This window comes from Flavobacterium chungangensis (genome assembly GCF_042654045.1).
In the GTDB taxonomy this organism is placed as follows: domain Bacteria; phylum Bacteroidota; class Bacteroidia; order Flavobacteriales; family Flavobacteriaceae; genus Flavobacterium; species Flavobacterium chungangensis.
In genome coordinates, this window is sequence record NZ_JBHSFY010000007.1 from 1 (window position 1) to 57,671 (window position 57,671).

General features: G+C 33.6%; 48 protein-coding genes (1 of these 48 running past the window's edge). 27 read left to right on the forward strand and 21 right to left on the reverse strand.

What is annotated here, in order from left to right; genetic code table 11:
• Nucleotides 1–212 precede the first annotated feature (212 nt).
• On the forward strand, nucleotides 213–404 hold the full coding sequence (locus ACFO3N_RS12470; protein ID WP_141248114.1) for a hypothetical protein: 192 nt from the start codon (nucleotides 213–215) through the stop codon (nucleotides 402–404).
• A gap of 34 nt (nucleotides 405–438) precedes the next feature.
• The gene (locus ACFO3N_RS12475; protein WP_379798170.1) at nucleotides 439–945 is read left to right on the forward strand and encodes a hypothetical protein; all 507 of its coding nucleotides are present in this window, start codon (nucleotides 439–441) and stop codon (nucleotides 943–945) included.
• An 82-nt stretch (nucleotides 946–1,027) separates the two neighbouring features.
• On the opposite strand, the gene ACFO3N_RS12480 is transcribed toward ACFO3N_RS12475, so the two are convergent.
• The gene (locus tag ACFO3N_RS12480) at nucleotides 1,028–3,268 is read right to left on the reverse strand and encodes a TonB-dependent receptor domain-containing protein (RefSeq protein ID WP_379798172.1); all 2,241 of its coding nucleotides are present in this window, start codon (nucleotides 3,266–3,268) and stop codon (nucleotides 1,028–1,030) included.
• A gap of 115 nt (nucleotides 3,269–3,383) precedes the next feature.
• Nucleotides 3,384–4,442, reverse strand: a complete 1,059-nt coding sequence (locus ACFO3N_RS12485; protein WP_379798174.1) for a helix-turn-helix domain-containing protein — start codon at nucleotides 4,440–4,442, stop codon at nucleotides 3,384–3,386.
• Nucleotides 4,443–4,535: 93 nt separating this feature from the next.
• On the opposite strand from ACFO3N_RS12485, the gene ACFO3N_RS12490 reads away from it, so the two are divergent.
• From ACFO3N_RS12490 to ACFO3N_RS12505, 4 genes are all read left to right on the forward strand, one after another.
• The gene (locus tag ACFO3N_RS12490; RefSeq protein WP_177211900.1) at nucleotides 4,536–4,763 is read left to right on the forward strand and encodes a hypothetical protein; all 228 of its coding nucleotides are present in this window, start codon (nucleotides 4,536–4,538) and stop codon (nucleotides 4,761–4,763) included.
• Nucleotides 4,764–4,853: 90 nt separating this feature from the next.
• Nucleotides 4,854–8,288 (forward strand): hypothetical protein, encoded by a 3,435-nt coding sequence (locus ACFO3N_RS12495; protein WP_379798176.1) that lies wholly within the window; start codon nucleotides 4,854–4,856, stop codon nucleotides 8,286–8,288.
• A 63-nt stretch (nucleotides 8,289–8,351) separates the two neighbouring features.
• Complete coding sequence (locus tag ACFO3N_RS12500) at nucleotides 8,352–8,906, forward strand: hypothetical protein (protein ID WP_379798178.1); 555 nt, start codon at nucleotides 8,352–8,354, stop codon at nucleotides 8,904–8,906.
• Between the two features lie 215 nt (nucleotides 8,907–9,121).
• The gene (locus tag ACFO3N_RS12505) at nucleotides 9,122–10,201 is read left to right on the forward strand and encodes a glycosyltransferase (RefSeq protein WP_379798181.1); all 1,080 of its coding nucleotides are present in this window, start codon (nucleotides 9,122–9,124) and stop codon (nucleotides 10,199–10,201) included.
• A gap of 186 nt (nucleotides 10,202–10,387) precedes the next feature.
• On the opposite strand, the gene ACFO3N_RS12510 is transcribed toward ACFO3N_RS12505, so the two are convergent.
• From ACFO3N_RS12510 to ACFO3N_RS12520, 3 genes are all read right to left on the reverse strand, one after another.
• A complete protein-coding gene (locus ACFO3N_RS12510; protein WP_379798183.1) occupies nucleotides 10,388–11,698 on the reverse strand; it encodes a porin in 1,311 nt (436 codons plus the stop codon).
• A 163-nt stretch (nucleotides 11,699–11,861) separates the two neighbouring features.
• Nucleotides 11,862–12,947 (reverse strand): sensor histidine kinase, encoded by a 1,086-nt coding sequence (locus ACFO3N_RS12515; protein ID WP_250835000.1) that lies wholly within the window; start codon nucleotides 12,945–12,947, stop codon nucleotides 11,862–11,864.
• A gap of 244 nt (nucleotides 12,948–13,191) precedes the next feature.
• Nucleotides 13,192–13,875, reverse strand: a complete 684-nt coding sequence (locus ACFO3N_RS12520; RefSeq protein WP_008465097.1) for a response regulator transcription factor — start codon at nucleotides 13,873–13,875, stop codon at nucleotides 13,192–13,194.
• Between the two features lie 243 nt (nucleotides 13,876–14,118).
• Between ACFO3N_RS12520 and ACFO3N_RS12525 the strand changes: the two genes are divergently transcribed.
• The 4 genes from ACFO3N_RS12525 (at nucleotide 14,119) to ACFO3N_RS12540 (ending at nucleotide 19,842) form a co-directional block, all read left to right on the forward strand.
• Nucleotides 14,119–16,866, forward strand: a complete 2,748-nt coding sequence (locus ACFO3N_RS12525; protein WP_379798185.1) for a TonB-dependent receptor — start codon at nucleotides 14,119–14,121, stop codon at nucleotides 16,864–16,866.
• 138 nt (nucleotides 16,867–17,004) lie between these two features.
• Complete coding sequence (locus tag ACFO3N_RS12530) at nucleotides 17,005–18,192, forward strand: hypothetical protein (protein WP_379798187.1); 1,188 nt, start codon at nucleotides 17,005–17,007, stop codon at nucleotides 18,190–18,192.
• Between the two features lie 208 nt (nucleotides 18,193–18,400).
• Nucleotides 18,401–18,739, forward strand: a complete 339-nt coding sequence (locus ACFO3N_RS12535) for a T9SS type A sorting domain-containing protein (RefSeq protein ID WP_095928275.1) — start codon at nucleotides 18,401–18,403, stop codon at nucleotides 18,737–18,739.
• Between the two features lie 122 nt (nucleotides 18,740–18,861).
• Nucleotides 18,862–19,842: a LuxE/PaaK family acyltransferase gene (locus ACFO3N_RS12540; protein ID WP_379798189.1), complete on the forward strand. Its 981-nt coding sequence runs from the start codon at nucleotides 18,862–18,864 to the stop codon at nucleotides 19,840–19,842.
• Between the two features lie 50 nt (nucleotides 19,843–19,892).
• Here ACFO3N_RS12540 and ACFO3N_RS12545 read toward each other — a convergent pair whose 3' ends face one another.
• From ACFO3N_RS12545 to tyrS, 3 genes are all read right to left on the reverse strand, one after another.
• Nucleotides 19,893–20,237: a hypothetical protein gene (locus ACFO3N_RS12545; protein ID WP_379798191.1), complete on the reverse strand. Its 345-nt coding sequence runs from the start codon at nucleotides 20,235–20,237 to the stop codon at nucleotides 19,893–19,895.
• A 164-nt stretch (nucleotides 20,238–20,401) separates the two neighbouring features.
• Nucleotides 20,402–20,740 carry a hypothetical protein gene (locus ACFO3N_RS12550; RefSeq protein ID WP_379798193.1) on the reverse strand — a complete coding sequence of 113 codons (339 nt, stop codon included), beginning with the start codon at nucleotides 20,738–20,740 and terminating at the stop codon, nucleotides 20,402–20,404.
• A gap of 177 nt (nucleotides 20,741–20,917) precedes the next feature.
• Nucleotides 20,918–22,213 (reverse strand): tyrosine--tRNA ligase, encoded by a 1,296-nt coding sequence (tyrS, locus tag ACFO3N_RS12555; RefSeq protein ID WP_379798195.1) that lies wholly within the window; start codon nucleotides 22,211–22,213, stop codon nucleotides 20,918–20,920.
• A 212-nt stretch (nucleotides 22,214–22,425) separates the two neighbouring features.
• Between tyrS and ACFO3N_RS12560 the strand changes: the two genes are divergently transcribed.
• Nucleotides 22,426–23,661, forward strand: a complete 1,236-nt coding sequence (locus ACFO3N_RS12560; RefSeq protein ID WP_379798197.1) for a porin family protein — start codon at nucleotides 22,426–22,428, stop codon at nucleotides 23,659–23,661.
• Between the two features lie 132 nt (nucleotides 23,662–23,793).
• A complete protein-coding gene (locus ACFO3N_RS12565) occupies nucleotides 23,794–24,795 on the forward strand; it encodes an NAD-dependent epimerase/dehydratase family protein (RefSeq protein WP_379798199.1) in 1,002 nt (333 codons plus the stop codon).
• On the opposite strand, the gene ACFO3N_RS12570 is transcribed toward ACFO3N_RS12565, so the two are convergent.
• The 3 genes from ACFO3N_RS12570 to ACFO3N_RS12580 are packed head-to-tail and all read right to left on the reverse strand — an operon-like array spanning nucleotide 24,790 to nucleotide 27,367.
• Nucleotides 24,790–25,281: a DUF4296 domain-containing protein gene (locus tag ACFO3N_RS12570; RefSeq protein WP_379798202.1), complete on the reverse strand. Its 492-nt coding sequence runs from the start codon at nucleotides 25,279–25,281 to the stop codon at nucleotides 24,790–24,792. The two genes, ACFO3N_RS12565 and ACFO3N_RS12570, sit on opposite strands and share 6 nt — an antisense overlap.
• Nucleotides 25,282–25,290: 9 nt before the next feature.
• A complete protein-coding gene (locus ACFO3N_RS12575) occupies nucleotides 25,291–26,631 on the reverse strand; it encodes a dihydroorotase (protein ID WP_250834992.1) in 1,341 nt (446 codons plus the stop codon).
• Between the two features lie 10 nt (nucleotides 26,632–26,641).
• A complete protein-coding gene (locus ACFO3N_RS12580; protein WP_095928284.1) occupies nucleotides 26,642–27,367 on the reverse strand; it encodes a polyprenol monophosphomannose synthase in 726 nt (241 codons plus the stop codon).
• A 107-nt stretch (nucleotides 27,368–27,474) separates the two neighbouring features.
• Here ACFO3N_RS12580 and ACFO3N_RS12585 point away from each other — a divergent pair, with 107 nt between their 5' ends.
• The 3 genes from ACFO3N_RS12585 to ACFO3N_RS12595 all read left to right on the forward strand — a co-directional run bounded on the left by ACFO3N_RS12585 (nucleotide 27,475) and on the right by ACFO3N_RS12595 (nucleotide 29,713).
• Entirely contained in the window at nucleotides 27,475–28,143 is a 669-nt protein-coding gene (locus tag ACFO3N_RS12585; RefSeq protein WP_250834991.1) for a DUF4271 domain-containing protein, read from the forward strand.
• 14 nt (nucleotides 28,144–28,157) lie between these two features.
• Nucleotides 28,158–28,907: a uroporphyrinogen-III synthase gene (locus ACFO3N_RS12590; RefSeq protein ID WP_109190797.1), complete on the forward strand. Its 750-nt coding sequence runs from the start codon at nucleotides 28,158–28,160 to the stop codon at nucleotides 28,905–28,907.
• Nucleotides 28,908–29,242: 335 nt separating this feature from the next.
• Nucleotides 29,243–29,713, forward strand: coding sequence for an Lrp/AsnC family transcriptional regulator (locus ACFO3N_RS12595; RefSeq protein ID WP_111365821.1), 471 nt, complete (start codon nucleotides 29,243–29,245; stop codon nucleotides 29,711–29,713).
• Nucleotides 29,714–29,937: 224 nt separating this feature from the next.
• On the opposite strand, the gene ACFO3N_RS12600 is transcribed toward ACFO3N_RS12595, so the two are convergent.
• The 3 genes from ACFO3N_RS12600 to ACFO3N_RS12610 form a co-directional block, all read right to left on the reverse strand.
• A complete protein-coding gene (locus ACFO3N_RS12600; RefSeq protein ID WP_095928287.1) occupies nucleotides 29,938–30,624 on the reverse strand; it encodes a zinc metallopeptidase in 687 nt (228 codons plus the stop codon).
• Between the two features lie 103 nt (nucleotides 30,625–30,727).
• On the reverse strand, nucleotides 30,728–31,357 hold the full coding sequence (locus ACFO3N_RS12605; protein WP_250834990.1) for a response regulator: 630 nt from the start codon (nucleotides 31,355–31,357) through the stop codon (nucleotides 30,728–30,730).
• Nucleotides 31,347–33,359 (reverse strand): ATP-binding protein, encoded by a 2,013-nt coding sequence (locus ACFO3N_RS12610; RefSeq protein WP_379798207.1) that lies wholly within the window; start codon nucleotides 33,357–33,359, stop codon nucleotides 31,347–31,349. The genes ACFO3N_RS12605 and ACFO3N_RS12610 overlap by 11 nt, the downstream gene beginning before the upstream one ends.
• A gap of 167 nt (nucleotides 33,360–33,526) precedes the next feature.
• On the opposite strand from ACFO3N_RS12610, the gene ACFO3N_RS12615 reads away from it, so the two are divergent.
• Nucleotides 33,527–33,928 carry an MmpS family transport accessory protein gene (locus ACFO3N_RS12615; RefSeq protein WP_379798210.1) on the forward strand — a complete coding sequence of 134 codons (402 nt, stop codon included), beginning with the start codon at nucleotides 33,527–33,529 and terminating at the stop codon, nucleotides 33,926–33,928.
• 75 nt (nucleotides 33,929–34,003) lie between these two features.
• Here the strand turns inward: ACFO3N_RS12615 and ACFO3N_RS12620 are convergent, their stop codons facing one another.
• The 4 genes from ACFO3N_RS12620 to leuS all read right to left on the reverse strand — a co-directional run bounded on the left by ACFO3N_RS12620 (nucleotide 34,004) and on the right by leuS (nucleotide 39,390).
• Entirely contained in the window at nucleotides 34,004–34,600 is a 597-nt protein-coding gene (locus tag ACFO3N_RS12620) for a hypothetical protein (protein WP_379798213.1), read from the reverse strand.
• The gene (locus tag ACFO3N_RS12625; RefSeq protein WP_248728467.1) at nucleotides 34,587–35,060 is read right to left on the reverse strand and encodes an RNA polymerase sigma factor; all 474 of its coding nucleotides are present in this window, start codon (nucleotides 35,058–35,060) and stop codon (nucleotides 34,587–34,589) included. The genes ACFO3N_RS12620 and ACFO3N_RS12625 overlap by 14 nt, the downstream gene beginning before the upstream one ends.
• A 5-nt stretch (nucleotides 35,061–35,065) precedes the next feature.
• Entirely contained in the window at nucleotides 35,066–35,911 is an 846-nt protein-coding gene (locus ACFO3N_RS12630; protein ID WP_379798216.1) for an alpha/beta fold hydrolase, read from the reverse strand.
• Nucleotides 35,912–36,525: 614 nt separating this feature from the next.
• The gene (gene leuS / locus ACFO3N_RS12635) at nucleotides 36,526–39,390 is read right to left on the reverse strand and encodes a leucine--tRNA ligase (RefSeq protein ID WP_379798219.1); all 2,865 of its coding nucleotides are present in this window, start codon (nucleotides 39,388–39,390) and stop codon (nucleotides 36,526–36,528) included.
• Between the two features lie 273 nt (nucleotides 39,391–39,663).
• Between leuS and ACFO3N_RS12640 the strand changes: the two genes are divergently transcribed.
• The 8 genes from ACFO3N_RS12640 to truB all read left to right on the forward strand — a co-directional run bounded on the left by ACFO3N_RS12640 (nucleotide 39,664) and on the right by truB (nucleotide 49,137).
• Nucleotides 39,664–40,011, forward strand: a complete 348-nt coding sequence (locus ACFO3N_RS12640) for a winged helix-turn-helix domain-containing protein (RefSeq protein ID WP_379798221.1) — start codon at nucleotides 39,664–39,666, stop codon at nucleotides 40,009–40,011.
• Between the two features lie 246 nt (nucleotides 40,012–40,257).
• The gene (locus tag ACFO3N_RS12645) at nucleotides 40,258–42,813 is read left to right on the forward strand and encodes a TonB-dependent receptor (RefSeq protein WP_379798223.1); all 2,556 of its coding nucleotides are present in this window, start codon (nucleotides 40,258–40,260) and stop codon (nucleotides 42,811–42,813) included.
• Nucleotides 42,814–42,886: 73 nt separating this feature from the next.
• The gene (locus ACFO3N_RS12650) at nucleotides 42,887–44,890 is read left to right on the forward strand and encodes a TonB-dependent receptor plug domain-containing protein (RefSeq protein ID WP_379798227.1); all 2,004 of its coding nucleotides are present in this window, start codon (nucleotides 42,887–42,889) and stop codon (nucleotides 44,888–44,890) included.
• A 19-nt stretch (nucleotides 44,891–44,909) separates the two neighbouring features.
• Entirely contained in the window at nucleotides 44,910–45,503 is a 594-nt protein-coding gene (locus ACFO3N_RS12655; RefSeq protein WP_379798230.1) for a molybdopterin-dependent oxidoreductase, read from the forward strand.
• Between the two features lie 855 nt (nucleotides 45,504–46,358).
• On the forward strand, nucleotides 46,359–47,234 hold the full coding sequence (locus tag ACFO3N_RS12660) for a cell division protein FtsX (RefSeq protein WP_095928297.1): 876 nt from the start codon (nucleotides 46,359–46,361) through the stop codon (nucleotides 47,232–47,234).
• A gap of 69 nt (nucleotides 47,235–47,303) precedes the next feature.
• Entirely contained in the window at nucleotides 47,304–47,561 is a 258-nt protein-coding gene (locus tag ACFO3N_RS12665; RefSeq protein ID WP_095928298.1) for a DUF3098 domain-containing protein, read from the forward strand.
• 89 nt (nucleotides 47,562–47,650) lie between these two features.
• Nucleotides 47,651–48,448, forward strand: a complete 798-nt coding sequence (locus tag ACFO3N_RS12670) for an undecaprenyl-diphosphate phosphatase (RefSeq protein WP_379798233.1) — start codon at nucleotides 47,651–47,653, stop codon at nucleotides 48,446–48,448.
• A complete protein-coding gene (truB, locus tag ACFO3N_RS12675; protein WP_379798235.1) occupies nucleotides 48,448–49,137 on the forward strand; it encodes a tRNA pseudouridine(55) synthase TruB in 690 nt (229 codons plus the stop codon). The genes ACFO3N_RS12670 and truB overlap by 1 nt, the downstream gene beginning before the upstream one ends.
• 337 nt (nucleotides 49,138–49,474) lie before the next feature.
• On the opposite strand, the gene ACFO3N_RS12680 is transcribed toward truB, so the two are convergent.
• The gene (locus ACFO3N_RS12680) at nucleotides 49,475–50,092 is read right to left on the reverse strand and encodes a thioredoxin family protein (RefSeq protein ID WP_379798237.1); all 618 of its coding nucleotides are present in this window, start codon (nucleotides 50,090–50,092) and stop codon (nucleotides 49,475–49,477) included.
• Nucleotides 50,093–50,286: 194 nt separating this feature from the next.
• On the opposite strand from ACFO3N_RS12680, the gene pyrH reads away from it, so the two are divergent.
• The 3 genes from pyrH (at nucleotide 50,287) to ACFO3N_RS12695 (ending at nucleotide 54,248) form a co-directional block, all read left to right on the forward strand.
• Entirely contained in the window at nucleotides 50,287–50,994 is a 708-nt protein-coding gene (pyrH, locus tag ACFO3N_RS12685; RefSeq protein ID WP_057122376.1) for a UMP kinase, read from the forward strand.
• A 74-nt stretch (nucleotides 50,995–51,068) separates the two neighbouring features.
• Nucleotides 51,069–51,632 carry a ribosome recycling factor gene (frr, locus tag ACFO3N_RS12690; protein ID WP_379798239.1) on the forward strand — a complete coding sequence of 188 codons (564 nt, stop codon included), beginning with the start codon at nucleotides 51,069–51,071 and terminating at the stop codon, nucleotides 51,630–51,632.
• 120 nt (nucleotides 51,633–51,752) lie between these two features.
• A complete protein-coding gene (locus ACFO3N_RS12695) occupies nucleotides 51,753–54,248 on the forward strand; it encodes a DUF5686 family protein (RefSeq protein ID WP_379798241.1) in 2,496 nt (831 codons plus the stop codon).
• A gap of 344 nt (nucleotides 54,249–54,592) precedes the next feature.
• On the opposite strand, the gene ACFO3N_RS12700 is transcribed toward ACFO3N_RS12695, so the two are convergent.
• Both ACFO3N_RS12700 and ACFO3N_RS12705 read right to left on the reverse strand, forming a co-directional pair.
• Complete coding sequence (locus tag ACFO3N_RS12700) at nucleotides 54,593–56,863, reverse strand: cation:proton antiporter (protein ID WP_379798243.1); 2,271 nt, start codon at nucleotides 56,861–56,863, stop codon at nucleotides 54,593–54,595.
• Between the two features lie 217 nt (nucleotides 56,864–57,080).
• Nucleotides 57,081–57,671: the 3' portion of a LytR/AlgR family response regulator transcription factor gene (locus ACFO3N_RS12705; RefSeq protein ID WP_379798245.1), read on the reverse strand. 129 nt of this gene lie beyond the right edge of the window; 591 of the gene's 720 nt are visible here — the last part of the coding sequence; its start codon lies beyond the right edge, outside the window; the stop codon is at nucleotides 57,081–57,083.

Here is a 57,671-nt window from a genome sequence, read left to right on the forward strand (position 1 = left end):
TAATGCAAATGAATAATGTTTAACAACTACTAATTCTACACACTCAAGTTTGAATTCATAGCTGTGCTTGACTTTTCTTTCCATAAAAATGCCCCCAAATAGCGTCTAACTTTTTGGGGGCAGTGCATTAGTGGAGCCTTTTTTATTTCGAAAGAATTTTCTTCATTTATCTGTTTTTTGATTATATTTACTTTCTTTCTAAAGAACTAAAAATGAGCAAAAAGAGCTTTTTATTCGTTTTCATTATCCTTGGTTTATTATACATCGGTATATCTTTAAGTCCATTGTTTACAAAAAACATCAAAGACATTTCTTATTCTGATTTTAAATTAGTAATTGGTCCTTTTCTTTCTACAGTTGCTATTCTCATTACCTATACACAACTGAAAAGAAGAAAAAATTAATATTTTACCTTTTCTCTATTCCCTATGAATGTATATGACAATAAAAGAAATCAAATATGAAAAAGATTGTGGGTTAATAACATCAACAAAGGAAATTTTTGTGACAGCCTTTAATTCATCTGTAGAAATTTGGGTGGATACTGAATTTGAAGAAAAGTTAGAGCCAACAGAAAAGCAAATTGCAGTATTTGAGGATTTTCTAAATATTCATCCTGATGAATTTCTTAGACTAACAGTTGAACTTGAGAATTACCGAAAGTTGTTGATCCAAAAAGGTAGAATAGTTCGTAGGACAAAGAACTTTCATAATTACAGAGAATTAAAATTTAAACAAATTCTCCTTCCAAAACAAAACGATACAAAAGAACAATATTTATTCATATTTGCAGACACAGATTGGAAAATCAAATATAGTGAGTATAACATCGAGCTGGAAATACTAATTGCGAATAATAAACTTGAATTGGTTCAAGAAATGACAGGATTATGGACAAGATTAGAATGGGATTCATATCACAATGCGAATAAAGACAAAGATTGACGCAATGTCAAAGGCTCATTCAGTTTTCTTTGTGTTGTTCATATTCTTGTTTTAATGATTTTATCCGAAAGCGCGAAATTACCTATCTCGCCCTATTATTCTCCGACTGCTCAACTTCCGATTTTTTATAAGTGGTCTTTTTTGAATCTCCAAAACTATACGTTGCAATTAATTTAAAATAATCAGTGCTATACGTTCGATGATAGTAAATTTGAGTCTGTCCTACATTATAATCACCAGAAACCATAAACTTATGAAAGATGTCATTGGCTGTAAAATTGAGTTTTAGTGCATCTTTAAAAAAGTTCCGTTCTATTCCTAAAGTGACTATCGAACGACCGTTTTCGCTTCCTAACCCATAGCTTCTATCACTTAAATACCAAGCCAAAAGCTGCAATTTGAAAAGTTTAGGGATTGTAAATGTATTATTAGTATATAAATAAATTTGAGGTTCTACTGGACTAAAAGCAAATTCATAATAATTGTCTACCGATTTCTGCCAGGTAATGCTTGCTGTGTTAACAGAATTCCACCATTTGACATTGAAAGCCCTGGATAGTGAAGTAAAAAAAGTATGTCCTTTTTCTAGATTTAGTGCTCTTAAAATGTAGCTGTTTGGCGTATCTCCGCGCAAAGCTGCAGCAGAAATGGGATCGATTTTATAAGTATAGCCAACTTTAAAATCGAACTTTTTGTACATCGTGCCTATTTCAAAAGCGTGTGTTTTTTCTGGAAGCAAATTCGGATTTCCTTCAATCGTAGTAAACGGATCCTGATAAATCACATACGGATTTAAAGCTTGATATCTCGGTCTTGTAATTCTGGAAACATAAGAGAAATGTCCTTTCCAATCATCTGAAAGATTAAAGTTTAAAAGTGCATTGGGGAAAAAATTGCCGTACGATTTATCAAATTTCTGAATTCCGTTGGCATTTGTAAATAAATCATAACTTGTTTTTTCTCCTCTTACGCCAAGCGAAAAATGAACCTTTTCGTTCAATGTTCCGATATAATTAAAGTACGCAGCCGCAATTTTTTCGTTGTATTCAAAATCACTTGAAAGTTCGTCATCCAGCTCAAAATTGACTTCATCATCAGAAATCAAGAAATCTGTTCCTGAATTTATTGTAGCATGGCTAAGCTTCGCTCCTATTTCGAGTTTTGTTTTTTCATTTATTTTCTTCGAATAATCGGCTTGAACTGCGATTATATTAATCCGGCTTCCCACATTATTCTTTAAAAATCTTTCCGAATCTGTTTCTTCGACCAGACCATTTTCGTCTATAAAATCTCTTATAGTTTGATTGTAATTTGAAAACTGAGAGCCAATAAACAATGTCGAACCTTTTGCAGTTGTCCAGTTATAATTCAAATTAATAAACTGATTTAACAAAACATCATTTCGATCAACATCTGTGGCATAAAAACTTTTTCCAAAATTATTGGTTATCGAATTTCTGCTTTCTGTAATTCCACCCAGATCATTTACATTTCCGCTGTAAGCCAATGAAATAAAATTATTTGAAGAAAAACTATACTGAAGTCCGAATCCGAAATTAGAATAATTATTAAATCTCCTTTTCCAGTCGGTTGTCAATTCAGATTTCATAAAATCATCAGGATCGGGGCGTGTTCTCGTGGTGTACAGCAACTCGCGGTTTCTTCCTAACTGTAAACCGTAATTGGTTACAAACGAAAATTTACCTTTGGAATAATTAAAGTCAACAAGCGTATTATAAATTGTTCCGCCAAATTTAGAAACGGTTACATGCTGATTGACAGTTCCCATTACACCACTTTCTATATTTTTTTTGGTTATAATGTTGATGACCGCTTTGCCTTCGGCATCATATCTTGCAGAAGGATTGGAAATGACTTCAATCTTTTGAATTTGCGAAACGGGAATTGCGGCAAAGCGTTCATAATTAATCAAAACTCCGTTGAGATAAATTATAGCTTCTCCTTTTCCGACAACGCTTATTTCTCCGTCGGCAACCACAACATTGGGCACTCTTCCTAACAATTCGTTTACCGAACTGCTTGTTGCCAGAACGGTTCCGTTTACATTGACATCAATATTGCCGTTGGCTCCGTATTTTAATAATGAAGGTTGGCTTTTTATAACCATTTCATTTAGCTCATTGTGCTCTTTCTCTTTAATAATTACAGTATCTTGAGCAGACTTTAATGTTTTTTTTCCAAGGATTACATCATCGCTATAATAACTTTTGTCTTTAACATTTTTGAAGCGTTGCGCTTTAATTTCTATTGATGAAAAAAACAGAAAAAAAATAGAAATGATAACCAATTTTAGAAATCTCATAAACTTTAACAATTAGCAGTTTGACTTTTATTTGAAACAAAAGTCATCTGAAAATCAATAAATGAGATTGCAAAAAGCGAAATCAGGAGTACGAATTTATAAATCGATACTCAAATTAGGATTGTAAAGCCTGAAGCTGATAGTTAAGCGGAGTTGTTCCCGTATGTTTTTTGAATGCCGCGAAAAAGGTTGATTTGGAATTAAATCCAACATCATAACCCACAGACTCTAATGTCAATTTATCTGAAGAAGTGATAATTTTGCACGCTTCGTTAATTCGAAATTCGTTGACATAACTGGTAAAATTCTTTCCTAGATTATTATTTAGAAACTGCGATAATTGATGGCTTGATATATTTATTTCTTGAGACAGATCTTGAAGTGTCAGGTTTGGATTTTTGTATAAACTTTTTTCAAACATGGCGTTCTCCAATTTTTCTGACCACATTCTTACATCTGCTGATTCTATTTTTTTATTCGAAATCTTTCCGTTCAATAAAAACAAATCGTCTGTTTTTTTTCGGTACAAAAGAATCGAAATTCCCAAGTATAAAATAAACGAAAAAACGACTGCTCCACTTATATAAGTAGCTCCTGGCGCTCCCATAATGGCTAGAAAATAAAATAGAAACAAGAGAAAATTACCTAAAAAAAGCATTCCGAACCACATTTCGGCTGGAGTTGTTTTTTCTTTTCGGCTGAGGATTTTTTTCAAAACGATGCGAAGTTCAAAACCAGCAAAAGCAATATAAACAAACCATTGAAAATAGATGATTCTTATTAAATAACCTCCCCAAAGTTTTGGATACGCTTCGTACGGATATAAAATGCCAACCACAACGATTAATATTCCCCAAAATGCCAGAATAAATTTCCATGATTTAGGCATTATGTGCACTTCTTCAACTGCAGATTTGATGAAATAATACAAAAATGGCCCGATAAAAAAACAAGCCGTAAGTCCAAACTGAAGATACATTTTTGGAAGTTCGGGATGAAAATAAACAAACACAGATTTTCCGATACGGATACTCAGAGCAAACAAAAGCGCCCCCAGAAAATAATTTGTCAGGTATTTTTTCTTAGTAAAAAAGAAGAAGTACACGCCGAGAATAATTCCGTTGAAAACTCCTAAAGCACTAAAAAAGAATAAAAGTTCTTTGCTAGTATCCATAATTTAAATTTGTCATATCGCTAACAAAGCTAAAAAGATTATTTCTAAATGAAAATCAATTAACTTTATAATAGCCAACTAATACAAAAAATTATGAAAAACATTAACGATCCAAGCGAAGAAACTAAAAACCAATGGGAAAATGATCCCGATAATTGGATTTGGGGAATGTTTTATTACAACCCAAAAGACAAAAGATCTTATTTTCCAAAAAGAATAAGTGAATTTGGATGGCACGCCAATTATGCAAATCCCATTTTTATTATAATCATCGCGTTCTTTGTTTTGATAATTTTGGCTTTTATTAAAAATGGAAGATAAGATATACTATTGACCAATAAATCTAAAATAACCTACACTGCAATTCACAATTATAAATACTACTTTTGACTTTTTAGAGTTAAAGTATTTATGTTGAAAAAATTACTGTTTTTGACGGTTTTCTTCTGGTTTTCTGCGCTTCAGGCGCAGGAAACTGAATCACTGTACAAAACCAAAAAAGTAATGGTTTCAAAAGATACTATTCGGCTGGAAAAAGTCTCTATAAATTCTGGATTTTTTCAAATTCTAAATACTAAAAACCAGCCGATTGATTCGACATCTTATAAAGTCGATTTTCAAAAAGGATATTTGCTTTTAAATGAAAATTTCCAATCAGTTTCAGATACTTTAATTGTCAATTATCTTAATTATCCCGATCTCTTAACCAAAGAATACAGTCTTTACAAATCGGAACAAATTGTAAGCGGCGATGTCGGAACAGAAAAACTTTACCGAATAGACAACAATTCAAACGCCAAAAAAGTAACTCCTTTTGACGGTCTGGAAACTTCTGGAAGCATTACTCGAGGCATTACTGTTGGTAATAATCAAAGTACGGTTTTAAATTCCAATTTAGATTTACAGATTACAGGAAAACTTTCAGACAAAGTGAGTTTGAGAGCTTCACTTCAAGACAATAATATTCCGTTGCAAGATGGCGGTTATTCGCAAAAACTCGATCAGTTTGACAATATTTTCATCGACCTTTTTAGTGAGGACTGGAACATTCGCGCCGGCGATGTTTTTTTAGAAAACAGAAAAACTCAATTTTTGGGCTTTAATAAAAAGGTTCAGGGACTTTCTGCCAACTTTGATTTTGATACCGAAAAAAGTAAGACCAATGTTTTTGCTTCGGTTGCTTTTGTAAAAGGCCAATATGCCAGAAGTACTTTTACAGGTCAGGAAGGAAACCAAGGTCCGTATAAACTAAAAGGTCAAAATGGCGAATTGTATGTTCTCGTTATTTCGGGTTCAGAACGCGTTTATGTAAACGGGGTTCTATTAAAAAGAGGCGAAAACAACGATTATGTGATTGATTACAATGCGGGAGAAATTGTCTTTACTTCGCTTTTTACCATTACTTCAGAAATGCGTATTAATGTGGAATACCAATATTCGGAACGAAATTATAACCGTCTTGTAACATACGCAGGCGCAACTCACGAAAATAAAAACTGGAGTTTTGGCGGTTATTTATATTCTGAAAATGATATGAAAAATCAGCCTTTACAGCAAAATCTTTCTCCAGAGCAAGTTCAGATTTTAAGTCAGGCGGGTGATGACATCAATTTAATGAAAGCGCCTTCTGCTTACGAAGATACTTATGCCGATAATAAAATTTTGTATCGAAAAATACTCATCAATTCGGTTGAAGTTTATGAATATTCAAATAATTCTGCTGATGTTTTATACAATGTAAGATTTAGCCAGGTGGGTGCAAATGCCGGAAATTATATCATTCAAAACAATAATTCCGTTGAACGAATTTATCAATATGTCGAACCTGTTAACGGAATTCTACAAGGAAATTATGAACCAATTGTACAGCTTGTCGCGCCAATGAAACTTCAAGTCGCAACGTTTTTAGGTAAATACAATCCTGATGAGAAAACGCTGGTTGATTTTGAATTGGCGGTAAGTAACAATGACCAGAATTTATTTTCTACAATTGATGATGCTAATAATGAAGGAGTAGCTTTTAAAACCAATCTTAAAAAACGTCTTTTTTCTAGAGACTGGAGTTTAGACGCTTTCGCAAATTATCAATATGTGCAGCAGAATTTTAAATCGGTTGAACGTTTATACAATATTGAGTTTAATCGCGATTGGAATTTAACTGGAACACTTTATGGCAATCAGAGCCTTTTGGTTACGGGATTAAATTTTGATTTATTTTCTAAAAATAAGACTTCAAATATTGGTTTGCTAACATATCAGTTTGAAAAATTAGATTTTAGCGAAAGCTACACAGGCGTTCGACATACCACAAATGCTTTGTTCAAACTGAAAAATTGGACGATCGAAAACAACGGAAGTTTCCTGAATTCTGATGCTACAGCTTCGACTTCAAAATTCATTAGAAACCAGACTAGAACCAAATATCATTTTGGAAAAAACTGGGTTGGTGGTACTATGCAATTAGAAAACAATCAGGAAAAAGACAAAGTGACCAATCAGTTTTCGGCTTTAAGCCAAAGATTTACAGAATATGGCGTATTTACAGGACGTGGCGACAGCACCAAAGTTTTCGTTGAAGTTGGTTTTCTGCAAAGACGCAACGATAGTTTGCAAAACGGATTATTGCAGCATGTAAACAATTCGCAGACGTATTATTTAAAGTCGAAATTAATTCAGACCAAAAAGACCGATTTAGCAGTTTATGCAAGTTATCGAAACTTAGATTTTACAGACAAATCGAGACAGAACGAACCTTCTTTAAATTCGAGAATTCTGTACAATGATCGTTTTTTTAATCAGTTCATGCAGATTGGAACAGCTTACGAAACAAGTTCTGGAACTATTGCGCAACAAGAATTTACATACGTAGAAGTTCCAACAGGTCAAGGAGTTTACACTTGGAACGATTATAACGGAAACGGAATTCAGGAATTGGAAGAATTTGAAGTTGCAGTTTACCAAGATCAGGCGAGATATGTTAGAGTCTTTTTACCGAATCAGGTTTACATAAAAACCAACCAAAATAAGTTTTCGCAGTCTTTAACTTTGAATCCGCTGCAATGGCAGAATGAAAAAGGCTTCAAAAAACTACTGTCTTATTTTTACAATCAGACCTCTTTTATAATGGATCGAAAGGTAAAAAGCGAGGGTGAAAAATTAGAACTCAATCCGTTTGATTCCTCAGAAGAAAATATTTTAGGCTTGAATTCGAGTTTTAGAAACAGTTTGTTTTACAACCGAGGCAAACAAAAACATTCTGTAACCTATTCTTATTTGGTCAATAAAGGCAAAAGTCTGCTTTCTATTGGTTCGCAAAACGTACAGAATTATTCACATCAAATTCAATACACCCATTTGTACCAAAAAAGCTGGCTGTTTAATCTTTTTACCAAAACCATTAAAACCGATTTGGTTTCTAAAGATTTTACAGAGAAAAATTATGATATTCAAGGCTGGCAGCTGGCGCCAAAAATCAGTTATTTATTTTCTAAAAACACCAAATTGGATTTCTTTTATGAACTTCAAAACAAAAAAAACCAAATTGGAAATCTGGAAACTTTAAATCAAAACAGACTTGGAACTTCTTTTTCTTATGCAGGCGAAAAGAAAGTTACGGTTAATGGAGAATTTTCTTTTTATGAAAATAAATTTAGCGGAAATGAATTTTCATCAGTAGGTTTTCAGATGCTAGAAGGACTTCAAGCGGGATCGAATTTGGTTTGGAAACTGCTTCTGCAAAAGAACATTACGTCTTTTTTGGATGTTAATTTAAATTATCAAGGAAGAAAAAGTGAAACCGGAAATACGATTCATACAGGAAACGTACAGCTACGTGCATATTTTTAATGTAACACGAAAAAGATGACAATAAATTGTTTAATTTTAATTGAAATTTAAACTTTTAGCCTTATGAAAAAATTAGTATTGTTCTGTTTAATGGTTGCTTTCTCTTCTAATTTTTATGCTCAGGAAACAACTACAAAAACCACGAAAAGTAAAACAGAAACTTCGGCAAAAAAAGCCAAAGCAAGTGCGGACAAAGCTTCGGCTGACGCAAAAAAAGAAGCCACAAAATCTAAAAAAGCCGCTGATGATGCAAAAGCCGCTTCAACAAAAGCCAAGAAAGAATCTGCTGACGCTGCAAAAAAAACCGCTGATAAAGAAGCTGCAAAAGCTAAAGCCGATGCAAAAAAAGCTACTGTAGAATCTGATAAAGCAAAAACTACTGCTGACAATGCCAAAGCCGACGCAAAGAAATCGACCGCAAAAGCGGACGCTGCAAAAAAAGATGCGACTGCTGCTAAAAAATCGGCCACAAAAACTTTAAAAGAAACTAACGAAAAAGCACCGTCTGTTCCAGACAAAGTAACCGGCGAATACAATGGTAAAAAAGTATATACCGGACCAAGAGGCGGTAAATATTATATTAACAAAAATGGAAATAAAACCTATATTCAAGATTAAGTTTCTAAGATGCTAAGACGCTGAGATTCTAAGATTAAGCCGAAGTTATAGTTCGGCTTTCTTTTTTTAAATAGAAAATCTTTGAGCTTAGAGACTTAGCATCTTAGTAGCTTAGCAACTCCAAAACTTAGAACCTTAAATTAATAATTTAGTAATACCCTCGAAATAACACAGAAAACATATTTGTCTATCTTCGTTTTTAAAACGTGTTAAAAATGAGCATAGATTATTCTGCGAATAAAACTATTTTAGTAGCTCCATTAAATTGGGGACTTGGGCATGCCACTCGCTGCATTCCAATTATCAAAGCGCTTCAAGAGAATAATTATATTCCGATTATCGCCTCAGATGGTGTTGCGCTTGCTCTGTTACGAAAAGAATTTCCTTATATACAAACCTTAGAATTGCCTTCTTATCATATTGAATATGCAAAGAATGGTAAAAACTTTAAATGGAAACTGATTAAGAATCTTCCGAAAATGATTACTGCCATTTTGGATGAGAAAAAAATGATTAATCATTGGATCAAAAAACACGGAATTGATGGCATAATCTCAGATAACAGATTGGGGGTTTTCAGTAAAAAAGTGCCTTCGGTTTTTATGACGCATCAATTGAATGTAATGACGGGAAATACGACTTGGTTTACGAGTAAATGTCATCAGCATATTATTAAAAAATACAATGAATGCTGGGTTCCTGATACAGACGGGAAAGTTAACTTAACGGGAGATTTAGGTCATTTAAAAAATAATGAACTCAATCTAAAATATATTGGTCCGTTGAGCCGCATGAAGAAAAAGGATACTCCAAAAATATATGATTTGATGATTATCTTGTCTGGCCCTGAACCTCAGCGTACTTTTTTGGATGAAAAATTACAGAAAGAAGCAGCAAACTATCCCGGAAAAGTGGTGTTTGTACAAGGAATTGTAGAAAAATCGCAAGAAAAATGGCAAGCCGGAAATGTTACCTATTATAATTTTATGAACTCGAAACAGCTGGAGCAGACTTTTAACGAAAGTGAGTTTGTATTGTGCCGATCTGGTTATACGACTGTAATGGATTTGGCAAAGCTGGGTAAAAAAGCCTTTTTTATTCCAACACCTGGCCAATATGAACAGGAATATCTAGCTATAAAACTTCAGGAAGAGAACCTTGTGCCTTATGCCATGCAGGATGACTTTAGCATTGAAGATTTATCAAAAGTAAAGTCTTTTCAAGGATTATCTCAATTTGAAAATAATATCGACTGGGATTCTTTATTTAAAGTTTTTGAAGACAAAATTGCATAATTGTACGCTGATGAAACGGATTTGCTTTCGCAAAGACGCGGATTAAGCGGATTTTATCGTTATTTCTTCACTACAATAAAAAAACCTCCAGCTAAAGCTGGAGGTAATTGAATTTTTTCTCAAATAAAAAATAAGTTTTTATCCGCGTCTTCGCGAAAGCGAATCTGTTTTATCTGCGTGCTGATTTTAGAAATTAAACTGTACCTGCATTCTAAGTACATTTCCTTGCTGTCGGTTTACTGGCAAGACGCTGTCTTCAAAAGTTCGGTCTGCTACTACGTATTCTGCAGTTAGTTCTAAGGCTTTAATTGGCTGCCATTCTACACCAAATTCAAAATCTCTTACTACATAACTTCTAGCATCCTTTTCGTATTTTTTTCCTCCGTCGTAATATTGAAATTTGGCGAAAGGATAAATATGCTGTTTTTTAATATCCCATTTATAGTTTAACAAAACATAACCTCCGTTTAAATCGGTTTGGTCTATTGTATTGGTACGCGCGTTATATCGAGGTCCAGTTCCGATGTTGTATTCAGTTTGGATTCCGAATGGTCTTGGATATAAAACGAAAGTCGCTCCAACTCTCTGATCTTTTACATATTGAGGATCGTTAACTGTAACCCCGGGCGAAACTTCTCCTGTAAAAGCCCATTTGCCAGTGTAAGCCTGAATTCCAGGTTCTATAATCTGGCTTCCAATAACAAAAGGATAAGTAACTCTAGCCACCACATTTAAGTCTCTGTTTCCATCTAATTTATTTGCGATTTGACCATTGTAAACTCCTAAAGCAAAAACACCAAAATCTCCAGAACCTTTGTAACCATCTCTAACCAACATTTCAAAACGCTTTCTGATTTCGGCTGGAGCCCAATAAAAGAATATTCCTAAATCACGTTCGTTTAAAATTGAAGAGTTGATTCCATCGGCACGGTCTAAAGTTAAACGCTGTGAACTTGACTGCATATTCTCAAATCCGTATGGAATTTTACTTTGTCCTACACGCACACGATATTCTCTTTTTTTATCAAAAGAAAGATCAAAATACAAGTCACGAATCTGTACGAAATTATTAATTCCACTAGAAGGCGAACTTGCAAAATCGGGCTGAAAATAGAAAAACACATTTGGATGAACTTGTCCAGAAAACACTAAACGGGCACGGCGAATAAAAAGTCCGTTGTTTGCTTTTGCATCTGGAGCTGTAGAAGTTGTTCCCCAAGATTTATCACATTGTTCGCAAGACACTTTATCGTTTGTAGAAAGCAAGCCATTGTATCTAATTTGTGCGTAACCTCTCAAGGAGATTCTATCGTACCAATGTTCTTCAACTCCTCCTCCAGATTTTGTCTCTGGAAGTTTAGCTTTGTTTATAGAATCTAAAATACGCATTACTTCGTTTTTTACATCCTGTTTATTTAATTCTTGCTTATTAGTTTCCTGTGCATTGGCAGCACAAGCTAACAGTAATAAAACGGCTAAAAGTTTTCTTTTTATCATTAGTTCTGTAATTCCCTTAATTTCAGGATGCAAAGATGGAGCACCTATGTTAAGAAATCATTAACCAGATGTTACTATAATAAAAATTTAATGTTATGACCTAAATCACTATGTTTATTTATTGTTAAACACCTTTATTTTAGGGCTTTCAGCAAAACCGACGTTACGATTTTTTAACGTCGATTTTTGATGCTTTATTTGCTTTTTCGAGCGTAAAAGAGAATTCAGAACCAATTCCGAACTCACTTTCTACATAAACTTTCTCTTTATGCGCTTCAATAATATGCTTTACAATTGCCAATCCTAAACCAGAACCACCTTCGGATCTTGTTCCGCTTTTATCTACTCGATAAAAACGCTCAAAAAGTCTTGGAATATTTTGTTTTTCGACACCTTCTCCGTTATCACTAATTCTGATTAAGACTTTTTTCTTGGTTAAATTAACTACGCCAACTTCTGTAAGACCGCCTTCTTTTCCGTACTTAATAGAATTTACAATCAGATTTTCCAGCACTTGCTGTATTCTGTCCTGATCTCCTCTAATTATTACCGATTGTATATTTTTACTTTCAAAAGCCAATTTAATTTTCTTTTTATCAGCTTTCATTTCAAGCAATTCAAAGACATTCTGAATTAATTCGACAACATCAAAATCGGTCATATTCAAATCTAAATCGCCCGATTCTAATTTGGTAATCATATCCAAATCTTCTACTATATAGATAAGACGCTCTACTCCTTTTTCGGCGCGTTTTAAATATTTCTTTCTGATATTTTTATCGTCCATTGCTCCATCAAGCAAAGTTGAAACATAACCTTGAACCGTAAATAAAGGGGTTTTTAGTTCGTGCGAAACGTTTCCTAAAAACTCTCTTCTATATTGTTCACGAATTTCGAGCATTTCGATTTCGAGTTTTTTATCGGTGGCAAACTTTTTCACTTCACGCGAAAGCGTTTCCATATCGGTATTAATCGGCTGATTGATTAATGTTGTCGATTCTAAAAGCGAAACCTCATCGTAAATTTTCTTTACTCTTCGGTAAATAAATCGTTCTACACGATATTGTAAAACCAGAAAAGAGAAAATATAGATTACGATAATGAAAATTATTCCAAACGCAACTTGATGTTTTAATTGATTTTTATAAAATAATGACATTAACATCAATACAAATGCTGTTGTAAAGAGACTGATATACAATGCCGATTTTATGGCGAATTTGTATGTTTTTTTAAAATTAATTTTCATTGAAAAAATTGAACCATTAAGAAATTAAGAAAATTAAGTTTTGCTTTTAAGTTATTTTCTTTTGAATAAATCAAAAAACAAAAAAGGAATAACTCAAAAACCATATAAGAAAATGAAGATTGTACAGCTTCAATTCTTATATGGTTTAAATGTATTGAATATTTTTAAAAGAATTTGAAAGGGTTTAAATCTTTGCCAAAATTCTAAAATCACTTAGCAACTTAGAACCTTAGCATCTTAAAATCTAAACCTCAAATTTATAACCAACACCTTTTATGGTTTTAAAAAGGTCTTCGCCTATTTTTTCGCGCAGTTTTCTGATGTGAACATCGATTGTTCTTCCTCCAACTACAACTTCGTTACCCCAAACTTTATCCAGGATTTCGTCTCTTTTAAAAACTTTCCCTGGTTTTGAAGCCAATAGATAAAATAATTCGAATTCTTTTCTTGGCAAAGCAATTTCTACATTGCCTTTTATGATTTTGTATTCTTCACGATTAATCTCGATTCCGCCTACATTTAAAGTATCTGTAACAACTTCTTGTTCTTTTAACCTTCTTAACAGCGCCTTTACTTTTGAGACCAATAATTTTGGTTTAATCGGTTTTGTAATATAGTCATCAGCACCTGCATCAAAACCAGCTACTTGAGAATAATCTTCGCTTCTTGCTGTAAGGAATGTTATGATAACATTATTTAATTCAGGAATTTTTCTAATATGCTCGCAAGCCTCCATTCCGTCCATTTCTGCCATCATCACGTCCATAATGATTAATTCTGGCAGCTCTTTCTGTGCTTTTGCTATAGCATCTTTTCCATTAGAAGCTGTAACAATCTGATAGCCTTCCTGAGCAAGGTTATAGCCAACGATTTCTAAGATATCTGGTTCGTCGTCAACTAATAAAATCTTAGTTTGTGTTTTTTTCATAAATAGCAAAAATTGAGATTTTTATATCGAAACTTCTTCATTAAACATTCGATATTTCTTATTTCACAGGGTAAATATACTAACAAAAGAACCTTTAAAAAATGGTGTTAACCGTAATTTAATCTCGTAACAATTTGATAATCTTAACAACACAAAAACATAACAAGTCGGTAACATGGACTTCACAGAGCGGTTCTTTCTTTGCACAAAAATAATAAGACACAAACACAACACTGAAAAAAAATGAAATTCAATTTAAGATTTCTCTTTATTGCATTATTTATCTGTACGATTTCGATCGCGCAAAACAAAGGTACGATTTCTGGAGTTCTGACTGACAAAGATATGAACAACGCATCGTTGCCATTTGCTAATGTTTTAGTTAAAGGTACAAATATTAGCGTAAATACCGACGTAGATGGAAAATATTCCTTAAGCGTAAATCCTGGAAACTATACTTTAATCTTTAGTTTTTTAGGATATGAATCTGTAGAAGCTCCTGTAGCTGTAAAAGCAAATGAAACTGTAACGATTAATCAAGGGCTTTCAGCAGGAAGTTATACTCTTAAAGATGTAGTGGTTCAAGCAACTGCGGTAAGCAAACAAAAAGAAACTGCATTACTTCTAGAACAAAAAAATGCTGTAGATATTAAACAGACTATTGGTGCACAAGAACTTTCTAGAAAAGGTGTGGGCGACGTAGCTGCAGCTGTTGCAAAAACATCTGGAGTTTCTAAACAAGAAGGAAGTAACAGCGTTTACGTAAGAGGACTAGGTGACCGTTACAACTCGACTTCGATGAACGGATTGCCAATTCCATCCAATGATCCGCAAAGAAAAAACATTGCTCTAGATCTTTTCTCTACTGATATTGTTGAGTACATTTCAATTGACAAATCTTATGGCGCAAAAATGTATGGTGATTTTGCCGGAGGAAATGTAGATATTGTATCTAAAGATTACCGAGGAAAAGGAATGTTCGAAATCTCATTAGGATCAAAAGTTAACACTAATGCAGTATCAAATTCTAGCAATTTCTTATTACAACAAGGACCAAACAAATCTGGTTTTGTTTCTTACGGAGTTCCAAACAATCCTTTAACTAGTTTTAGTTTTGAAAACAGTTTAAATCCTAAAAAAGAATCTCCTTTTGGCGGAAACTTCAATCTAAAAGCAGGTAAAACTTTCAACATTGGTGAAGAAGGAAAATTAAGCCTTTTTGCTACTGCAGGTTTTGCAAATGGTTACGAGTATAGAGAAGGGCTTAGCCAAAGTGTAAATGCTCAAGGCGCTTCATTAAAATCTTTCCAACAAGAAAAATTCACTTATAACACCAACACTACTGGAATGTTCAATGCTAACTACCGTTTGAACAAAAACCATAAAATTGGATACAACTTTTTGTTTGTTAATACATCTGAGCAAACTAGAGATACTTATTACGGAAGTGATCGTGATTTTGATAATGAAAATGCTGATCTACTTGTTCAGAGAGGTACATTTACCCAAAACACAGTTTTTATTAATCAGCTTTTAGGAAATGATAAATTAACTGATAAAATTGATTTGGACTGGGGGCTTTCATACAATACTGTAAAAGGTGATATGCCAGACAGAACTCAAAACAAAATGTTCCATAACCCAACGACAGATGTTTATACACTTGCCCAAAGAACTACTACAGACAACCAAAGATATTTCCAAAATCTTACAGAAAATGAAGCAGCAGCTAATCTAGCTTTCTCATACAAGTTACAAGATCAAGATGGAGAGTCTAAAGGAAAAATCACTGCAGGTTATAACGGAAGATTTAAAAACCGTGATTTTGAAGCTATTCAATTCAATTTCAACATCAGCCAAACTGGTCAAAATACAAGTGTAAATCCAAATAATTTAGATGCCTTTTTTAACCAAGCAAATTATGAAAGTGGTTTATTCTCAACTGCTTCTTTTGCAGGAATGACTCCTCAAACTTATGATGGTAAACAAGATATCCATGCTGGATTTGGTAATATTGAATACAAATTTGCTAATAAATTAAGCTTAGTTGCAGGTATTAGATACGAAAGAATATCACAGACAGTTAACTGGAGAACACAGCTTGATGCAGGTGGAGGAACAAATACTTTTGAAAGAAATGAATTTTTACCAAGTGCTGTTTTAAAATATGAATTAAACGAAAAACAAAATCTTCGTTTAGCAGCTAGTAAAACTTACACATTGCCACAGTTTAAGGAACGTGCTTTATTTATCTATGAAGATGTAATGGAGTCTGTAATTGGTAACCCAAGTTTGTATCCTTCACAAAACTACAATTTGGATTTAAAATGGGAAATGTTCCCGAAAAGCGATGAGTTATTCTCTGTAACTGCTTTTGGAAAATACATTATGGATCCAATTAACCAAATCATAATTGCTTCTTCTACAAATGATATCTCTTTTGTAAATATTGGAGACACTGGTTATGCTTATGGAATTGAATTGGAGGCAAGAAAAAATATTTTCGAAATCGAGGGAGAATACACAAACAAACTTTCATTTGGATTTAATGCTTCTTTAATGAAAACACATCAAGATATTGATGCTGATAAAGTAAGAGAAGAAACAGATGGTAGATTAAATATCAACACTACAGATAATAGTTCAGGATTTACAGGAGCATCTGATTTGATTTTGAATGCAGATCTATCTTATACTAAAAACTTCAGAAACGACTCTGGAATTATGGCAACTCTTGCTTACAACCATTATTCTGATAAGCTTTACGCAATTGGAAACGAAGGAAAAGGAAATTTAGTTGACAAAGCAATGGGATCTTTAGATCTTATTTTAAAAACAAAATTGACTAAAAGCTTTGGAATTGATTTTGGAGCAAGAAACTTATTGAATCCAGAATTTAAAAGAGTTCAAGAAAATGCAGGTGGAGACGTATTGGTTTTCAACTACAAAAAAGGTCTGACATTCGGATTGGGAATGAACTACCAATTCTAAGAAACATACTGGAAATATTGAGTTATCAATTCCTTAACGTTAGAATAAAAAACACATAACAAATAGATGACAACGGCTTAACGTTGATTAAAGCTTAAGTTCTAATCTTTGCATAAACACAAACTAATTAAAAAAGTAATGAAAAAAACAATTTCAACAATTTTCGGTTTAGCTGCATTATCGCTTGCAACACTTACAACTTCTTGCTCAAGTGATGACAACAAAAACGAGGGACCAAAATCTGATTTCGTAGTAGTTAGAGATAACTTACAAGGAGAAATCAACAGCGGAGAGGTAGTATTAGAATCTGGAACTTATAAACTAACAGGGAAATTAGTAGTTAAAAACACTGCTAAACTTACAATCAAACCTGGAGTTATCATTGAAGCAACTGCAGTAGCAGCTGACCAATTACAAGCAGTAAGATATATTGCTGTGGCACAAGGAGGACAAATCGACGTTCAAGGAACTGCTGCTAGTCCAGTTATTATGACTTCAGAAACTAAAAAACCAGCTGCTTGGGGTGGTTTAGTAATCTGTGGAAAAGCACCTATCAACAAAGGAACTACTGCTAGTGCTGAAGTTTCTGAGTTAACTTACGGTGGAACTGTAGCTAACGACAACTCTGGATCAATTAAATATTTAAGAATTGAGTACCCAGGTTTCTCTTACAGCAGTGACAAAGAATTCAACGGACTTTCTTTATTTGGAGTTGGAAACGGAACTGTTATTGATTATGTACAAGTTTACGAAAGCTCTGACGACGGATTCGAGTGGTTTGGTGGAACTGTAAATGCATCTCACTTAGTAGTTTCTAATAAAGACAATACAGCTGTAGGTGATGATTTATTTGACTGGACTGAAGGATGGAGTGGAACAGGAGATAACTTCTACGGAATCAGAACTAACGCTGGTAACAGAGGTATCGAAGCTGATAACAATTCTAACAACCACTTAGCTACACCAATTTCTTTCCCAACTATCAAAAACCTTACTTTAATTGGTTTCGGATCTACTGATACAAGTGCAGAGTCTCAAGCTTTCAAATTAAGAGTTGGTACAAAAGGGAAATTTGATAACGTTGTATTAAAAGGTTGGAAAACTGGATTTGACGTAGAACATGACGAAACTATCTCATATGTTGGAGCTGACTTATTAGCTACTAACGTTAAATTTGAAGACGTTCCTACTAAATCAAAAGGTACAACTACAGGAAAACTTACTGCTGATGTATCTAAAGTTTACACAGAATCTACAACTGCAACTGGAGCAGGAAACGGATCAGGAGTTCCAACTTGGGCTGCTGGATGGACAAAAGGTCTATAATAAGAAAACAAAAAATAGTAAAAAACACTCTAATTTTATTAGGGTGTTTTTTTTTACTTTTTAGTAATGTAAATCGCCTCTAAAGTAATGCAATCTCTTAATCGCTTCGAAAACATAATGTTAAAAACATCCTAATTCTTTAGGATGTTTTTTTTTGGCGTACTTTTTGTAATTTTTTTTGTATATTTACATTAATCAAATACACGCGATGGCAAAAAACTACTTTTATATTACTTTCTTATTGGCATTTTTCTTCACTGTAAGCGTTTCGGCTCAGGACAGCAAGCAATTACCAAAAACTCAAGAATCTACTTCTATCGAGGGGCTTAGCTTGTATCCTAATCCAGTGACAAACGGAAAAGTCTATATCTCATCTAAAAACGATTTAGAGAAAGAAATTATTGTGTTTGACATCTTAGGCAAAAAAGTATTGCAGGCGCATTTAGTATCAAGAGAGCTAAGTGTTGCAGAATTACCGCCAGGTGTTTATATCATCAAAATAAGCGAACAAAATGCATCGGCAACCCGAAAACTCATTATAAGATAAAAGCTCCTTTGGAGCTTTTTTTAGTTTTCAGTGGCAGTTTTCAGTTTACATACTTTGCTGAAAACTGTGACTAAATACTGCAACTGAACACTAAAAAACAATATCTTTGCAAAAAAAAAGTTTTGATCACAGCCAACGATATCTTTACCATTTCGAGTCAAAAGCAATTTGAAAAAATAGCATTAAAAGTGTTTCGTTTTCAGCACGAGAACAACAAAGTTTATCGTGATTTTTGTGATTTTTTAAATGTTAATCCGCAACAAGTAAAATCACTGCAGCAAATTCCTTTTTTACCCATTCAGTTTTTCAAAAGTCATGATGTTGTTTCTAATACAGATCCGATACAAGTAACTTTTACCAGCAGTGGAACAACTGGAATGATTACAAGCAGACATTTAGTGACCGATATTTCCCTATATGAGGAAAGTTACCGCAAAGGATTTTCGCAATTTTACGGCAATATCGAAGATTACGTTGTTTTAGCCCTTTTGCCATCTTATTTAGAACGCGAAGGCTCTTCTTTAATTTATATGGTAGAAGATTTAATAAAACTCTCTAATCAGCCTGAAAGCGGGTTTTATTTGCACAATCACGACGACTTAATCAAAAAGCTTCTTGAATTGGACGAAGCGGGTCAAAATGTAATTCTAATTGGGGTAACTTACGCTTTATTAGATTTGATCGAAAAACACCAATTCAATCTTCAAAATACCATTATTATGGAAACTGGAGGAATGAAAGGAAAACGTAAAGAAATGATTCGTGAAGAATTACATGAAATACTTTGTAAAGGTTTCGGCGTTTCTTCTATTCATTCAGAATATGGAATGACCGAGCTTTTAGCGCAAGCATATTCTTTAGGCGAAGGCGTTTTCGAATGCCCTTCTTGGATGCATATTTTGGTTCGAGATCCCGAAGATGCTCTCACTTACGTGAAAGACGGAAAAACTGGTGGAATCAATGTAATTGATTTAGCCAACATCAATTCCTGTTCTTTTATTGCCACGCAGGATTTAGGCAAAAAAAATCCCAACAACTCTTTTGAAGTATTGGGACGTTTTGATAATTCTGATATTCGCGGCTGTAATTTAATGGTGCTTTAAACCTGAAGCAATCCTAATTATAACTTTATTTCATAGAACAAACCTAAGGATTAATTTTCTTCCAACACACCAATGTTTTCTATCCCTTCTTTAACTGATAAATCTCTTTGTTTTTGAAGTTTTCTTTTCAAAAATTCATAAACGCCATAACAACCTAGGGCCCCCAAAGCAAAACATAAAAGATTTAATCCTATATTTTCAAATTCAATTTGGTCTATTGCATCAAATCCATTTAAAAATCCAAATAATCCAATATAAAGAAAACAAAAAAGTAAGGCAAAGAAAAAATAGGAAAGCAATCCTAATAAAAAGTACATCCATTTATTTTTGTCATATTCAATAGCCAGATTGGCAAATGGTTTCCATATCCAGTAAATCAATAAAATACTAAGCATTTTTATAAGTTTAAAGCTACAAATATAATAAATAAATAATTTAATCTTTTTTTAAATATAGATAAAAATCCCAACAACTCTTTTGAGTCATTAGCACAATTTATAATTCAGATATTGACAGTTATGACTTAATGCCATTTGACTTATTAATAAGCAAATAGAAATCAATTTTCCTCTTGCACGCCAATACTCTCTATTCCTTCTTTTTTTAATTGTTCTTTTTCACCTTTACTTTCTAATAGTTTGTAAACTCCATAGCAAGCCAAAGCTCCAAAAAGCACAAAAAGTATATTCCATCCTGAATTACTAAAACTGTCATCGTTTACATTTTCAACACCCCTAATAAGAACAGCTAAAAGTCCAACAACAAATCCAGAAACGAGAGTGCCTCCATAATAAGACGCTATTCCAATTCCAAAATAACCCCATTTGTTCTTATCATATTCAAGAGCCAAATTGGTATATCCTTTCCAAATCCAATAAATAAGTAAAATTCCAATCATAGTAGTTTTGTTAGTTTTTAGGGAATAAACTTAATAAAAAAAGATTTACATTTTCATTGTCAGCCAATTAAAATAAAAAATCCCAATATTCTTTTCGAACATTGGGATTTATATATTTAGTTTGTAAGATTTTTACAGATCGATTAAACCATTAACCGATTAAAGAGTTAAATGTTTTTAAACAACGCGAATTACAAAATAATTTTTCTTTCCGCTTTGCAACAATACAAACTGGTCGTTAATTAAATCATTTGCTGTTAAAACAAAATCTTCTTTTATTTTTTCTCTGTTTACAGAAATTGAGTTTGCTGTCAAAGCACGTCTCGCTTCTCCGTTTGATTTAAAAAAACCTGTTTTTTCGTTTAAAACCGTGATAATTTCCAATCCGTTTTCTAAATCAGCTTTTGCGATTTCAGCTTGCGGAACTCCATCAAAAACTTCTAAGAAAGTCGCTTCATCCAATTTCTTCAAATCTTCTGCAGTTGAATTTCCAAACAAAATATTTGAAGCTTGAATTGCTTTTTCCAACTCTTCTCTATTGTGAACAAAAACGGTGATTTCTTCTGCCAATTTCTTTTGTAAAACTCTCAAATGAGGAGCCGCTTTGTGCTCTTCGATTAAGGCATCGATAGTTTCTTTATCTAAGAAAGTAAAAATTTTAATGTATTTTTCTGCATCAACATCTGTTGTGTTTACCCAAAATTGGTAAAATTTATAAACAGAAGTTTTATCCGCATCTAGCCAAACGTTTCCTCCTTCAGATTTTCCAAATTTAGATCCGTCAGCTTTTGTAATTAGAGGCGTTGTTAAAGCATACGCTTTTGCATTCTCTCCTCCCATTCTGCGCACCAATTCTGTTCCTGTGGTAATATTACCCCATTGGTCAGAACCTCCCATTTGCAAAATGCAATTGTTGTTTTTATATAAATGATAAAAATCGTAACCTTGAATTAATTGGTATGTAAACTCTGTAAAAGACATTCCCTCACCTTCTCCGCTAAATCTCTTTTTTACAGAATCTTTAGCCATCATATAATTTACAGTGATTCTTTTTCCAACTTCACGTGCAAAATCGATAAAAGAGAATTCTTTCATCCAATCGTAGTTATTCACCATCACTGGCGCATTTACTTCGGTTGAATTAAAATCTAAGAAACGAGACAAAACACTTTTAATTCCGGCTACGTTTTTAGCTAGAGCTTCTTCATCAAGCAAGTTTCTTTCATCAGATTTTCCAGAAGGGTCACCAATCATTCCTGTTGCTCCACCTACTAAAGCAATCGGTCTGTGTCCGAAATTCTTTAGGTGAACCAATAAAATAATCTGAACCATACTTCCGATGTGCAGTGAATCTGCCGTTGGATCAAAACCGATATAGGCAGTGGTTGCTTCTTTTAGCAATTGTTCTTCCGTTCCAGGCATACTATCATGGTATAACCCGCGCCATTTTAATTCTTCAACTAGATTCTTCATTTTTTTAAATAATTTGCGCAAATGTAATCAATGTCAATGGCAATATCAAAAAAGTCTGCCACGAAGACACTAAGACACAAAGTTTTTTATTTTTATAAAATTTAAGCAAAGGATATGTTTAAATACATTTATTAAATAAATCAATTTACGGAAACACGTAAAAAAATATTTTGTTTTTTCCTTAGTTTCGCCTCCCAAAAAAACTACCCATAATGAAAAAAACTTTTTTACTTATTCTTTTTCTTTATTGCACTTTCATCAATGCACAGGTTACTTTTGAAAAAGGATACTTCATTTCCAACAATGGAAATCGAACAGAATGTTTAATCCGAAACTTAGACTGGAAAGACAACCCAACCGATTTTAGATACAAAATAGATCCAAACGACAAGGACTATGTAACCGAAACTATTGCAAACGTTTCTGAATTTGGCATTGGAAACAGTATTACTTTCAAAAGAGCAAAAGTAAAGATAGATCGTTCAACTGATGACTTATCTAAAATATCGCAAACAGGAAAACCAGTTTGGGAAGAAAGCACTCTTTTTCTTCGTGTTTTAGTTACGGGCGAAGCTTCATTATATTCTTATAGAGAAGCCAATCTTTTCAGATACTTTTATGAAACAAAAGAAGTGCCTCTTGAACAGCTTGTGTATCTTAGATATATTGAAACACAAAATGAAAACGCTAGCAAAAATATTAAGGAAAACACTTATTACAAGCAACAGCTAAACTTAAATGTTAGATCTGCTAATATTACAGATAATAACATCAAAGGTTTATCATATAATAAATCAGATCTTACAAAATACTTTGTAAAATATAATAATGTTCCCGAGAAAAAAGAGAAAAAGGAACAATCGACTGAAAGCAAAAGCCAGTACTTTATAAAGGTGACAGCTGCGGCCAGTCCGACTTCACTTTCGATAACTAGCTCTTCTCTTCCATACAGAAATGCGAAAATAGACAGTAAAACTCTTTTTAAAGTAGGAATTGAAGCTGAATTTGTACTTCCATTTAACAACAACAAATGGAGCATTTTTACAAACCCTATGTATCAAAAATATGAAAACAACAAATCTTATAGTCTACCTGGTCTTTTCCCAACATCACCTGTTGAAAATCATACAGTAGACATTTCATATACCGCGGTCCAAGTACCAATAGGAGTACGTCACTATCTTTTCCTTAACAAAAGCTCAAAATTGTTCATAAACGCAGCTTTTGCGTTTGATGTAGCCAATACAGCAACTATAACATATGATGAAGATATACGTAATGATAGCAAAACTGGAACCAATTTATCTTTTGGTTTTGGATACAATTTTAAAAACAAAATTAGTGCTGAGGCAAGGTTTAACACTAAAAAAGAACTAATGGCAGATTACCGCAATTTTTCTGCAAAATACAATACTCTTGATTTAGTAATTGCTTATACCATTTTTTAAAATCTTTTCAAGTCTTATTTATATATTTATCAAAGCAGTTAACAGACCCTAAAGCCTCTGTTAACTGCTTTTTTTATATTGTGTTTTTATTAAATTAGGCTTGAATTTATTCAAAAGTACTATCTTTACAATATGATATTAGTAACTGGAGGAACTGGTTTAGTAGGCGCACATTTATTGCTTCATTTAATTGAAAATGGAGAAATTGTTCGGGCAATTTACAGAAGTCAAAACAAAATTGAAAAAACAAAATCGGTTTTTGATTTTTATAAAAAAGCAGATTTGTTCGAAAAAATCAATTGGGTTGAAGCCGATATTCTAGACGTACCTTCACTCGAAACTGCTTTTATCGGCATTAAACAAGTATATCATTGTGCGGCTTTTATTTCGTTTGAACCCAAAGACGAAGAAATCCTCAGAAAAACCAATATCGAAGGAACGGCCAACATGGTCAATTTTGCCATTGCCAAAGAAGTAGAAAAATTTTGCTATATCAGTTCGATTGCCGCTTTAGGCGATATTGCTCCTCACGAAACACACATTACCGAAGAAACCGATTGGAATCCTGAAAAACCACACAGCGATTACGCCATTTCTAAATATGGTGCCGAAATGGAAGTTTGGCGAGGGCATCAAGAAGGCTTAAATGTTATTATTGTAAATCCAGGAGTTATTTTAGGACCGCCAAAAATGATGGATATTTTTGATGAAGGCAGTAGTGAAATTTATCGAAAAGTTTCAAAAGGACTTTCATTCTACACACTTGGAAGCACTGGTTTTATCTCGGTTGACGATGTTGCAAAAACAAGTTTTGAATTGATGAAAAGCGAAATAAAAAACGAACGTTTCACGCTTATCTCTGACAATATTGTTTTTAAAGATCTTTTAGACACCGTTTCTGATGCTTTAAAAGCAAAAATACCACACATTCATGCAAAGCCTTTCTTAATGAATTTCTTGTGGATTACTGACGGGATATTTTCTACTTTGTTTTTTAGAAAAAGAAGCATTACAAAAGCAACAGCAAAAGCTTCGTATTCAAAAAATCTGTACAGTAATGAAAAAATAAAAACCGCTCTAGGAACGGTTTTTACAAATATTCATCAATATATTAAAGACAGTTCTAAACTATAATCGTTTTTTTCTTCTGTCTTGCATTTGCATGTGAGCTCTTTTTATAGAATCGATATTAACCTTAGGAGTTACTTTCTTCACCGAATCTTTTGAAACTTCTTGAGCTTTCTTTTTAATTTCCTTAGCTGCTTTTTTCTCATCAATTTTAGCTAAAGAATCTGCCGCTCGCTGGTTTACAGAAATCCTTTTGTTCACTTGATCAAACATGTCTTTATAATTTTCATAATCTGAAGCATAATACATGTTGTTTTGAGCAAATTGAAGACTATCTACTTTGTATTTTTTCAAAATAAATTTCGTCGGATCATTTTCTATAGAATCTAAAGACAATGGTTTCTGATATCTCATTGCTTCCAAAAGAGATAAATCATACATAATATCAATCATTTTATCTTTCTCAATAAGCTTTGCAGGCTGTTTTACAACATCCTTTTTACAGCTTATAGAAAGAAATATAACCAATATTATTACTATAAAATTCTTCATAGTTGCTTTTTATCTGTCAAACAATAATCTTTTACCTGCTCTGGTATCTTTTACTTTAAAGTTATTATAAACCAATTCACCGTTTACAAAAGTATGTGTGATTCTAGATTTAAAAGTAAAACCTTCAAATGGAGACCATCCGCATTTGTATAAAATATTTTCTGGTTTCACGCTCCAAGGCAAACTTGGATTTACGATTACCAAATCGGCATGGTATCCTTCTTTAATAAAACCTCTTTTTTCTATTTTAAAAATCTTAGCCGGATTGTGGCACATTTTCTCCACAATTTTCTCCACGCTAATTTTTCCTTGATGATGCGCTTCAAACATTGCTACAACTGCATGCTGAACAAGCGGACCTCCAGAAGGCGCATTCAAATAAGACTGCTGCTTTTCTTCTTTTGTATGAGGAGCGTGATCTGTTGCAATTACATCAATTCTTCCGTCGTTTAAGGCTTTCCAAAGTTCTGCACGATCTTCGGCAGTTTTAACCGCAGGATTCCATTTAATGAAATTCCCTTTTGTTTTATAGTCTTCGTCAGTAAACCAAAGATGGTGCACGCAAACCTCAGCGGTAATTTTTTTATCTTCTAATGGAATTTTATTCGTAAACAATTCCATTTCTTTCGCGGTTGATAGATGGAAAATATGCAATCTTGCTCCAGTTCTTTTAGCCAAAGCTACTGCTTTTGAAGAAGAAATGTAACAAGCCTCTGCACTTCTAATTAAATTGTGTGCCGTAACTGGAACATCTTCTCCATATTGCTCTTTAAAAGCAGCAAGATTATTTTTAATCGTAGTCTCGTCTTCACAATGAACTGCAATTAACATTGGAGTGCTTGAAAATATCTTTTCTAAAACAGCTTCATTATCAACCAACATATTCCCTGTAGATGAACCTAAGAAAATTTTAATTCCAGCCACATTTTTTGGATTTGTTTTTAAAACTTCTTCCAAGTTATCATTTGTTGCTCCCATCATAAACGAGTAATTCGCAAATGATTTTTGAGAAGCAATTTGGTATTTATCTTCTAAAATTTCTTGAGTAACCGCATTCGGAACTGTATTCGGCTGTTCGATAAAAGAAGTAATTCCTCCCGCAACAGCAGCACGAGATTCCGATTCGATATCTCCTTTATGCGTTAAACCTGGTTCTCTAAAATGCACTTGATCGTCTATCGCGCCGGGCATTAAATAATTTCCTTCAGCATCGATTACAATACAATCTGAAGTTTTTAATGAAATGCTATCTGCAATTTCAACAATCAGATCATTTTCAATCAAAACATCACCTTCAACAATTGTCCCTTCGTTTACAATTTTGGCATTCTTTATTAAAATCCTGTTCATTTTGGTTGGTTTATAATGAATTGACTAATTTTCTTATTCTGAGTGAAATTACTCCAAGTATTGCTTCTTTAATGATCGCATTGCTCATTTTAGAAACTCCTTTTGTTCGGTCTGTAAAAATAATTGGGACTTCGGTAATTTGAAATTTAGCACAATAAGTTCTGTACTTCATCTCGATTTGAAACGCATATCCGACAAATTTTATTTTGTTAAGATTAATTTTTTCCAAAACCTCTCTTTTATAACAAACAAAACCTGCAGTAGCATCATGAATTTTCATTCCGGTGATAAATTTCACATAAACAGATGCAAAGTAAGACATCAAAACTCGGCTTAAAGGCCAGTTCACTACATTCACCCCTGTTACATAACGAGATCCAATTGCAAGATCTGCTCCGCCGAAATGACAAGCATCATATAATTTTTCTAAATCATTTGGGTTATGCGAAAAATCGGCATCCATCTCAAAAATAAATTGATAGTCGCGCTCCAAAGCCCATTTAAAGCCATGAACATATGCAGTTCCTAATCCAGATTTTTTTGTTCTTTGCTCTAAAAAAAGTTTTCCTGGAAATTCTTCCTGTAAAGCGATCACTTTTTTAGCAGTATGATCTGGAGAATTATCATCAATAATAAGCAGATGAAAAGATTTATGTTGCGAAAGTACAGCTCTTACTATACTTTCTATGTTTTCAATTTCGTTATAAGTGGGAATTATGACAATACTATCATTCATTTTTTTCTCGGTAATTTCATCGCAAAAGTAAACTTTTTATAGCATTTGATTCATAATAAATATATAATAAAAGTATTGCATCAAAAAATTACTAATTTTGTATCGCTATGATTGAACAACTTCATCCTCGAATAATCGAAAACAAGGACTGGGCAACACTTTTATTTGTGGTGACCTTTGCCGTTGTTGCCATGACAAAATCTGCTTACGAAACAAGATTTAGTGAGTTTAGTAAACTTATTTTTTCAGATAAATACGCTAAAATTTATCGAGACAACAGCCACATGAAAAACAGCTTTACGGTTGGTTTATTTTTTGTACAAATTGTATCGTTTGCCTTTTTTATTCTGCTTACCATGAATAGTTTTGGTTATGCTTCAAAAACCGACTGGGTTCTATTTATTCAGATTGCCACTTTTTTGCTTTATTTCATTTTAGGAAAATATTTAATCGAAAAAATTGTAGCAGCTTCATTCAATATTGACGATTTTGTAGAGCTATTTAACCTCCAAAAAGTAACTTATAGGACTTATATTGGCGTTTTAATCCTTCCAATCAATGCTATTTTGTTCTATTACAACAATATTCCGCAGATTATTCCGCTAGCAATCATAGGTATTTCCCTGTGTATTAGTGTATACTCTTACTTTATTTCAATTAAAACGTATCAAAACGTAATAATCGGTAAGTTATTTTATTTTATTTTGTATCTTTGCGCTCTTGAAATAGCCCCTTATTATTTTCTCTATTATTGGATAGCAAAAGGGAGTGCTTAGTAAATATTTATAATATGAAAGTGAAAACAATTTTGGTGTCACAGCCTGAACCTAAAGTGGAGAATTCTCCTTACTTTGAGCTCCAACAAAAACACAAAATAAAAATTGATTTCAGACCATTTATTCATGTAGAAGGGGTTAGCGCAAAAGAGATTCGATTACAAAAAATCGATCTTAATCATTACACTGCGATCATTTTAACAAGTAGAAATGCTGTAGATCATTTTTTTAGAGTGGCTGATGAAATGCGTTACAAAGTTCCTGAAGGATTGAAGTATTTTTGTCAATCTGAGGCTGTTGCGTTTTACCTTCAAAAGTATGTTGTGTACAGAAAACGTAAAATTTACGTTGGAGCAAAAGATTTTGCAGATTTATCTCCGCTAATTAAGAAGTACAAAGACGAGAAGTTTTTACTTCCTGCATCTGACCAATTAAATGCAGATGCTCCTGTTACCTTGAACAGTTTAAAAGTAGATTGGGCACAAGCTATTTTCTACAGAACTGTAATGAGCGATTTATCTGATCTAGCTGACGTTTATTATGATGTTTTAGCTTTTTTCAGTCCAACAGGAATTAAATCATTGTTCAAGAATTTCCCAGATTTCAAACAAAATGATACTCGAATTGCTGTATTTGGAAGCACTACTCAGAAAGAAGCTTTAGATCATGGTTTAAGAATTGATATTCTTGCACCAACTCCTGAAACTCCTTCTATGACAATGGCTTTAGAAAAATACGTTGCCGAAGCAAACAAAGGAAAATAACCTAAGAATAAAAATATACAAATTTGAAAATCCAAATTCCAACTAATCACTGGGATTTGGATTTTTTGTTTTTAGGATTTTCACGATTTGTCCTGTGGCTGAAACCAAGGGTCATATTTTAAATTTTGGGATTGGAGATTTGGGATCTATTCTATACGTCTCCCGTGATTGAAACCAAGGGTTATATTTGAAATTTGGACTCGAGCGGTAGCGAACAGGTGAAGCAATTTGGAATTTAGAATTTGATTTTTGGAATTTTCTTTTGTTCTGCATTTTAATTACATTTGATTTCTATTCAAAACCCAAATCACAAAAATAGTTTCAAATTGTAAGTTATGAAAATCAACTCCCTCTTAATTGAAATTGACGGAATCGACAAAGAAATTCTTCGTTATCTTATGGATGACGCTAGAAAACCGATTTTGCAAATCGCTAATAAAATCGGAATTTCTGGAGCCGCAATTCACCAGAGATTAAAAAAACTGGAACAATCGGGCGTAATCTCTGGTTCTAAATTCACTGTAAATCCAAAAGTTCTGGGTTACAACACAATGGCATTTGTTGGAGTTTATTTGGATAAAGCTTCAAGAAACTCAGAAGCCGTAAAAGAACTTAGAAAAATACCCGAAGTTTTAGAATGCCATTATACCACAGGAAACTGGTCGGTTCTGATTAAAATTATCTGTCGAGACAACGAACATTTAATGCAACTTTTAAATAACAAAATCCAAGCAATTGAAGGGGTTTCCAGAACAGAGACTTTTATCTCGCTAGATCAGCAGATTGATAGACAGATACAGCTTTAGAATTAGATAATGTGTCAATTTGATAATTAGATAATTCTTGAAAACGAATAATATCCTACTGTAATCCTGAGCGAAGTGGAAGGCTTAATTAGACATAAGGGCTTCGACTTCGCTCAGCCTGACAATTGATCAAAGAGTCATTATAAAACAAAACCCGACAGATTTTAAAAATCTGTCGGGTTTGTTATAAATTATCTAATTGACTAATTATCTCAATTAACTAATTAGTTTCTTCTGCTTCCAGAATAAATCGATATATAGTACAACAACGTTGCGATTGAACCAATTGCCGCGACTACATAAGTTCTTGCTGCCCATTTTAAAGCATCTTTTGCTCCAGCCTGCTCTTCTTGCGTAAGCATATGTTTGTTTTCTAGCCAAGCCAAAGCACGATTACTTGCATCGTATTCTACCGGAAGCGTAATAACCGAGAACAAAGTCGTTGCAGCAAAAATGATGATTCCGATTAATAATAATCCAGGAAAAACTTTAATCATAAGAATTCCTGCAATTAAAATCCATTGTACATAATTTGAAGCAACGCTTACAATAGGCACTAACTTAGAACGCATAGTCAGCCATTCGTAACCAATAGCATGCTGTACAGCGTGACCGCACTCGTGTGCTGCAACGGCCGCTGCAGCCGCATTACGATGGTTGTAAACTGCTTCACTTAAATTTACTGTTTTATCTGAAGGATTATAATGATCTGTTAACTGACCTGGTGTCGAAATAACACGAACATCTGTAATTCCGTTATCGGCAAGCATTTTTTCAGCAATTTCTCTTCCGCTCATTCCGTTTCTTAATTGCAACTTCGAATACAATTCAAATTTACTTTTCAGCTGCGAGCTTACCAGCCAGCTGAACAGCATGATAGCTCCAGCAATAATTAAATATCCTGATCCCATTTTTTTTATGTTTTTAGATTGATTTTTAAATTTACAAAACAAACTGCAAATTGCGAACCATTTTAACAAAATGTCATTTTGACATTATTTTACCATTTTTGACCTAATTCAACATGTTGTTTTTAAGCAGAAAAGCAATTAATTCTGCCACATTTTTCATTTTATATTTCTGAAGAATATTGCGTCGATGTGTTTGAACGGTTAAAAAACTCAAAAATAAATCATCGGCTATTTCTTGAGTCGATTTTCCTTGCGAAAGCAGTAATGCAATATCTCTTTCTCTTCGACTCAAACCTGGAATTCGTTCCAAATCTTCAGACAAAGGCTGACTGATTATCGTTTTTACTTCTTCACTAAAAACAATTTCGCCCTCAATTGCTTTGTAAATACAGTTTTTAAATTCATCAAAAGAAGCATTTTTAAGAATATATCCGTTTCCTCCATTCTGGATAAACTGCATAACCAAACTTCTTTCAGATTGGCTACTCATGCCTATAATTACAATTTTAGGATGCTTTTGCTTGATTGTTTTGCACAGATCTACTCCATTTATTACAGGTAGAAAAATATCCATTAAAATCAAATCCACTTTATTGTCTTCTATATAATCTAAAAGCGCAATTCCCGATTCGAATTTTTCTACAATTTCTATATTATCTAACTCCGAAAGTAAGCCCGCAATTCCAGAAATCACAATTGGATGGTCGTCTACTATTACCGTTTTATACTTCATAATCATGATTTGGGTTATATTTTAATTCGATATAAGTTGAAGTCCCTTTATCAAGGACAGAATCAATTTCTAATTTTCCGTTTAAAAAAGCCACGCGGTTTTTAATATTTCGCAAGCCCATTCCATCTCTTTTTTCTGCATACTCCACATTAAAACCAACTCCATTATCTTCAACTGTTATAAAAAATACGTCTTTATTTTGAGAGCAAGAAACTAAAATCTGCGAAGCTTTTGCATATTTTAAAGCATTATTTAAAAGTTCTTGAATAATCCTGAAAATCATTATTTTAAAATGCTGCGGTAAAGTTGTTTTTTTAATCAAATACTGAAATTCGATTGCTGTCTCTGGTGTTGAATGTGATGCACACAAATCTCTCAGCGCATGTTCGAGCCCTAATTTCATTAAACTTTCAGGCATTAAATTCTGAGAAATATTGCGAAGTTCTTTTATCGAATCGTTCAGCATTCCGTTTATATTAGAAACGTTTTCATTGTTTTCACGTTCCGCAAGATTCAAATGAATTTTTAATCCAGAAAGCATACTTCCGAGTCCGTCATGCAAATCTCTTGCGATTCTTTTTCGTTCGATTTCTTCTCCCTCAATCAAGGCATTTGAAACGGATAATTTCTGCTGATTCTCTAATGCTTCAAGTTCTTGCTTATGATTGACTTCTTTTTGAAAACTGATCTTTTTCTGATAATTATTCCAACTCCACAAAAATAAAACAGTCAAAAACAGCACAAACGAAAGCACTGCAAAAAGCATCATATTCAAGCGATTATTATTAACCTGCAAAACCGCTTTTTCATTTTCAGATTGCAACAAACCAATTTTCTTTTCGCTTTCTGCTTTTTTATATTTGGCTTCAAGCTCTACAATTTCATTTTTCAGTTTTGCATCATTTAGACTATCATTAATTACATTGTATTTATTTGAATAATAATAGGCTTTCGGATATTCTTTGGTCGCGTTATAAACTTTTGACAATTCTTTATAATAGTTTTTCTTGTCTACAATAAAAGGAGTATTTTTTATTAAATATTCTAAATTGCTTTTGGCCTTATCATAATTTTTAAGTTTAAAGAGCACTTCATATTCTGCAAACTTCAATCTGTTTACCGCTATAGCATTATGATGCTTTTCTGCCGATTTAATTCCTTTATCAAAACTTTGCAATGCCTCATTATGCTTATTTTGTTTCGCATAATAAAGTCCTTCCGAATAAAAATAAGAATCATTTAGATTAGATTCTGGGTATTTTTCTAATGTTGCATAAGCTTTCTCCAGAATTTCTTTAGCATCATAAAAATGCTTCAGCTCAACTAAATTTTCTGCATTTATAATATACGTCTCCATCTTAGACTCTGCTAAAGTTGCCGATTTTTTCGTAGCACTTTCAATATATTTCTGCGCTTGATCTAGGTATTCTGCCGCTTTTTCGCGTTCATCATTATTCATAAAAATAATGGCAACGGCTTTATTTAAAGCACTTATCAATTCATAATCACCACTTTTTTTCGCAATAGGAATCGCTTCGTTGACTAGCAATTTCATATAAGCATTTTCATTATTTTTCCTTTGCTGCATAATGCCGTAGTTCTGAAGTATCACGGCACGAAGTTTATAGGCTTCTTTATTACGATACTTTTTAAGTTTCGCGTTTGCATCTAGTAAAGCTTTTTCAAAGCCCTCCAAATCGCCTTTTTCTATAAAGCTGTACGCATTATAAAAAATAGAAGCATCTTTTAAAAAAGGAAATTTAACTTTTAGACGATTCGCTTGATCCAAGTATTCCTTTGATTTTTCTGCATCTTGGGCCATTAAAAATAGTTTTGACAATCTGAAACTATTCAAACTTTTGACACTGTCGGATTTTGTGTTTTTTGTGATTTTAACAATACTGTCAATATAAACCGTATCATCATCTAACGAAAGAATTACTTGCGAACTGGAAATTGCAGTGAAAAATAAAAAAAAGAATAAGGCGTAGAGTTTCTTCATAAATGTGGCATTTACTCAAAGTTATTAAAGCTTAACGACTTTCAAAAAAAAATCACTTGCTTTTACCTGATATCAGGTAATAAAAAATACATTTTATCAGGTATTGCCGTCCGTAGGATAAGCGTCTAACTTTGTTAAGTTATGAATTTTAATTAAAGAATTTTATTATGAAATCAATTTTGAAAACCTTAGCAATTGTAATGACTCTTGCTTTTTCAGCAGTTTCTTGCAGCAGCGATAATGATGATAATGGTTCAGGAAGTGCATCAAGAGATGTTAAATATGAAATAACTGGAAATTATACAGGAACAGCTTCAGTTACTTATTTTGAAAAAGGAGGTAACGCATTAAATGAAGATATGACCAAACTTCCTTGGACTAAAGAATTTACTGCTGAAGCAAAATCTCTGGGAGCATCATTAAGCGCAAGTGGATACGGTGGAGTTGCTGGACAAACCTTAACTGGAAAACTTTACATTGGAGGAAAATTAGAGAATGAATTGACTGCAACAGCAAATAGCGACGGAATAATTGTATTATCTCTTACACCGTACGTTTTTCCTCTTTAAAAATTAGTTTAGAATTTAGATTTAAGTTTTTGGTAAAAAGAAAGCTTCGTAAGATTTTACGAAGCTTCTTTTTTTTTATGATTTTAATTGATTATTGACTTCTTCAAACTTTTCAATTAAAGCATTTATTTTTTCCTGCTGTTTTTTAATTTGTTTTGGACGAATGTAAAACCAATTGAACAACATCCAAAGCAAAGTAACTCCGTAGGCTAAACTCGCTCCTAAAGCACTCATTCTACTAGCGTATTCGTACATATACAAACAAATTCCAAGTGTTAGTACTATAAAGTAAAAACTCATCATTTTGGTTTGCAAAAACTGTTGCTTCTTTTTTATCGAAATCAGTTTTTGAAGGTATTCCTGATTGGCCTGTGTAGTATCTATGTTTTTATAATCGCCCATTAACTTATTATAGACAAACACATAAAGGACCATAGCAAGAATGGTAAGCACAATTCCGATTTTAGTCGAAACAAATTGTGGCTGATAATATATCCAAATAAAAACAATAAAAACACTTGTTACCGAAAGCAAAATATTGATCATCCATAAACTGCGTAAAGCCGCTTTTTTAAATTTACTTAATCGCGCCAGCAAATCGGTTAGGTCTGGCTGACTTACGGATTGTTTTTTCCATAAATCTTTAAAATCTATATTATTATCGTTGTTCATTTTCTTTAAATTTTTGAGTCAGTTTTTCTTTGATTCTATGGATTTTCACTCTAACATTGGCTTCAGAAAGTCCGACAATTTTTGCAATTTCATTTTGTTTAATGTCTTCCAATTCTAATGAAATAATAATACGATCGGTTTCGGGAAGCTCAGCAATACATTTATACAAGAATTGAATCTGAGGTTCTATAGAATGTTGTTTTTCTTCTGAAAGATGAATAGGAAGTTCTGATTTCGGAAAACGTTTTTGTTTTTCTATCTGCCTTAGACAGTTATTGGAAGCTATTCTAAAAATCCAAGTTCCAATAGCCGATTCGTTTCTAAAGGTTTCCAGCTTTTGCCAAACAATTATAAAAGTTTCCTGGGTCAAATCCTGAGCGGCATCATAATCATTCACGAAACCCATACAGAGCCTGAAAATTCGATCCCAATACATTTTGTAGATTTGTTCAAATTCCATTCTTTCTATTTTAAAAAAGTGCTTAATTGCTCTAAGTACCAAGCTGTATCATCGTACATAATAAAATGCAGTCCATTTGTAGCGTACTGAAAATTGGCCGTTTTCAAATTTTTATACTGATCTTCTATAGCTGGTTTTAAATTTATAAAATAAGATTCTAATAAAATTAAAGTTGGGCATTTAATCTGTGCAATTCTTTCTCTTAAATCAATATTGTAAAAATCACAATACATTTGCCCAAAAGTTGTTCTGTCTGATTTTACACTCCAATCTACAACCATATCCAGCTTAGACGCATCAGCCAAAAGTCTTGGCATGGTCTTTTTTTGCATATCATAAAACTGATCATTGGTCATTCCTGTCATCTGATTTACCATCGAAGAACAATCGTTATTCATTTTTGATTTAAAATTAGGGTCGCTTAAAGCCGCCAAACAAGGAAGCGCATCTACTACTACAATTTTACTGATCAAATCAGGATAATCTGCTGCAATGGCAAGCGCTATCCCACCGCCCATACTATGGCCAATTAAGATGGGTTTTTCAATATTATTTTCTTTGATATAACTGGCAATTCCATTCTTCCAGTTTTCAAATGAAGCATTCGGCTGTGGCTTTCTTCCAGCAAAACCAGCCATTGTAAGTGTATAACAGGTAAATTGATTTTCGAATGTAGCTCTGGTTTCATTCCAAACATCTCCAGACGATGCAAAACCAGGAATAAATATAATAGACTGATTTCCATTTCCGGTTTTTAAAACTTCAAACGGAAATTGTTTCGTTTGCGCAAAAACATTTAAACATAATGCTGAGAATAAGAATGCGATAATTAAGATGATATACTTTTTCATTTTTAATAGTTTTAAGTTGTTAATTAAATCGGATCCATGCTTTTGATACGACAACTATTAAAATGTTACAACTTAATTTAAAATTTCAATGAAAAAATTCCAAATTCCAACATTGGTGCGGGTTTTTAACCGCGAAGTGCGCGAAGGTTTACGCAAAGAACGCAAGGTTTTTTCTACAACAGACTTTACGCATTGTAAGTCTGAGCGAAGTTGAAGACCACGCAAGAAGCTCCGTAAAGTAAATCGCCAATCTTTGTAGAGTTACTTATGTGGTCTTCGACTTCGCTCAGACTGACAAACTGCGCGCATGTGTGTTTTTTAACCGCAAAGTGCACGAAGATTTACGCAAAGGACGCAAGGTTTTTTTTGCTCGCAAAGACGCAAGGGCGCAAAGTTTTTTTCTGCAACAAACCTTACGCACTGTCAGTCTGAGCGAAGTCGAAGACCACGCAAAGATTTTCCGCCACGAATTCACGAATTATTTTTGACAATCTTTGAGAATAAAAATTCGTGAATTCGTGGCGGAAAAAAATAAACACAAAAAAAATCCCAAACCCCAATCGTAAAATTGGAAATTGGAATTTGGAATTTTTTATATTGAAATTTTAAAATTATTACCCTACAAGGTTGATGATTTTTCCAGGAACGATAATCACTTTGTTTGGCGTTTTTCCGTCTAAGTGTTTTTGTGTTCTTTCGTCTTTCATTACGATTTCTTCGATTTGTTCTTTGGTTAAATCCAAAGGCAATTCGATTGTGAAACGCATTTTTCCGTTGAAAGAAACTGGATATTCTTTATTGGTTTCAATTAAATGTTTCTCATCAAAAATCGGGAAAGCAACTTCAGAAATCGAAGTTGTATGTCCTAACTGTGCCCATAATTCTTCTGCGATATGCGGTGCATAAGGCGAAACCAAAATTGCCAACGGTTCTAAAATTGCTCTAGAATGACAGTTTTGAGAAGACAATTCGTTTACACAAATCATAAATTGAGAAACCGAAGTATTGAAAGAAAAATTCTCGATATCTTCGGCTACTTTTTTGATCGTTTTATGCAACGATTTTAAGTTGTCTTTTGTTGGCTCGTCGTTGTTTACGATTAAACCGTTATCATCAAAATACAATCTCCATAACTTTTTCAAGAAACCAAATACCCCAGAAATACCCGCAGTATTCCAAGGTTTTGCCTGCTCTAACGGACCTAAGAACATTTCGTATAAACGCAATGTATCAGCACCGTATTCTGCACAAATATCATCTGGAGTTACTACATTATAGTATGATTTAGACATTTTTTCTACTTCACGGCCTACAATGTATTTTCCGTTTTCGTCAAAAATGAATTCAGCTGTATTGAAATCTTCTCTCCAAGCTTTGAACTTTTCGATATTTAATTCATCTGAAGAATTTACAAAATGAACATCAACGCGAATTGGCTGTACATTTTGACCTTCAATTTTATTTTTAGAAACAAAAGTATTTGTTCCTTCCAATCTGTAAACATAAGCCGTCGTTCCTAAAATCATTCCCTGATTGATCAGTTTTTTGAATGGTTCTTCAGTTGGAGCAAAACCTTTGTCTTTTAAGAATTTGTTCCAGAAACGAGAATACAATAAGTGACCCGTTGCGTGCTCACTTCCTCCAATATATAAATCTACACTTTCCCAATAAGCTAAAGCTTCTTTGCTTGCAAATTCATTTTCATTGTGTGCATCCATATAACGCATCCAATACCATGAACTTCCTGCCCATCCTGGCATAGTGTTCAATTCTAAAGGAAAAATCGAAACATTATCAACTAAGTCTGTATTGACAACTTTATTTTGCTTTGTATCCCAAGCCCAAACAGCCGCGTTTCCTAATGGTGGCAATCCGTCTTCTGTTGGTAAATATTTCTCTACTTCTGGTAAAATAATTGGCAAGTGCTGCGTATCGATCATTTTAGGTAATCCATTCACGTAATAAACTGGGAATGGTTCGCCCCAATAACGCTGACGAGAGAAAACAGCATCACGCAAACGGTAATTTGTTTTTCCTTTTCCTTGTCCGATTTCTTCTAATTTATAAATCGCTTTTGCTGTCGCGTCTTTGTAGTTTAATCCATTTAAGAAATCAGAAGCTGCGATTTCAACATTGTCTTTTGATCCGTAAGCAGCTTCAGAAATATCAACATTAGCGAAGATATTTTTGATTTCCTGCATTCCGTTCTGACCTTTAAAGAAATTAGCAAAAGCGTAATCTCTTTCGTCTCCGCAAGGAACCGCCATTACGGCACCAGTTCCGTAACCAGCCAAAACATAATCTCCAATCCAAACCGGAATAGCTTCTTTTGTAAATGGATGTTCTGCATAAGCTCCAGTGAAAACTCCTGAAATCGTTTTTACATCTGCCATACGCTCACGCTCTGAACGTTTTGCTGTTTTTTCGATATACGCTTCAACAGCTTCTTTTTGCTCTGGAGTTGTAATTTTAGCAACCAAATCATGTTCTGGTGCTAAAGTCATAAAAGTAACTCCGAAAATAGTATCAGGTCTTGTTGTAAATACTTCGATTACTTCATCGTGATTTTTCACATTAAAAGTTACCAAAGCCCCAACCGATTTCCCGATCCAGTTTCTTTGAGATTCTTTGATTGATTCACTCCAGTCGATATCATTTAAACCTTGAAGCAAGCGTTCGGCATAAGCAGAAATTCGCATACTCCATTGTGTCATTTTTTTTCTTATAACAGGAAAGCCACCACGTTCTGAAACTCCGTTTACAATTTCGTCATTTGCCAAAACAGTTCCCAAGCCTGGACACCAGTTTACTTCGGTTTCTGCCAAATACGTCATTCTGTATTGCAACAAGATTTTCTCTTTTTGATCATCAGAATAAGATTTCCATTCGTCAGCTGTAAAAATTGCAACATTATCGTCGCAAACTGCTTCAACCAATGCATTTCCGCTTTCTTCAAAAACAGTTACAAGCTCAGAAATATCAAAAGCCTGACCTTGTTTTCTGCAATACCAAGAGTTGAACAATTGGATAAAAATCCATTGTGTATGTTTGTAATAATCCGGATTTGATGTACGTACTTCGCGCGCCCAGTCAAATGAGAATCCGATTTTATCTAATTGTTTTCTATAACCCGCAATTTGTTTTCCTTCTTTGTCTACTCCACCGTCAATATTTACACGCGTTGTATCTTCTGGACGCTGTCCGGTCTGAATCGCATATTGTTCTGCTGGCAATCCGAAACTATCGTATCCCATTGGGTGCAAAACATTGAAACCTTGATGTCTTTTGAAACGAGAATATACATCTGAAGCTATATAACCCAGCGGGTGCCCAACGTGCAGTCCTGCTCCAGATGGATAAGGAAACATATCGAGAACATAATGTTTCGGCTTTTCAGAGTTATTCTTTGCTGCAAAAGTTTGATTTTCTGCCCAATATTTTTGCCATTTGGCTTCAATTTCGTTTGGATTGTACTTCATTTCTAAGTGACTAAGATTCTAAGTTACTAAGGTTCTAAGCTTTTCACTAAATTAATTAAGCCGCAAATTTACATTTATTGCGCATTGTAGCAAAGCTATTTCACTGACAAACAAATAAAATAACAAAATACTTATTTTTAATTACGTAAAAATACTTATGTTTGCGTTTTAATTACGTAGTTAAAGTTCTTTTTTCAGACTTTAATTTCCTACAAAACGAAAGAATAGATTTACAGAAAAAACAATTACTTTTACAAGTACGTAAAAAATGAAATGAGCAGCGATAAAAAATATTCGATTGAAGTCCGAGTTTGGATTGAAGAAGCGGCCGGGCCTTTTTTGGGAATTGGTAAAATCTGGCTTTTAGAAAATATTCAAAAAACAGGTTCTATTACCAATGCTGCAAAAGAAATGAAAATGGCGTATCGTCAGGCTTGGCAATTGGTCGAAGAAATGAATCGGCGCGCCGAATCTCCTTTGGTTGAAAAATTATTAGGCGGAAAAGGCGGCGGAGGTGCAAAACTGACGGAAGCAGGAGAAAAAGCCATAGCCGTTTTTTATGAAGTAGAAAAACGCATTAAAGATTTTGCCCAAAAAGAAATGCAAAACCTAAAATTCTAATCTCTATTTCATTTAAATCCTAAAAGTATGATTCTAATCACATTTTAGGTTAAAAAATATACTTTGCTTTGTCAAAGCAAAAAATCGCAACAATTAATACTTGTTGATTTAGGAATATTCAGAACACATATCAGTATTCCTTTTTAAACATATTGATGTTTCAGAATCAAAAACGAATTAAACACAGTCATTTCTCAAACCATCAGTATTCATTTTAAAACATACTGGATTTAACAGCCAAAAACCATGAACCAAAAACTGTATTTATTCTTTTTTTTTATAAGCCTGAAAAGTTTTTCTCAAGTCCAAAATTCGAAAACACAAGACAGCATTAAAAAAGAAGAACTAAATGAAATCGTGATTACAGCATCTCGTCGTTCTGAAAAATTAATGCATTCGCCAATTAGTATTGAGCAATTGAAATCGGCGGAAGCCAAATCAATGGGATCGCCAAGTATTTATGAAGCACTCGAAAATGTAAAAGGGGTCCAGATTATTACACCAAGTTTGGGTTTTAAAGTTATCAATACAAGAGGTTTTGCCAATTCTACCAATGTAAGATTTGCCCAATTGGTAGACGGAATAGACAATCAGGCTCCGCATTTGGGCGCTCCAATTGCAAACGCTTTGGGCGCAAATGATTTGGATATTGATAAAATCGAAATTATTCCAGGAACAGCAGCCGCTTTGTATGGAATGAATGCTATTAATGGTTTAGCCAATATTCAGACCAAAAATCCTTTTGAATATCAGGGAATCGCCATTCAACAATTAACTGGCATAAATCATGTAGGGAATATTGATCGGTTTTCACCGAAAGTATATTCTCAGTTTAATTTAAGAATTGCCAAAGCTTTCAATGAAAAATTGGCTCTCAAAATCAATGCTTCGACTACAGGAGGAACAGACTGGGTTGCAGATGACCGAACAGATTTAGCTCCAAACGCAAATGCTTCGACAGGTTTGTTTGGCGCAGATAACCCAGCTTATGACGAAGTTAACGGTTACGGGAACGAATCGGCCAATCGAAAGACATTAAACTTAAATGGCAAAAATTATGTTGTTGCCAGAACAGGTTATCGAGAAACCGACATTTCTGACTACGAAATCAAAAATTATAAAGCCGATTTCGGATTGTATTTCCGACCAAAGAAAAATCACGAACTTTCTGTGACTTACAAAACTGCTCTAATCAATACGATTTATCAGCGCTCGAATAGATTTCGATTAGATAACTATACTTTAAATCAATTTTCGGCAGATTATCATACTCCTATTTTTCAGGTAAAAGCTTACGCAACTACCGAAAATACTGGAGATTCATACAATATGCGTTCGCTAGCAGAAAATATGGATCGCGCTTATAAATCTGACGATAAATGGTTTGCCGATTACAGCACAGCTTATAAAAATGCTGTTACAGGCGGAGCAAGCGTTGCTGATGCCCACAGAATTGCCAGAACACAATCTGACGCGGGGCGATTTTTACCTGGAACCGAAGCTTATGAAGAGAAGAAAAAGGAATTGATTGATATTAATAATTGGGATATTGGTGCGGCTTTGCGTGTAAAATCAACTTTGGTTCATGGCGAAGGATTGATTAATTGGGATAAAGCTTTTGTTTCTTTTTTCGAAAAAATCGATGCGAAACTTTTGAGCGGTGTCGATTACAGAAATTACATTATTGTTCCCGACGGAAACTATTTTATTAATCCAGTTCATGCTGATGAAAATCTGACGTATCAAAAAACTGGTGCTTTCACGCAATTAACCAAAGATTTTTTCTCAGATAAATTACGTTTAGGAGCAACAATAAGAATGGACAAAGCCGATTATTTTGATGCGAAATTTACGCCTCAGTTCACAGCAGTTTATTCACCAAAACAAAGTTTAAACTTTAGAGCATCTTACCAAAACGGGTATCGTTTTCCAAGTATTTTTGAAGGGTTTTCGAATGTAAATTCAGGCGGCGTAAAACGTGTTGGCGGATTGCGAATTATGTCTGATGGAATTTTCGAAAACTCCTATACCAAAGCTTCAATTGATAAATTTCAAGCGCAGGTAAATACCGATGTGAACACAAATGGTTTGACTCCAGCGCAGGCAATCGAAAAAAATAAAAATACGATTCAGAAAAATCCGTACACGTATTTAGAACCTGAATTTGTAAAATCGTTTGAAGTTGGTTTTAGAGGAATTACTTTAAACAGAAATCTTTTTATTGACGCCGATTTCTATTACAACTCTTATAAAAATTTCATTGCTCAGGTCGAAGCCAGTATTCCGAATACTTCAGATCCAAACTTAATTCCGACTGCTTTGTATTCCAAAAACACGCAAAATCGTTACAGACTTTGGACCAATTCTAAAAGTAAGATTTATAATTACGGAGGAAGTTTAGGTTTGAAATACCGTTTTGATAATACTTTCAGCGCGCTTACCAATTTAACTTATACCAAACTCGACAGAACAGATGATAAAGATGGTTTAGAAGATGGTTTCAACACGCCAGAATTTAATGTGAACGGAACTTTGATTGCTCAAAATATCTGGAAAAATCTCGGCGCTAGTGTTACCGCACGTTATCAAAATAATTTTGATTATGTTTCATTTTTAGTCAGCGGAACCGTTCCTGCATATTGGTCAATGGATGCTCAGTTAAATTATGCTTTCAAAAAAGGAATTTCGGCAAAATTGGGAGGAACCAATATTCTTAACAAACCCTACACTTCAATTCTCGGCGGACCATCAATTGTCGGATTATATTATTTGTCGCTCGTTTGGGAAAGCAGCAAAATTTAAAAAGACAATTAACCAAAAAAACTATTTTTAATCAGCAGTATTCATTTTAAAACATACTGAAAAAACTATTTTTATGAAACCAAAATTATTAATCTTTCTGCTATTTCCGCTTATCGGATTTGCACAGCAAAACAATCCGAAAACCCCAGATTCACTCAAAATTTCAAACATCTTTAATCTTGGAGAAGTCGTTATTACCAATCATCAAAACAAAGACACTTTAAATCGGATCACTTCAAAAGCAATGGAATCTCAAAATAAAATGGAGGTTTCAAAAGCTTTAAATATGTTGCCTGGAGTCAGTTTAACTGCTTCTGGACCAAGAAATGAATCTATGGTTTCTGTTCGTGGTTTCGATTTAAGACAAGTTCCAGTTTATATGGACGGAATTCCAGTTTATGTTCCATATGACGGCTATGTTGATTTGGCTAGATTTACCACTTTTGATTTGGCTGCGGTCGATGTTTCAAAAGGATTTTCATCTGTTCTTTATGGACCAAACTCGCTTGGAGGCGCAATCAATCTGGTTTCTAGAAAACCTTCTAAAAAGTTAGAATATGACGGCTCTTTAGGAATGATTAACGAGAACGGATACAGAGGAAATGTAAATATTGGCTCGAATTTAGGAAAATTCTATTTTCAAGGAGGTTTCTCTTATTTGGACAGAAACTCTTATAGAATGTCTTCTAACTTTATTCCAACAGCAAATGAAAATGGTGGACAAAGAGACAATTCATATCGAACAGATCAAAAAATTAGTTTTAAAGTTGGGTGGACGCCAACCGAAAAAAGTGAATATGCAATTGGATACATCAATCAGCAAGGCGAAAAAGGAAATCCTGTTTATACGGGTTACGACACACAAAATTCGCTATTGCTAAAGCCTCGTTTCTGGCAATGGCCTAACTGGGACAAAGAAAGTTTTTATTTTATTTCTAATTCTGCTTTTGATGATAAAAATAGTTTTAAAACTAGATTGTATTTTGACCGATTTAAAAATACGTTAGATAGTTACGACGATGCTACTTATTCAACACAAACAAAGCCTTATGCTTTTGAAAGTATTTACAACGATTATACTTTCGGAGGAAACTTAGAATATAACACCAAAATAATTCCGAAAAATGATTTAAAAATTGCCTTTCATTTTAAAGAAGATGTCCACCGTGAGAATAATCTTGGCGAACCCGTTCGTCATTTTATAGACAATACAGTTTTAATTGGAATTGAAGATGTTTATAAAGTCAGTTCAAAGTTTACTGTAATTCCAGGTATTAGTTATAATATTCGTAAAAACAATGAAGCCGAAGATTATAATAGCACTACAAAAGTAATTTCAAATTTTCCAGATGCGGGAGCAAGTGACGCTTTTAATGCACAAGTTGGATTTTTCTATCAATTAAATAATCAGCAAAAAATAGGCGCAACCGTTTCTCAAAAAACCAGATTTGCAACTATCAAGGACCGATATTCTTATAGAATGGGAACTGCAATTCCGAATCCAGATTTAAAACCTGAAAAAGCAATCAATTACGAATTGAATTATACAGCCAATCTTTTTGAGAAAATCACTTTTCAAACAGCACTTATCTATAGTTCGCTTTCAGATGCAATATTGAGTGTCAGCAATGTTGAACCAGGAAAATCTCAAATGCAGAATTTTGGTGAAGCAGATTATAAAGGTATTGAAGCGCAGCTAAATTATGTTGTCTTAGAAAACTTGTCTCTGAATTTGAATTATACATATATCGAAAGAAAAAATATAACCAACCCAAATATTCATTTTACAGATGTTCCGAACACGAAAGTAATGGGAACTTTAGAATATAGCCCGATCAAAATTCTTCGATTGATTGCCAATGCCGAATTTAATTCGCTACGTTTCAGCACAAGTTATGGTGCGAGAGTTCCAGATTATACGCTTTTGAATTTATATGGCTCCGGAAAAATCTCTAAAAACTTTAGTTTAGACGCTGGAGTTAACAATATATTTGATAGAAATTATAGTCTTGTAGAAGGTTATCCAGAAGAAGGTCGTAATTTCTTTGTAACACTTCGTTTTTTCAATTTCAACTAATTCAAAAATTATATTTTATATGAAAACACAAAATTATATTCTCGTTTTACTAATTGCATTTTCATGCGCCATGTGTAATTCTTCTAAAAAAGATAAAGAAGAAAATATTGCCGAAAAAACCATAAAAGCAGACAATGACAAACATCCTGTTTTAACTCCCGAAGACAGTTTAAAAATGGTAAATCATTCGATAGAAGTAAAAGGCGATGTCGAATTTCCTTTAAACTTAACGGTTGATTCTTTAAAAAAGATGAAAGTTGTTACACTTGATGATTTTAAAGTAGTTTGCCAAAGCGGTGAAGTGAAAAAAGATAATAAAGTATGTAGAGGTGTTCTTTTGAAAGATATTTTAGAAAAAGCAAAAATTAAACAAAATGGACATAAAGACCGAAACTTCTATATCGTAGCTAGAGCTTCAGATGATTACAAAGCTACTTTTTCATGGGCAGAACTTTTCAATAATCCGACTGGAGAAAATGCCTATATTCTTTTTGAAGAAAATGGAAAACCAATAAAAAATGGAGAAATGATTGCAATTTGCAAAAATGATATTAAAACTGGACCACGCCATGTTTATTGGCTAAAAAGCATCGAAGTTTATAAAGTTGAATAAAGATGCTAAGGTTCTGAGATACTAAGTTGCTAAGATTTTATTGCTCGCAAAGTCGCGGAGTCGCAAAGTTTTTGTTCAACCAATTTAATATCTTATTGTCAAACATACCCCGCGGTTTCAACCACGGGAAACATTTTTATATATTTTTCGTCCCGTGATCGAATCCACTGAAATACGGATCGTGCCCACGATTGTGTCCCCGTGGTTGAAACCACGGGCTATATTTGAAAAACAATACGTGCAAAATGCAAAGTTTTTTTGCTCGCAAAGTCACGGAGTCGCTAAGTTTTTGTTCAACCAATTTAATATCTTATTGTCAAACATACCCCGCGGTTTCAACCACGGGAAACATTTTTATATATTTTTCGTCCCGTGATCGAATTCGCGGAAATTCGGATCGTGCCCATGATTGTGTCCCGGTGGTTGAAACCACGGGCTATATTTGAAAAACAATACGTGCAAAATGCAAAGCTTTGTTTTTTTGCCACAGATTAAAGAACTTACACAGATTTTAAAAATCATTTTAATCCTTTTAATCTGTGGCTATACTTTTTACTTTGCGAACCTTGCAAAAGGCTTTACGCAATTTTCTGCCACAGATTAGAGGATTTACACAGATTTAAAAAAATCATTTTAATCTTTTTAATCTGTGGCTATATTTTTTACTTTGCGACTCTGCGACTTTGCGAGATTAAATAAGCTTTGTTTAGAAACTTCACACAAAACCTTGCCCACTTTGAGATTAAATAAAAACTTTTATTCAAGATTTAAATTGTACTTTTAAGTATAAAAGTTTGTTATTAACTTTAAATAAAGAAATTCTTTATTATTTTTACCACATAATTTAAGCAAACTATGAGTTCTAACTTTGATAAATTTCAAAAACGCAGGTTAATTTCCTCTTATTTTTCGGTAGTATTAAGTGTATTCTTGGTTTTATTCCTTTTGGGAGTACTAGGATTATTCATTATTAATTCTAAACAGCTGGCGGACGATTTTAAAGAAAAAATCGCGATGACGGTTTTCTTTAAAAATGAAGCAAACGACAGTGTTATCAAAGCATTTAATACCGAACTTAAAAGAGCTCCTTTTGCGAGATCTTTTGTTTATGTAACCAAAGAAAAAGCGGCAAAAGACCATACTGACATCATCGGAGAAGACTTTTTAACCTTTCTGGGAGAAAATCCGTTATTGAATTCATACGATATTCACTTAAAAGCAGATTACGTAGAAAGAGACAGCATCGTTAAGATCGAAAGTAATTTTCGCAAAAACACCATGATTTCAGATATTGTTTACGACAAACAATTGGTAAATCTGGTAAATGACAACATCAGAAAAGTAAGTATGTGGATTTTAATTATCAGCGGTTTCTTGACTGTAATTGCTGTCTTATTAATCAACAGTTCGCTACGTTTATCGATACATTCAAATCGTTTTATTATCAAAACCATGCAGATGGTTGGAGCGACAAAAGCGTTTATTCGTAAACCTTTTGTAATGCGAAGCGTAAAACTTGGAATGCTAGGTGCAGGTTTGGCTATTATTGCTTTAATTGCACTCTTGCTTTATGTAGATACTAATTTCCCTGGTTTAGGAATTCTAGAAGACAAAGCTTTAACTGGTTTAGTTTTAGTTGCTGTTTTCGGATTAGGAGTTTTGATTACTTGGGTTAGCACGCATTTTGCAACACAACGTTTCTTGAATTTAAGAACTGACGATCTTTATTAATTTTTGATTGCAGATTATAGATTTAAAAAAAATGCCTTCGACTTCGCTCAGGCTGACAAACATATAAAGATGAAAAACAACAATAATAAAGAAGAACAACAAGTTCAAAAACAGGAATTCCTTTTTGACAGCATCAATTATAAAATTTTATTGATTGGTATTGCTGTAATTGCGCTAGGATTTATTTTAATGTCTGGCGGAGGAAGTAAAGATCCAAATGTTTTTAACGAAGATATTTTTAACTTTAGACGTATTCGTTTAGCACCGACAACTGTTTTAATCGGTTTTGGAATCACGATTTATTCTATATTCAAAAAATCTAAATAATAAAGTTTTATAGATTTCCAATTGGAACGCCCTTCGACTTCGCTCAGGGTGACAATCTGAAATCTAAAATCTGAAATCTAAAATTCTAAATGAATACATTACAAGCTATTGTTCTTGCCATTATTGAAGGAATTACAGAGTTTTTGCCTGTTTCTTCTACAGGTCACATGATTATTGCCTCTTCTTTTTTTGGAATCGCGCATGACGATTTCACTAAACTTTTTACTATTGTAATTCAGCTTGGCGCAATACTTTCTGTTGTTATTTTGTACTTCAAACGTTTCTTTCAAACTTTTGATTTTTACTTTAAACTTCTTGTTGCTTTTATACCAGCGGTAGTTTTAGGATTATTATTAAGCGATTTTATTGATGGCTTATTAGAAAACCCGGTAACTGTTGCAATTTCACTTTTAATCGGAGGAATTATTTTATTGAAAGTTGACGAATGGTTCAACAATCCAAATACAGCTGAAACTTCTCAAGAAATCAGTTATTTGCAAGCTTTCAAAATTGGATTATTTCAATGTATCGCTATGATTCCTGGAGTTTCTCGAAGCGGAGCTAGTATCGTTGGGGGAATGTCTCAAAAACTATCAAGAACTACAGCTGCTGAATTTTCATTTTTCTTAGCCGTTCCTACTATGTTGGGAGCAACTGCAAAAAAATGCTACGATTATTACAAAGCTGGTTTTGAATTATCTCACGATCAAGTAAACATGTTGGTTATTGGGAATATTGTTGCTTTTGTTGTAGCGCTTTTAGCGATTAAAACTTTCATCGGATTTTTGACTAAAAACGGATTCAAAGTTTTTGGTTACTACCGAATCATTGCCGGAATCATTTTATTATTGATTCACTTTTTTATTCATCCGCTTACGATTATATAATGACACCTGAAGAATATTTAGAAGGACAAGTTTTATTGATTGACAAACCATTAAAATGGAGTTCATTTCAAGCTGTCAATAAATTAAAATACCTTTTAATTAATAAAGTTGGACTTCCAAAGAAGTTCAAAATTGGTCATGCGGGAACTTTAGATCCTTTAGCAACTGGACTTTTATTAATCTGTACAGGAAAATTTACTAAAAGAATTTCAGAACTTCAAGGTCAGGCAAAAGAATATACAGGTACTTTTTACATAGGCGCCACTACTCCATCTTATGATTTAGAAACCGAAATAGATCAGACATTTCCAACCGATCATATCGACGAAAATTTGATTCATGAAACGGTAAAACAATTTTTGGGAGAAATCGATCAGAAACCGCCTATTTTCTCGGCTATTAAAAAAGATGGTGTTCGTTTGTACGAACACGCTCGCGCTGGAGAATCTATAGAAATCGAAAGCAGAAAAACTACAATTCACGAATTTGAAATTACGAGAATTGCATTGCCTGAAATAGATTTTAGAGTAGTTTGCTCTAAAGGAACTTACATTCGCTCTCTGGCTTATGATTTTGGAAAAGCCATGAATTCAGGTTCACACTTAACTGTTTTACGCCGAACTAAAATTGGCGATTATGACGTAAAAAATGCGATTGATATTACTTTATTTGAAGAAAGCTTTAAATAATTAAAACAAAAAAAGCACATTACAATTTGAAAAGTAATGTGCCAAGCTCCTAAAATAAGTAAAAATTATTTCATACTTATCTCTTTTTAATAGTGAGGCACATTCTTCCCTCCAAATAGAAATTTAGAAAAGAAATCATAAAACCTTTCGAATAACTTTTTCATAATAGTGTATTTTAATTGTTGAACAATAAATAAAACACCAATAAAAAGAGTAAATCTAAAAGTTATAATAGAAGTGGGTTACTTTCACTAAGTTACAAAAATCTATTGAAGTCAAAAAGACTTTAAGATAATTTTATTAACTAAATCATCTGCTTATCAACACATTAATCCGATTAAAGGCGATTGTATTTGATATTTTCCATGATTTCAACCAATTCTTCCTGAACCGAAATTCCTTTATCTGCTAAATACCATAACTGCAAATCGGTTTTAATTTTTTCATCAATAGCACCAACTTCTCTTTTATGTTTGGCCATTAATTCGGTTGCTCCTTTTGGTCTTGGCCCCCAATCTGCACGTACAATTCCGGCTTCTTTACAAATGACGATTACTTTAGGAATTGCTCTTCCGCCATTGGTCAGATAATGGCTCATCAAATCGTCATTTTCATCGCGAAATGCAATTCTCAAATCAATCTTTTTATGAGAAACCAAAGCCATTTTATTTAAAACTGGAAGAATCTGGGCTGCATCTCCGCACCAACCTTCAGAAAGAACAAGCCAAATATAATGATTGTCTAAATTTTGAAGCTTCTCTGCGATCGCTTCTGAAATAGTTATCGTTTTTTCTAGCCTATTCATTCTGGCTTCATTCAATTTGGAATAATTGGTAAGACTTTCAGATTGTTCATTTCCTGTAGATTTTCCTTCAGTCAATAAGTCGGTTACTATTTTTCTATATTCAGCATAAGAATGACTATTGAATAATGCTTTGGCTACGATGCTTTTCATATTTTTTTATTTTTTAGGATACAATAAAAATACGAAATTTAGGAAGATGTAGAAAATGACATTTGTCACATTTCAAATTAAGCAACTGTATGGCCTTTCTAAACCTAAAATTGTAACACCAATTAATTTTTTGCAAACATTATTTTTAAAAATCAGAATATGTCTATATTTGCACAAATTAACGCAACACACACATGAAATATAAAAGAATTCTTCTTAAACTTAGCGGCGAGGCCTTAATGGGTGATTTACAATACGGTATAGACCCGAAAAGATTAGCCGAATATGCAGATGAAATCAAGCAGATTCACGCAAAGGGAGTAGAAATTGCTATTGTTATTGGAGGAGGAAATATTTTTAGAGGCGTTGCCGGAGCAAGTGCCGGAATGGATAGAGTACAAGGCGATTACATGGGAATGCTTGCAACTGTTATTAACGGAATGGCTTTGCAAGGCGCTCTTGAAGATAAAGGAATGAAAACGCGTTTGCAGACTGCTTTAAAAATGGAATCTATTGCAGAACCATACATTAAAAGAAGAGCAGATCGCCACCTTGAAAAAGGAAGAATTGTAATTTTTGGTGCCGGAACTGGAAATCCTTATTTTACAACCGATACAGCTGCTGTTTTAAGAGGTATCGAAATCAATGCGGATGTTATCCTTAAAGGTACTCGTGTTGATGGTGTTTACGATTCTGATCCAGAAAAAAATGCTTCTGCAGTAAAATTTGATTTTATCTCATTTGATGACGTAATCAAAAAAGGATTAAATGTAATGGACACAACTGCATTTACATTAAGCCAAGAAAACAAATTACCAATCGTTGTTTTTGATATGAACAAAATCGGAAACCTATTGAAAATTTGCGAAGGCGAAAATATTGGAACTGTAGTAAATATATAGTCATCAGTAACAGTTTTACAGTCGCGCAAGACTTTAACTGAAAACTGAGAATGAAAACTGAAAACTAAAAAAAAATGACTGAAGAAATAGACTTTATTTTAGAAAGTACTGAGGAATCAATGAACGGTACTATTGCACACTTAGAGAAAGAATTTCTTAATATTCGTGCAGGGAAAGCTTCTCCAGCTATGCTTGGAGGTGTTTTTGTAGATTATTACGGATCTGCAACTCCGCTTTCTCAAGTATCTAAAATCAGTGTTCCAGATGCTAGAACAATTACATTACAGCCATTTGAAAAAAATATGCTGCAAGCAATTGAAAAAGCAATCTTGATCGCTAACATTGGTTTCAACCCAATGAATAATGGAGATATGATCATCATTAGCGTACCGCCATTAACAGAAGAGCGTCGTCGTGATTTAGCGAAACAAGCAAAATCTGAAGCGGAAGACGCTAAAATTGGTATTCGTAACTCTCGTAAAGATGCTAATACTGATATCAAAAAATTAGAAAAAGAAGGAACTTCCGAAGACATCTGTAAATCTGCAGAAGAAGAAGTACAGAACTTAACAAACGCTTACATCAAAAAAATTGATGAGTTATTGGTTGCAAAAGAAGCCGAAATCATGAAGGTGTAATCTTAAGATTGAGATAAAATAAAAAATCCGTTTGGTTTATTGTTCCAGACGGATTTTTTTATTGCTATTTTTGCATACGAAAATTGTTTTTTTTTCGTTTTTGAAACTATATCATTCTGTATGAAGCTATTTTGTTTTTTGACTTTGTTTTTTACGCTTACTCTTCAAGCGCAAATTCAAATAAACGGAATCGTAACCGATTCAAACAACAAACCTCTTCCGTTTGCCACCATTACCACCTCAGAAAACAATAACACCATTACAGATGTTGATGGAAAATTTATTTTCAAAATTAGCAGTTCGGCTACATCACTTTCGGTTTCTTATGTAGGTTTCCAAACTAAAACTATTGCGTTAATTAATAACAAAACCTTTTATTCGGTAGCGCTTTTACAGCAGACAGATGATCTAAAAGAAGTTATTGTTTCTAATGAAAACCCTGCGCTTACCATTATTAAAAAAGTAATTGCAAATAAAGCGACAAACGATCCGCAGAAAAAACTCAATAATTTTGAGTATAAAACCTATAACAAACTTATTGTTACTGCTAATCCCGATTCGATTGATGGACGTATCGATACTTCGGCGGCATATAAAGACTTAAGCAAAAAAGTTATCAATATCGATTCTTCCGATTATAAGTTTAAAGAAATTGTAAGCAAACAGCATTTGTTTCAGACCGAGAAAGTTTCTCAATATCAGTTTGGAGACCACAAACTAAAAGAAACCGTTTTGGGAACCAAAATTGCAGGTTTTAAACAGCCTATTTATGAAGTTCTGGCTTTCAACCTTCAATCTATTTCGATTTACGATTCTAAGTACGAATTATTCGAAACCAAATATGAAAATCCGATTTCGAAAAATGCACCTTCTAACTACAATTATAAACTCTTAGACACTGTTAGCATTAAAGGTCGTGATGCGTATATGATCTATTTTAAAAATAAATCAAAACATAGAACCTCTGGATTAGAAGGGGTTTTATATATCGATAAAGAAAATTACGCTGTCGCGAAAGCTGTAATGCGCATAAAGGGCGTTTTGGATATTAGTGGAATCCATGAATTTGAATATATTCCGAAAGAGAAAATATGGTTTCAAAGCTACACCACTTTTAAAATCGTAAAAGGTAAAAATGATGATGATATTCGAATTTTGGGCGGAACGATTCAATTTGACGGAGATGTTGAAGAGAATTTCGAACCCAGAAAAAAAGTGGCTTCAGATTTTACCTATCTCCTTTCTGAAAGTAATAGTTTTGATATTCGTGTAAACACTGACAGCCCAATAAAAAACCCTTCGCTTTATATCGAAATTAAAGACGATGCAGCCAAAAAACCGGAAAGTTTCTGGGAAGCCTACCGAAAGGAAAATTTGGATTTAAAAAGCCAAAAAACTTATTTGCTATTAGATAGTCTTTCGATTCGAAATCGAATCGAAAAACGCTTAGGAATTGGCCGAAAAATCATTAATGGCTTCTACCCGATTGGCCCTGTCGATTTAGATTTGAAAAAAATCATAAGTTATAACAATTACGAAGGTTTTCGTATTGGCGTAGGCGGAATTACTAACGATCGTTTATCTAAAAACTTCCGCTTAGAAGGCTACACCGCATACGGAACAAAAGATGGTGTTTTTAAATACAGTGTTGGAGGTGGCGTTTTATTAGACAAACACACCAATACTTGGTTTAATGGTTATTATACTGATGATGTGCGAGAAATTGCGAGTACTGTTTTTTCTGTGGATAAACGCGTTTTTAAAATTTACGATCCGCGTCCGATAAACATTAGTACATTCTATGAATATATAGGATGGCGCGCCAATGTTCAAACCAAATTTATTCCGAAAACCGAAGCTGTTTTGGAACTTTCGCGAAATTATATCGAGCCAAAATTTGATTATCTTTTTAATCTAAACGGAAATTTATATTCAAATTATATCATGACCACAGCAATGCTTTCGATTGTGTGGGCACCTTTCAGCAATTATATGCAGACTCCAACAGGAAGAACCGAAAGCGATAAAAAGTTTCCGAGATTTACTTTTCAATACACACAATCGTTACCGAATGTTTTTGAAAATGATTTTACTTTTAGCAAAATAGATTTTAAAGCCGAATACGAAAAACAGTATTTAAACCGCCAGAAGACAAGTTTGCTTTTACAGGCTGGTTATGCAATGGGAGATGTTCCTATTACACATTTATACAACACCTCTCCGAATAACTTAACGAAAGAAACTGTTATTCAGCGTATCACTTTTGCCGGAAGAAATGCTTTTGAAACCATGTATTTTAACGAATTCTTCTCGAGTCAATATTTGATGTTTCAAATTAAGCACGGTTTTGACCGAATTAGAATCATGAAAAAAGTTCGTCCATCGTTGGTTTTAGTTACCAGAATGGCCTGGGGAAGCATGGAGAATCCAGAACAGCATGTTGGTCCAGAATATAAAACTTTGGATAAAGGTTATTTTGAATCAGGAATCGAATTGAACAGAATTTTTAAAGGTTTTGGTTTAGGCGGATTCTATAGATATGGACCAAATCAGTTATTGAAGTTTGAGAACAATATCGCGGTTAAGATTTCTTATGTTCTTGATTTGGGACTTTAAAAAGTTAAATTCCAAATCTTTTTTAAATTCCAAATTCCAACTTACTTTCTTTGAACATAAAAACTTTGTCAAAGTTTCAAACTTTGACAAAGTTCTGCGTGCTCTAAAAAACAGAAAACTTCAGAAGTTTTGTCATTTCGACCGAAAGGAGAAATCACACTAGAAATTCCGCAAAGAAAATCGTCAATCTTTGTCGAGCTACTAATGTGATTTCTCCCTTCGGTCGAAATGACAAACACAATAAAAAAATCCCAAACTCCAATCAATAAAATTGGAATTTGGGATCTTGTTTTTTTTTTAAATTCCCAACTTTGGAATTTTAAAATTTTGGAATTTCAGTAAGTTTAAGGTTTCAAAATCAAAACCGATGGCGAATTATTTAGCCAGATACTTTGAGATTCTATTAGCTTTTTCCAGCTATCTAAACTGATAATCATTAGATTTTGGCTTTCTAAAAATTCTTTCTTCAGTGTTCTATCATTCATAATCATGATATGATTTGGCGCAATCTGTTCAATAGAACGAATTGTTTCCTGAATTTCTCTCGTATTTTTCACTTCTCCACCAGCATCTAAAACGGTAATCTGAGAACCGTTATTATTGATCAGTTTTTTAGCATAATCAATTAAAAAAGCATCTTCTTTACTAAAAACGGGCATAAAAATCTGGTTTACGTCTTCCAGATCCTTATCGATAAAAATACCTACTGGCATTTTCGCTTTAGTAATAATATGTCGCGTTCTCTCATCGAACGGATTGTTTTCAAACAAACCTTCTTTTCCTGTAAACTTATCGATCAAACGGTCTGGATTTACAATTCTTGTAGTAAATCCGAGAATTTTCCCCAATAAAGTTCCATCAAAAATGGACTGTCCTAAACCAACCAATAATAAATCATATTCTCCATGGTTTGCCGTATCAATAATATCCGAATCAATATCGCTCGAAACTTTAAACAAACTCTGCAGATTTTGATCTAACAATTGCGATTCTTCCACCACTGGCCCGATCATTTTACGTTCATGTTCTTTAACATCAAAAGAATGTATTTCTGTACTTAGAGAAATATGCATTGCTGTTACAACTGAATTATCCGTTTGCTTTTTAACAAGGCTGTTGGCAATTTTGAGTAATTTTTTCCCTTTTTCTGGAGTAGCAAAAGAAAGCAAAATCTTGTACTTACTTTTAGTACCAATTTCCTCTGGAACGGCTGTGATTTTATCTTTAAAAATGAATCCAATAAAATCTAAAGCCGGACCCGTCATAAAAGTCGTTACCAATGCCATAATTACCATCATAGTAAAGATTTCTGTTGATAATACCCCTAGATCGTAACCGATGTTTAGAACCACTAGTTCCATCAAACCTCTTGTGTTCATTAGGGCTCCAATGGCTAAACTGTCTTTCCAGTTCTGTCCCATAAATTTTGCTGCCAAAGCACTCCCGAAGAATTTACCAACGACAGCAACCAAAATGATCAAACCGGTAAGTTTCCATAATTCAGGATCATTCAACAATCCGATTTGTGTACGCAAACCTGTGAACACGAAAAACAATGGCAATAAAACAATGATAGCAACGTCTTCTACTTTTTCGATAAATATGTTTCTAAATTTATTGTTTTCTGGCATAATCGCTCCAGCCAAAAAAGCACCGAACAAAGCATGAATTCCAATTAACTCAGACGCATAAGCCGAAATTAAAAGTGTTATAAAGAAAATCGCAACAACTGGCTTATTCAAACTTTCTCTCGTTGCATTTAAATCTCCTACTCTTTTTAAGAACGGACGAACAATTTTTAGCATGATGATCACATACAAAATCGCCATTCCGATTACATATAATGAACTTGAAAGCGAGCCTGCTTTTACAATCGCAATAACAACTGCCAAAATACACCAAGCCGTAATATCGTCTGCAGCCGCGCAAGTAATAGCAATGGTTCCTAATCTTGTTTTCTGCATGCCACGTTCTTGAACTATTCTAGCCAAAACGGGAAAAGCGGTAATACTCATGGCGATTCCCATAAATAAACCAAAAGAAGAAAACTCAACTCCCAATGGAGCATACGTTTCATAAATAAAAAATGCCAATGATAAACCTAAAGCAAACGGAATTACAATACTGGCGTGACTGATTACAACTGCATCATGCGCTTTATTTTTTAGCACTTTCAAATCCAATTCCATTCCGATAACAAACATGAAAAGGATTAAACCGATTTGGCTTAAGAACTGTAAATTACCTAAAGATTCTTTTGGAAATAAAGCTGCCGAAAACTCTGGAAAATACATTCCGACCAAAGATGGCCCTAACACAATTCCGGCAATCATTTCTCCAATTACAGACGGCTGTCCTATTTTTCTAAAAAACCATCCAAACAAACGGGCAACTAAAATAATGGTTACGATCTGCGCTAATAAAATAGCCAAAGGATGCTGCAGATTTTCGACCATCGAATGAAGAAAGTCTTTCCAATGATTGCTTTCAACACTTTTCTTTACAATATTGCGCCCAACTTCCAATGAAGCGCCTTTTGAAATTACCCAATATATTAGCGCTGTAAAACCACCAATAACTGTTATGTAGAATAGAGAGTTCTTAACGTTATTCATAAACTCGTTCTTTAGATTTAATTAACGCAAATATCAGCACTGTGAATTTAGTGAAAAAGTAATTCACTTGTTAATTTCAATCACATGTAACAAGTCAGGAAAAAATTGTAATAAGTTTTAGAAATGATTGTCATCCTTATCAAAGTTGAAGACTTAACATACGGAATTGGGCTTGGACTTCGCTCAGCGTGACAAAAAATAGATTTATTAGAAATGGCTATAGTTTCACCTTTTTCAAAAAATCAGCTCGGTAGGTTTCGCTTAAAATTACCGTTGTGTTTTTACTGTTTTCATCAATATGATGCAGAACAATTTCGTTATGATTAAAGAACTTAATTGCTTTTACGGCCACTATTTCTTTTTTATTAACCCTACAGAAATCAGCATCTGGCAATTCGTTTAAAAGAGTATCAAATTTTACATTTTTTAAATTCAAAAAGCTTCCATCGGTAAGCAGAACCGTTTTGTCACGGCTATCGCTTGTGGCGGTTTTTATGTACTGAATTTTATTAAAATACAATAGCGTTTTCCCTTTGTCTGTATTGAGCTGAATAAATTTTTTATCTGAATTTGATTTTTCAAAACGCTCCAAAGCTTTTGCGACTGCTTTTTGCAAACGTTCCAATTTTACAGGCTTTGTAATATAATCTACGGCATCGATATTAAATGCCTCGGCTGCATACTCTTTATAAGCTGTACAAAAAACAACCAATTTATCTTGCAGTTTTTCAGCCAGATGCAAGCCATCAATTCCGGGCATTTCGATATCCGAAATGAGCAGGTCAAAATCTAAATTAGGTATATCAGA

Bases quoted from the DNA above. Each gene is read 5' to 3' on its own strand.
- ACFO3N_RS12470 (WP_141248114.1), top strand. From the start codon at position 213: ATGAGCAAAAAGAGCTTTTTATTCGTTTTCATTATCCTTGGTTTATTA.
- ACFO3N_RS12475 (WP_379798170.1), top strand. From the start codon at position 439: ATGACAATAAAAGAAATCAAATATGAAAAAGATTGTGGGTTAATAACA.
- ACFO3N_RS12480 (WP_379798172.1), bottom strand. From the start codon at position 3,268: ATGAGATTTCTAAAATTGGTTATCATTTCTATTTTTTTTCTGTTTTTT.
- ACFO3N_RS12485 (WP_379798174.1), bottom strand. From the start codon at position 4,442: ATGGATACTAGCAAAGAACTTTTATTCTTTTTTAGTGCTTTAGGAGTT.
- ACFO3N_RS12490 (WP_177211900.1), top strand. From the start codon at position 4,536: ATGAAAAACATTAACGATCCAAGCGAAGAAACTAAAAACCAATGGGAA.
- ACFO3N_RS12495 (WP_379798176.1), top strand. From the start codon at position 4,854: ATGTTGAAAAAATTACTGTTTTTGACGGTTTTCTTCTGGTTTTCTGCG.
- ACFO3N_RS12500 (WP_379798178.1), top strand. From the start codon at position 8,352: ATGAAAAAATTAGTATTGTTCTGTTTAATGGTTGCTTTCTCTTCTAAT.
- ACFO3N_RS12505 (WP_379798181.1), top strand. From the start codon at position 9,122: ATGAGCATAGATTATTCTGCGAATAAAACTATTTTAGTAGCTCCATTA.
- ACFO3N_RS12510 (WP_379798183.1), bottom strand. From the start codon at position 11,698: ATGATAAAAAGAAAACTTTTAGCCGTTTTATTACTGTTAGCTTGTGCT.
- ACFO3N_RS12515 (WP_250835000.1), bottom strand. From the start codon at position 12,947: ATGAAAATTAATTTTAAAAAAACATACAAATTCGCCATAAAATCGGCA.
- ACFO3N_RS12520 (WP_008465097.1), bottom strand. From the start codon at position 13,875: ATGAAAAAAACACAAACTAAGATTTTATTAGTTGACGACGAACCAGAT.
- ACFO3N_RS12525 (WP_379798185.1), top strand. From the start codon at position 14,119: ATGAAATTCAATTTAAGATTTCTCTTTATTGCATTATTTATCTGTACG.
- ACFO3N_RS12530 (WP_379798187.1), top strand. From the start codon at position 17,005: ATGAAAAAAACAATTTCAACAATTTTCGGTTTAGCTGCATTATCGCTT.
- ACFO3N_RS12535 (WP_095928275.1), top strand. From the start codon at position 18,401: ATGGCAAAAAACTACTTTTATATTACTTTCTTATTGGCATTTTTCTTC.
- ACFO3N_RS12545 (WP_379798191.1), bottom strand. From the start codon at position 20,237: ATGCTTAGTATTTTATTGATTTACTGGATATGGAAACCATTTGCCAAT.
- ACFO3N_RS12550 (WP_379798193.1), bottom strand. From the start codon at position 20,740: ATGATTGGAATTTTACTTATTTATTGGATTTGGAAAGGATATACCAAT.
- tyrS (WP_379798195.1), bottom strand. From the start codon at position 22,213: ATGAAGAATCTAGTTGAAGAATTAAAATGGCGCGGGTTATACCATGAT.
- ACFO3N_RS12560 (WP_379798197.1), top strand. From the start codon at position 22,426: ATGAAAAAAACTTTTTTACTTATTCTTTTTCTTTATTGCACTTTCATC.
- ACFO3N_RS12565 (WP_379798199.1), top strand. From the start codon at position 23,794: ATGATATTAGTAACTGGAGGAACTGGTTTAGTAGGCGCACATTTATTG.
- ACFO3N_RS12570 (WP_379798202.1), bottom strand. From the start codon at position 25,281: ATGAAGAATTTTATAGTAATAATATTGGTTATATTTCTTTCTATAAGC.
- ACFO3N_RS12575 (WP_250834992.1), bottom strand. From the start codon at position 26,631: ATGAACAGGATTTTAATAAAGAATGCCAAAATTGTAAACGAAGGGACA.
- ACFO3N_RS12580 (WP_095928284.1), bottom strand. From the start codon at position 27,367: ATGAATGATAGTATTGTCATAATTCCCACTTATAACGAAATTGAAAAC.
- ACFO3N_RS12585 (WP_250834991.1), top strand. From the start codon at position 27,475: ATGATTGAACAACTTCATCCTCGAATAATCGAAAACAAGGACTGGGCA.
- ACFO3N_RS12590 (WP_109190797.1), top strand. From the start codon at position 28,158: ATGAAAGTGAAAACAATTTTGGTGTCACAGCCTGAACCTAAAGTGGAG.
- ACFO3N_RS12595 (WP_111365821.1), top strand. From the start codon at position 29,243: ATGAAAATCAACTCCCTCTTAATTGAAATTGACGGAATCGACAAAGAA.
- ACFO3N_RS12600 (WP_095928287.1), bottom strand. From the start codon at position 30,624: ATGGGATCAGGATATTTAATTATTGCTGGAGCTATCATGCTGTTCAGC.
- ACFO3N_RS12605 (WP_250834990.1), bottom strand. From the start codon at position 31,357: ATGAAGTATAAAACGGTAATAGTAGACGACCATCCAATTGTGATTTCT.
- ACFO3N_RS12610 (WP_379798207.1), bottom strand. From the start codon at position 33,359: ATGAAGAAACTCTACGCCTTATTCTTTTTTTTATTTTTCACTGCAATT.
- ACFO3N_RS12615 (WP_379798210.1), top strand. From the start codon at position 33,527: ATGAAATCAATTTTGAAAACCTTAGCAATTGTAATGACTCTTGCTTTT.
- ACFO3N_RS12620 (WP_379798213.1), bottom strand. From the start codon at position 34,600: ATGAACAACGATAATAATATAGATTTTAAAGATTTATGGAAAAAACAA.
- ACFO3N_RS12625 (WP_248728467.1), bottom strand. From the start codon at position 35,060: ATGGAATTTGAACAAATCTACAAAATGTATTGGGATCGAATTTTCAGG.
- ACFO3N_RS12630 (WP_379798216.1), bottom strand. From the start codon at position 35,911: ATGAAAAAGTATATCATCTTAATTATCGCATTCTTATTCTCAGCATTA.
- leuS (WP_379798219.1), bottom strand. From the start codon at position 39,390: ATGAAGTACAATCCAAACGAAATTGAAGCCAAATGGCAAAAATATTGG.
- ACFO3N_RS12640 (WP_379798221.1), top strand. From the start codon at position 39,664: ATGAGCAGCGATAAAAAATATTCGATTGAAGTCCGAGTTTGGATTGAA.
- ACFO3N_RS12645 (WP_379798223.1), top strand. From the start codon at position 40,258: ATGAACCAAAAACTGTATTTATTCTTTTTTTTTATAAGCCTGAAAAGT.
- ACFO3N_RS12650 (WP_379798227.1), top strand. From the start codon at position 42,887: ATGAAACCAAAATTATTAATCTTTCTGCTATTTCCGCTTATCGGATTT.
- ACFO3N_RS12655 (WP_379798230.1), top strand. From the start codon at position 44,910: ATGAAAACACAAAATTATATTCTCGTTTTACTAATTGCATTTTCATGC.
- ACFO3N_RS12660 (WP_095928297.1), top strand. From the start codon at position 46,359: ATGAGTTCTAACTTTGATAAATTTCAAAAACGCAGGTTAATTTCCTCT.
- ACFO3N_RS12665 (WP_095928298.1), top strand. From the start codon at position 47,304: ATGAAAAACAACAATAATAAAGAAGAACAACAAGTTCAAAAACAGGAA.
- ACFO3N_RS12670 (WP_379798233.1), top strand. From the start codon at position 47,651: ATGAATACATTACAAGCTATTGTTCTTGCCATTATTGAAGGAATTACA.
- truB (WP_379798235.1), top strand. From the start codon at position 48,448: ATGACACCTGAAGAATATTTAGAAGGACAAGTTTTATTGATTGACAAA.
- ACFO3N_RS12680 (WP_379798237.1), bottom strand. From the start codon at position 50,092: ATGAAAAGCATCGTAGCCAAAGCATTATTCAATAGTCATTCTTATGCT.
- pyrH (WP_057122376.1), top strand. From the start codon at position 50,287: ATGAAATATAAAAGAATTCTTCTTAAACTTAGCGGCGAGGCCTTAATG.
- frr (WP_379798239.1), top strand. From the start codon at position 51,069: ATGACTGAAGAAATAGACTTTATTTTAGAAAGTACTGAGGAATCAATG.
- ACFO3N_RS12695 (WP_379798241.1), top strand. From the start codon at position 51,753: ATGAAGCTATTTTGTTTTTTGACTTTGTTTTTTACGCTTACTCTTCAA.
- ACFO3N_RS12700 (WP_379798243.1), bottom strand. From the start codon at position 56,863: ATGAATAACGTTAAGAACTCTCTATTCTACATAACAGTTATTGGTGGT.